The sequence below is a fragment of the Streptomyces sp. NBRC 110028 genome, assembly GCF_001417735.1.
Taxonomy (GTDB): domain Bacteria; phylum Actinomycetota; class Actinomycetes; order Streptomycetales; family Streptomycetaceae; genus Streptomyces.
In genome coordinates this window covers 177,500-231,278 of sequence record NZ_BBUZ01000024.1, presented here as the reverse complement: position 1 = coordinate 231,278, position 53,779 = coordinate 177,500, and the positions used below count along the sequence as shown (strand labels likewise).

General features: G+C 72.3%; 58 protein-coding genes (2 of these 58 cut by a window edge). 24 read left to right on the top strand and 34 right to left on the bottom strand.

The window, feature by feature from the left end:
• From ASC60_RS10335 to ASC60_RS10310, 6 genes are all read left to right on the top strand, one after another.
• On the top strand, positions 1-1,750 hold the 3' portion of the coding sequence (locus tag ASC60_RS10335; RefSeq protein ID WP_199830916.1) for a SpoIIE family protein phosphatase. Its footprint begins 719 nt before the window's first position; 1,750 of the gene's 2,469 nt are visible here — the last part of the coding sequence; its start codon lies off the left edge, out of view; its stop codon occupies positions 1,748-1,750.
• Between the two features lie 51 nt (positions 1,751-1,801).
• Positions 1,802-2,530 (top strand): class I SAM-dependent methyltransferase, encoded by a 729-nt coding sequence (locus ASC60_RS10330; protein ID WP_055549195.1) that lies wholly within the window; start codon positions 1,802-1,804, stop codon positions 2,528-2,530.
• Between the two features lie 55 nt (positions 2,531-2,585).
• A complete protein-coding gene (locus tag ASC60_RS10325) occupies positions 2,586-3,419 on the top strand; it encodes a M55 family metallopeptidase (protein ID WP_055549193.1) in 834 nt (277 codons plus the stop codon).
• Positions 3,412-4,767, top strand: a complete 1,356-nt coding sequence (locus ASC60_RS10320) for a M20/M25/M40 family metallo-hydrolase (protein WP_055549191.1) — start codon at positions 3,412-3,414, stop codon at positions 4,765-4,767. The genes ASC60_RS10325 and ASC60_RS10320 overlap by 8 nt, the downstream gene beginning before the upstream one ends.
• A 19-nt stretch (positions 4,768-4,786) precedes the next feature.
• On the top strand, positions 4,787-6,787 hold the full coding sequence (locus tag ASC60_RS10315; protein WP_055549990.1) for a prolyl oligopeptidase family serine peptidase: 2,001 nt from the start codon (positions 4,787-4,789) through the stop codon (positions 6,785-6,787).
• A gap of 102 nt (positions 6,788-6,889) precedes the next feature.
• Entirely contained in the window at positions 6,890-7,615 is a 726-nt protein-coding gene (locus ASC60_RS10310; protein WP_107097035.1) for a 4'-phosphopantetheinyl transferase superfamily protein, read from the top strand.
• A 25-nt stretch (positions 7,616-7,640) separates the two neighbouring features.
• Here the strand turns inward: ASC60_RS10310 and ASC60_RS10305 are convergent, their stop codons facing one another.
• Positions 7,641-9,005, bottom strand: coding sequence for an MFS transporter (locus ASC60_RS10305; protein ID WP_055549190.1), 1,365 nt, complete (start codon positions 9,003-9,005; stop codon positions 7,641-7,643).
• Between the two features lie 252 nt (positions 9,006-9,257).
• Between ASC60_RS10305 and ASC60_RS10300 the strand changes: the two genes are divergently transcribed.
• Positions 9,258-9,800 carry a GNAT family N-acetyltransferase gene (locus tag ASC60_RS10300; protein ID WP_055549188.1) on the top strand — a complete coding sequence of 181 codons (543 nt, stop codon included), beginning with the start codon at positions 9,258-9,260 and terminating at the stop codon, positions 9,798-9,800.
• Positions 9,801-9,859: 59 nt separating this feature from the next.
• Here ASC60_RS10300 and ASC60_RS10295 read toward each other — a convergent pair whose 3' ends face one another.
• The 5 genes from ASC60_RS10295 to ASC60_RS10275 all read right to left on the bottom strand — a co-directional run bounded on the left by ASC60_RS10295 (position 9,860) and on the right by ASC60_RS10275 (position 13,269).
• Positions 9,860-10,213: a VOC family protein gene (locus ASC60_RS10295; protein WP_055549186.1), complete on the bottom strand. Its 354-nt coding sequence runs from the start codon at positions 10,211-10,213 to the stop codon at positions 9,860-9,862.
• Positions 10,214-10,245: 32 nt separating this feature from the next.
• Entirely contained in the window at positions 10,246-11,058 is an 813-nt protein-coding gene (locus ASC60_RS10290; RefSeq protein ID WP_055549185.1) for a class I SAM-dependent methyltransferase, read from the bottom strand.
• Positions 11,059-11,230: 172 nt separating this feature from the next.
• On the bottom strand, positions 11,231-11,611 hold the full coding sequence (locus ASC60_RS10285; RefSeq protein ID WP_055549183.1) for a CBS domain-containing protein: 381 nt from the start codon (positions 11,609-11,611) through the stop codon (positions 11,231-11,233).
• A gap of 42 nt (positions 11,612-11,653) precedes the next feature.
• On the bottom strand, positions 11,654-12,037 hold the full coding sequence (locus ASC60_RS10280; RefSeq protein ID WP_055549181.1) for a DUF2795 domain-containing protein: 384 nt from the start codon (positions 12,035-12,037) through the stop codon (positions 11,654-11,656).
• 59 nt (positions 12,038-12,096) lie between these two features.
• Positions 12,097-13,269 carry a Vms1/Ankzf1 family peptidyl-tRNA hydrolase gene (locus ASC60_RS10275; protein ID WP_055549179.1) on the bottom strand — a complete coding sequence of 391 codons (1,173 nt, stop codon included), beginning with the start codon at positions 13,267-13,269 and terminating at the stop codon, positions 12,097-12,099.
• A 226-nt stretch (positions 13,270-13,495) separates the two neighbouring features.
• On the opposite strand from ASC60_RS10275, the gene ASC60_RS10270 reads away from it, so the two are divergent.
• Positions 13,496-14,095, top strand: coding sequence for a TIGR03086 family metal-binding protein (locus ASC60_RS10270; protein WP_055549177.1), 600 nt, complete (start codon positions 13,496-13,498; stop codon positions 14,093-14,095).
• 76 nt (positions 14,096-14,171) lie between these two features.
• Here the strand turns inward: ASC60_RS10270 and ASC60_RS10265 are convergent, their stop codons facing one another.
• The 5 genes from ASC60_RS10265 to ASC60_RS10245 form a co-directional block, all read right to left on the bottom strand.
• Entirely contained in the window at positions 14,172-16,277 is a 2,106-nt protein-coding gene (locus ASC60_RS10265) for a catalase (protein WP_055549175.1), read from the bottom strand.
• The gene (locus tag ASC60_RS10260) at positions 16,274-16,819 is read right to left on the bottom strand and encodes a type 1 glutamine amidotransferase domain-containing protein (protein ID WP_055549174.1); all 546 of its coding nucleotides are present in this window, start codon (positions 16,817-16,819) and stop codon (positions 16,274-16,276) included. Before ASC60_RS10260 ends, ASC60_RS10265 begins: the two co-directional genes overlap by 4 nt.
• 111 nt (positions 16,820-16,930) lie before the next feature.
• Positions 16,931-18,022 (bottom strand): enolase C-terminal domain-like protein, encoded by a 1,092-nt coding sequence (locus tag ASC60_RS10255; RefSeq protein ID WP_055549172.1) that lies wholly within the window; start codon positions 18,020-18,022, stop codon positions 16,931-16,933.
• 13 nt (positions 18,023-18,035) lie between these two features.
• Positions 18,036-19,856 carry a thiamine pyrophosphate-requiring protein gene (locus ASC60_RS10250; protein ID WP_055549170.1) on the bottom strand — a complete coding sequence of 607 codons (1,821 nt, stop codon included), beginning with the start codon at positions 19,854-19,856 and terminating at the stop codon, positions 18,036-18,038.
• A gap of 85 nt (positions 19,857-19,941) precedes the next feature.
• Positions 19,942-20,907 (bottom strand): LLM class F420-dependent oxidoreductase, encoded by a 966-nt coding sequence (locus tag ASC60_RS10245; protein ID WP_055549168.1) that lies wholly within the window; start codon positions 20,905-20,907, stop codon positions 19,942-19,944.
• 234 nt (positions 20,908-21,141) lie between these two features.
• Between ASC60_RS10245 and ASC60_RS10240 the strand changes: the two genes are divergently transcribed.
• Positions 21,142-22,023, top strand: a complete 882-nt coding sequence (locus ASC60_RS10240) for a SigB/SigF/SigG family RNA polymerase sigma factor (protein ID WP_055549166.1) — start codon at positions 21,142-21,144, stop codon at positions 22,021-22,023.
• 196 nt (positions 22,024-22,219) lie between these two features.
• Here the strand turns inward: ASC60_RS10240 and ASC60_RS10235 are convergent, their stop codons facing one another.
• The gene (locus ASC60_RS10235) at positions 22,220-23,440 is read right to left on the bottom strand and encodes a PAS domain-containing protein (protein ID WP_055549164.1); all 1,221 of its coding nucleotides are present in this window, start codon (positions 23,438-23,440) and stop codon (positions 22,220-22,222) included.
• Between the two features lie 115 nt (positions 23,441-23,555).
• Here ASC60_RS10235 and ASC60_RS10230 point away from each other — a divergent pair, with 115 nt between their 5' ends.
• The 5 genes from ASC60_RS10230 (at position 23,556) to ASC60_RS10210 (ending at position 28,973) form a co-directional block, all read left to right on the top strand.
• Positions 23,556-24,302: an ANTAR domain-containing response regulator gene (locus tag ASC60_RS10230; protein WP_055549162.1), complete on the top strand. Its 747-nt coding sequence runs from the start codon at positions 23,556-23,558 to the stop codon at positions 24,300-24,302.
• Positions 24,303-24,387: 85 nt separating this feature from the next.
• The gene (locus ASC60_RS10225; protein WP_055549160.1) at positions 24,388-25,608 is read left to right on the top strand and encodes an aminotransferase class I/II-fold pyridoxal phosphate-dependent enzyme; all 1,221 of its coding nucleotides are present in this window, start codon (positions 24,388-24,390) and stop codon (positions 25,606-25,608) included.
• Positions 25,609-25,636: 28 nt separating this feature from the next.
• On the top strand, positions 25,637-26,752 hold the full coding sequence (locus ASC60_RS10220; RefSeq protein ID WP_079038351.1) for an MBL fold metallo-hydrolase: 1,116 nt from the start codon (positions 25,637-25,639) through the stop codon (positions 26,750-26,752).
• Positions 26,753-26,824: 72 nt separating this feature from the next.
• On the top strand, positions 26,825-27,901 hold the full coding sequence (locus ASC60_RS10215; protein WP_055549984.1) for a nitrous oxide reductase family maturation protein NosD: 1,077 nt from the start codon (positions 26,825-26,827) through the stop codon (positions 27,899-27,901).
• Positions 27,902-27,911: 10 nt separating this feature from the next.
• On the top strand, positions 27,912-28,973 hold the full coding sequence (locus ASC60_RS10210; protein WP_055549158.1) for a methyltransferase: 1,062 nt from the start codon (positions 27,912-27,914) through the stop codon (positions 28,971-28,973).
• Positions 28,974-29,220: 247 nt separating this feature from the next.
• On the opposite strand, the gene ASC60_RS10205 is transcribed toward ASC60_RS10210, so the two are convergent.
• The 9 genes from ASC60_RS10205 to ASC60_RS10165 form a co-directional block, all read right to left on the bottom strand.
• Positions 29,221-29,952 (bottom strand): class F sortase, encoded by a 732-nt coding sequence (locus tag ASC60_RS10205; protein WP_055549156.1) that lies wholly within the window; start codon positions 29,950-29,952, stop codon positions 29,221-29,223.
• A 106-nt stretch (positions 29,953-30,058) separates the two neighbouring features.
• Positions 30,059-30,637, bottom strand: a complete 579-nt coding sequence (locus ASC60_RS10200) for a hypothetical protein (RefSeq protein ID WP_055549154.1) — start codon at positions 30,635-30,637, stop codon at positions 30,059-30,061.
• Between the two features lie 336 nt (positions 30,638-30,973).
• Positions 30,974-31,297 carry a TcmI family type II polyketide cyclase gene (locus ASC60_RS10195; RefSeq protein ID WP_055549152.1) on the bottom strand — a complete coding sequence of 108 codons (324 nt, stop codon included), beginning with the start codon at positions 31,295-31,297 and terminating at the stop codon, positions 30,974-30,976.
• Positions 31,298-31,301: 4 nt separating this feature from the next.
• The gene (locus tag ASC60_RS10190) at positions 31,302-31,766 is read right to left on the bottom strand and encodes an SRPBCC family protein (RefSeq protein ID WP_055549150.1); all 465 of its coding nucleotides are present in this window, start codon (positions 31,764-31,766) and stop codon (positions 31,302-31,304) included.
• 1 nt (position 31,767) lies between these two features.
• Positions 31,768-32,025, bottom strand: a complete 258-nt coding sequence (locus ASC60_RS10185; RefSeq protein WP_055549148.1) for an acyl carrier protein — start codon at positions 32,023-32,025, stop codon at positions 31,768-31,770.
• The gene (locus ASC60_RS10180; RefSeq protein WP_199830915.1) at positions 32,025-33,299 is read right to left on the bottom strand and encodes a beta-ketoacyl synthase N-terminal-like domain-containing protein; all 1,275 of its coding nucleotides are present in this window, start codon (positions 33,297-33,299) and stop codon (positions 32,025-32,027) included. Before ASC60_RS10180 ends, ASC60_RS10185 begins: the two co-directional genes overlap by 1 nt.
• The gene (locus ASC60_RS10175; protein ID WP_055549146.1) at positions 33,296-34,558 is read right to left on the bottom strand and encodes a beta-ketoacyl synthase; all 1,263 of its coding nucleotides are present in this window, start codon (positions 34,556-34,558) and stop codon (positions 33,296-33,298) included. Before ASC60_RS10175 ends, ASC60_RS10180 begins: the two co-directional genes overlap by 4 nt.
• Positions 34,555-34,962 (bottom strand): cupin domain-containing protein, encoded by a 408-nt coding sequence (locus tag ASC60_RS10170; protein WP_055549144.1) that lies wholly within the window; start codon positions 34,960-34,962, stop codon positions 34,555-34,557. The genes ASC60_RS10175 and ASC60_RS10170 overlap by 4 nt, the downstream gene beginning before the upstream one ends.
• Positions 34,963-35,025: 63 nt before the next feature.
• On the bottom strand, positions 35,026-36,198 hold the full coding sequence (locus tag ASC60_RS10165) for a SchA/CurD-like domain-containing protein (protein WP_055549143.1): 1,173 nt from the start codon (positions 36,196-36,198) through the stop codon (positions 35,026-35,028).
• Between the two features lie 160 nt (positions 36,199-36,358).
• Here ASC60_RS10165 and ASC60_RS10160 point away from each other — a divergent pair, with 160 nt between their 5' ends.
• Positions 36,359-38,017: an FAD-dependent monooxygenase gene (locus ASC60_RS10160; RefSeq protein ID WP_055549141.1), complete on the top strand. Its 1,659-nt coding sequence runs from the start codon at positions 36,359-36,361 to the stop codon at positions 38,015-38,017.
• A gap of 42 nt (positions 38,018-38,059) precedes the next feature.
• Here the strand turns inward: ASC60_RS10160 and ASC60_RS10155 are convergent, their stop codons facing one another.
• The 3 genes from ASC60_RS10155 to ASC60_RS10145 all read right to left on the bottom strand — a co-directional run bounded on the left by ASC60_RS10155 (position 38,060) and on the right by ASC60_RS10145 (position 40,027).
• Positions 38,060-38,680 (bottom strand): DedA family protein, encoded by a 621-nt coding sequence (locus tag ASC60_RS10155; RefSeq protein WP_199830914.1) that lies wholly within the window; start codon positions 38,678-38,680, stop codon positions 38,060-38,062.
• The gene (locus ASC60_RS10150; protein ID WP_055549980.1) at positions 38,680-39,462 is read right to left on the bottom strand and encodes an MBL fold metallo-hydrolase; all 783 of its coding nucleotides are present in this window, start codon (positions 39,460-39,462) and stop codon (positions 38,680-38,682) included. The genes ASC60_RS10155 and ASC60_RS10150 overlap by 1 nt, the downstream gene beginning before the upstream one ends.
• An 85-nt stretch (positions 39,463-39,547) precedes the next feature.
• Positions 39,548-40,027 (bottom strand): GNAT family N-acetyltransferase, encoded by a 480-nt coding sequence (locus ASC60_RS10145; RefSeq protein ID WP_055549137.1) that lies wholly within the window; start codon positions 40,025-40,027, stop codon positions 39,548-39,550.
• Positions 40,028-40,105: 78 nt separating this feature from the next.
• Here ASC60_RS10145 and ASC60_RS10140 point away from each other — a divergent pair, with 78 nt between their 5' ends.
• Positions 40,106-40,537 carry a cupin domain-containing protein gene (locus ASC60_RS10140; protein WP_055549135.1) on the top strand — a complete coding sequence of 144 codons (432 nt, stop codon included), beginning with the start codon at positions 40,106-40,108 and terminating at the stop codon, positions 40,535-40,537.
• A gap of 2 nt (positions 40,538-40,539) precedes the next feature.
• A complete protein-coding gene (locus ASC60_RS10135; protein ID WP_055549978.1) occupies positions 40,540-41,271 on the top strand; it encodes an SDR family oxidoreductase in 732 nt (243 codons plus the stop codon).
• Here the strand turns inward: ASC60_RS10135 and ASC60_RS10130 are convergent.
• Positions 41,250-41,999, bottom strand: coding sequence for an alpha/beta fold hydrolase (locus ASC60_RS10130; RefSeq protein ID WP_055549133.1), 750 nt, complete (start codon positions 41,997-41,999; stop codon positions 41,250-41,252). The two genes, ASC60_RS10135 and ASC60_RS10130, sit on opposite strands and share 22 nt — an antisense overlap.
• Positions 41,996-43,165, bottom strand: a complete 1,170-nt coding sequence (locus tag ASC60_RS10125) for an NAD(P)/FAD-dependent oxidoreductase (RefSeq protein WP_055549131.1) — start codon at positions 43,163-43,165, stop codon at positions 41,996-41,998. Before ASC60_RS10125 ends, ASC60_RS10130 begins: the two co-directional genes overlap by 4 nt.
• Before the next feature lie 151 nt (positions 43,166-43,316).
• On the opposite strand from ASC60_RS10125, the gene ASC60_RS10120 reads away from it, so the two are divergent.
• Positions 43,317-44,450 (top strand): Fic family protein, encoded by a 1,134-nt coding sequence (locus ASC60_RS10120; RefSeq protein ID WP_055549129.1) that lies wholly within the window; start codon positions 43,317-43,319, stop codon positions 44,448-44,450.
• Positions 44,451-44,540: 90 nt separating this feature from the next.
• Here the strand turns inward: ASC60_RS10120 and ASC60_RS10115 are convergent, their stop codons facing one another.
• From ASC60_RS10115 to ASC60_RS10105, 3 genes are all read right to left on the bottom strand, one after another.
• The gene (locus ASC60_RS10115; RefSeq protein ID WP_055549127.1) at positions 44,541-44,891 is read right to left on the bottom strand and encodes a VOC family protein; all 351 of its coding nucleotides are present in this window, start codon (positions 44,889-44,891) and stop codon (positions 44,541-44,543) included.
• 96 nt (positions 44,892-44,987) lie between these two features.
• Positions 44,988-45,986 carry a hypothetical protein gene (locus ASC60_RS10110; RefSeq protein WP_055549125.1) on the bottom strand — a complete coding sequence of 333 codons (999 nt, stop codon included), beginning with the start codon at positions 45,984-45,986 and terminating at the stop codon, positions 44,988-44,990.
• The gene (locus tag ASC60_RS10105) at positions 45,983-46,330 is read right to left on the bottom strand and encodes a PadR family transcriptional regulator (RefSeq protein ID WP_055549124.1); all 348 of its coding nucleotides are present in this window, start codon (positions 46,328-46,330) and stop codon (positions 45,983-45,985) included. The genes ASC60_RS10110 and ASC60_RS10105 overlap by 4 nt, the downstream gene beginning before the upstream one ends.
• 141 nt (positions 46,331-46,471) lie before the next feature.
• Between ASC60_RS10105 and ASC60_RS10100 the strand changes: the two genes are divergently transcribed.
• Positions 46,472-46,930 (top strand): hypothetical protein, encoded by a 459-nt coding sequence (locus tag ASC60_RS10100; protein ID WP_055549121.1) that lies wholly within the window; start codon positions 46,472-46,474, stop codon positions 46,928-46,930.
• 109 nt (positions 46,931-47,039) lie between these two features.
• Positions 47,040-48,254 carry a cytochrome P450 gene (locus ASC60_RS10095; RefSeq protein ID WP_055549120.1) on the top strand — a complete coding sequence of 405 codons (1,215 nt, stop codon included), beginning with the start codon at positions 47,040-47,042 and terminating at the stop codon, positions 48,252-48,254.
• 11 nt (positions 48,255-48,265) lie between these two features.
• Here ASC60_RS10095 and ASC60_RS10090 read toward each other — a convergent pair whose 3' ends face one another.
• Positions 48,266-48,523: a DUF397 domain-containing protein gene (locus ASC60_RS10090; RefSeq protein ID WP_055549118.1), complete on the bottom strand. Its 258-nt coding sequence runs from the start codon at positions 48,521-48,523 to the stop codon at positions 48,266-48,268.
• Positions 48,520-49,341, bottom strand: coding sequence for a helix-turn-helix transcriptional regulator (locus ASC60_RS10085; RefSeq protein ID WP_055549115.1), 822 nt, complete (start codon positions 49,339-49,341; stop codon positions 48,520-48,522). Before ASC60_RS10085 ends, ASC60_RS10090 begins: the two co-directional genes overlap by 4 nt.
• 120 nt (positions 49,342-49,461) lie before the next feature.
• Here ASC60_RS10085 and ASC60_RS10080 point away from each other — a divergent pair, with 120 nt between their 5' ends.
• Together ASC60_RS10080 and ASC60_RS10075 are read left to right on the top strand one after the other, a co-directional pair.
• Entirely contained in the window at positions 49,462-49,875 is a 414-nt protein-coding gene (locus ASC60_RS10080; protein ID WP_063787104.1) for an ATP-binding protein, read from the top strand.
• A 291-nt stretch (positions 49,876-50,166) separates the two neighbouring features.
• Positions 50,167-51,267, top strand: coding sequence for a methyltransferase domain-containing protein (locus ASC60_RS10075; protein WP_370592903.1), 1,101 nt, complete (start codon positions 50,167-50,169; stop codon positions 51,265-51,267).
• Between the two features lie 47 nt (positions 51,268-51,314).
• Here ASC60_RS10075 and ASC60_RS10070 read toward each other — a convergent pair whose 3' ends face one another.
• On the bottom strand, positions 51,315-51,806 hold the full coding sequence (locus tag ASC60_RS10070; protein ID WP_055549111.1) for a MarR family winged helix-turn-helix transcriptional regulator: 492 nt from the start codon (positions 51,804-51,806) through the stop codon (positions 51,315-51,317).
• 98 nt (positions 51,807-51,904) lie between these two features.
• Between ASC60_RS10070 and ASC60_RS10065 the strand changes: the two genes are divergently transcribed.
• The gene (locus ASC60_RS10065; protein ID WP_055549109.1) at positions 51,905-52,807 is read left to right on the top strand and encodes an alcohol dehydrogenase catalytic domain-containing protein; all 903 of its coding nucleotides are present in this window, start codon (positions 51,905-51,907) and stop codon (positions 52,805-52,807) included.
• 76 nt (positions 52,808-52,883) lie between these two features.
• Entirely contained in the window at positions 52,884-53,048 is a 165-nt protein-coding gene (locus ASC60_RS41580) for a hypothetical protein (RefSeq protein WP_159043232.1), read from the top strand.
• Here the strand turns inward: ASC60_RS41580 and ASC60_RS10060 are convergent.
• Positions 53,006-53,599 carry a hypothetical protein gene (locus ASC60_RS10060; RefSeq protein ID WP_055549107.1) on the bottom strand — a complete coding sequence of 198 codons (594 nt, stop codon included), beginning with the start codon at positions 53,597-53,599 and terminating at the stop codon, positions 53,006-53,008. The two genes, ASC60_RS41580 and ASC60_RS10060, sit on opposite strands and share 43 nt — an antisense overlap.
• Positions 53,596-53,779, bottom strand: partial view of an STAS domain-containing protein gene (locus ASC60_RS10055; RefSeq protein ID WP_079038300.1) — the final stretch only. It continues 329 nt past the right edge of the window; 184 of the gene's 513 nt are visible here — the last part of the coding sequence; its start codon lies off the right edge, out of view — the gene reads right to left on this strand; the stop codon is at positions 53,596-53,598. The genes ASC60_RS10060 and ASC60_RS10055 overlap by 4 nt, the downstream gene beginning before the upstream one ends.

The window sequence follows — 53,779 nt, the reverse complement described above, 5'->3', positions numbered from 1 at the left end:
CGGGCCGGCGCCGCTCGAAGACCTGGAGGACGACCTCGCGGACCTCGAGGAGGACCTCGAACACGCCGCCGTCCGCGAGCGCCTGGAGTTCCTGAACGAGGTCAGCGGCCGCATCGGCAGCTCCCTCGACCTGGCCCGCACCATCCGCGAGGTGACCAGCGCCGCCGTCCCCCGCTTCGCCGACTTCGCCGGTACGCATCTGCGCGCCCAGGTCCTCGCGGGCGAGGGCTTCCCCGACGGCCCGCCCGACATCACCACCGTCTGGCACCGCGTCTGGGTCGCGCACAACGACGAGCCGGGGCGCTGGGACGACACGGTGCCGGTCGGGGAGAGCATCGCGTTCCCCGAGCACACCCCGTTCTTCCAGTGCATGGTCACCGGTGAGCCCGTGCTCATCCCGTACATCAGCGACGAGCTGGGCGACCGGATCGCCGGGCAGTTCGAGAAGCGCGACCTGCGCCCGCTGATCAACGGCCGGTCGATCCTCATCGTGCCGCTCAAGGCGCGCGACGTGGTGCTCGGCTTCATGGTGCTGCTGCGCCGCGCGGGCCGTGAGGTGTTCGGCGACATGGACCGCACGACCGGCGCCGAACTCGCCGCCCGCGCCGGGCTCGTGCTCGACAACGCCCGCATGTACACGTACCAGGAGAACGTGGCCGAGACGCTGCAGGACAGCATGCTGCCCCAGGTGACGCCGCGCATGGCGGGCTGTGACACCGCCACCCGCTATCTGCCCGGCACCCGGCTCGGGCGGGTCGGCGGGGACTGGTTCGACGCCATCAAGCTGTCCGGCTCGCGCACCGCGCTGGTCGTCGGCGATGTGATGGGGCACGGGCTGACCTCGGCCGCGATGATGGGCCAGCTACGCACCGCCGTCCAGACCATGGCCGCCCTCGACCTGCCGCCCGCGCAGCTGCTGCGCCACCTGGACGACCTGGCGCAGCGGCTCGGCGAGCACTATCTGGCCACCTGTCTGTACGCGGTCTACGACCCGATCCGCTCCGAGTTGCTGCTGGCCAACGCGGGCCACATCCCGCCGGTGCTGGTGCGCGCCCAGGACGGCCGCAGCGCGCTGCTGGACCTGCCGACGGGCGCGCCGATCGGCGTGGGCGGGGTGCCCTTCGAGACGGCCACCGTGCGGGTCGCGCCCGGCGACCGCCTCATCCTGTGCACGGACGGCCTGGTCGAGGTGCGCGGTCAGGACATCGGCGCCGGGCTCGCCGCGCTGTGCGAATCCGCCGCCCACCCGGCGGCGTCGATGGACGACGCGTGCGACACCGTCATCCGGGCGCTGGGTCAACGCGGCGGCCGCAAGGACGATGTGGCGCTGCTGATGGCCCGGCTGGGCGGCATCCCCCCTGACGACGTCGCCCAGTGGCGGCTGGCCCTCGACCCGGCCGAGGTGGGCCGGGCCCGCGGCCTGGTCCGTGAGCAGCTGTTGCGCTGGGGCCTGCCGCACGCCGTGGAGACCGCCGAACTGCTCGTCAGCGAGGCCGTGACCAACGCGGTGCGGCACGCCCACACCCACCATGTGGTGCTGCGCCTGGTCCGCACCGAGGCGCTGCTGTGCGAGGTCGCGGACGACGACCACGAACTGCCCGCCCTGCTGGACGCCCGCCCGGACGACGAGTACGGGCGCGGGCTGCGCGTGATCAGCGAGCTGGCCAGGGAGTGGGGGACGAGCCGGACGCGGCAGGGCAAGACCGTCTGGTTCGAGCAGACACTGACCGGTCCCGCACGTCACACCTGACCCGCACCGGGGTAGGCACGTACGGACGTGACGACGGACTGGGGAGTGGCGATGAGCGTGTCGGAGAGCTACCGGAGGAACTGGGAGAGCTTTTGGCGGGGCACCTCGGACGCCCCCGGCGAGGCCATCTGGGACGCCGACCCGGCGCTGAGCGCCGCCCGGGACGTCGACCGCTTGGCCCCGCACGCCGACCTCTCCCTCCCCATCGTCGACCTGGGCTGCGGCAACGGCACCCAGACCCGCTATCTGGCCACCCGTTGCGGCCGCGCCCTGGGCGTCGACCTGTCCCAGGCGGCGGTCGCGCACGCGCGGCGCGCCGATCCGGCCGGGACCGCCGAGTTCCGGCAGCTGAGCCTGACCGACCCGGCGGCCGTGCGTGCGCTGCGCGAGGACCTCGGTGACGTCAACGTCTATATGCGCGCCGTCATCCACCAGAGTGACGCCCCCGACCGCCGCCTCGTCGCCGAGGCGGTGGCCGCCCTGATCGGCCGCCGTGGCCGGGGCTTCGTCACGGAGCTGACGGAGGAGTCCAAGGCGACGCTGGCCCGGCTGGCCGAGAGCCCCGGCGGCCCGCCGCGGAAGCTCCGCCGCGTCTTCGACCACGGCCTCAAACCGGCCGACGCGGGGAACGCCGAGGTGCCGGACCTGCTGGCGCAGGCGGGTCTGCGGATCCTGGCCGAGGGCCCCACGGCCCTGGCCCAGACGGAGCAATGGGCCGACGGTTCACGGGTGGAGCTGCCCGCCCGGTGGTTCGTGGTGGCCGGTGCCGCGGCGGGCTAGGGGGGTTATCCACAGGGGTGGTTCGGCCCCCGCGCAGCGCGTAACGTAACGAACCATGAAGATCCTCATCAGCGCCGACATGGAGGGTGCCACCGGTGTGACCTGGCCGGGTGATGTCCTGCCCGGCAGCCCGCAGTGGGAGCGCTTCCGGCATCCGTTCACCTCCGATGTGAACGCGGCGGTGCAGGGGTTCTTCGACGGCGGCGCCGATGAGGTCCTCATCAACGAGGCGCACTCGTCCATGCGCAATCTGCTGCTGGAGAAGCTGGACCAGCGGGCGCAGATGATCACCGGGCGGCACAAGACGCTCAGCATGGTCGAGGGGGTGCAGCACGGCGATGTGGACGGGGTGGCGTTCATCGGCTATCACACCGGCGCGGGCACCGAGGGCGTGCTCGCCCACACCTACCTCCCCAACTCCGTGACCGGCGTCTGGGCGAACGGCGCCCGGGCCAGTGAGGGCCTGCTCAACGCGCTCGTGGCCGCCGAATACGGCGTACCGGTGGTGCTGGTCACCGGCGACGACAAGACCTGCGAGGACGCCAAGGGCTATGCGCCGGACGCCCGGTGTGTCGCCGTCAAGGACTACGTCTCGCGCTATGCGGCGGTGTGCCGCACCCCCGCCCGCACCGCCGCGGACATCCGCCGGGCGGCGCGGGAGGCCACGGTGCTGGCGGTGCGCCACGAACCCCCGCAGCGGGGGCCGTTCACGATCGAGCTGGAATTCGACGCCGAGCATCTGGTGGGGGCGGCGAGCGTCGTACCGGGCGTGGAGCGCAGCGGCGAGCGGCGCGTCGCCTACACCTCACCGACCATGTACGAGGGGATCCGCTGCTTCAAGGCGGTCACGACGGTCGTATCGGCCGCGGTGGAGGAGCAATATGGCTGACACGGCCCGCCCGGAGGCGCACGACCCGATCGACGCCCAGGCCCTGGAGGAGGTGGTGCGGTTCACCTCCGAGCTGATCGCCATCGACACCACCAACCGCGGCGGCGGGGACTGCTCGGAGCGCCCGGCCGCCGAGTACGTGGCGGAGATGCTCAGCGACGTGGACATCGACCCCACGCTGCTGGAGCGGTCGCCGGGGCGCACCAATGTGGTCGCCCGGATCGAGGGCACCGATCCGACCGCGCCCGCGCTGCTCGTCCACGGCCATCTGGACGTGGTGCCCGCCGAGCCCGCCGACTGGACCGTGCACCCCTTCTCCGGTGAGGTGTGCGACGGGGTGGTGTGGGGCCGGGGCGCCATCGACATGAAGAACATGGACGCGATGGTCCTCGCCGTCGCCCGGGCCTGGGCGCGGGCCGGGGCGCGGCCCCGCCGGGACATCGTGCTGGCCTTCACCGCCGACGAGGAGGACAGCGCCGCCTGGGGCTCCGGCTACCTCGCCGACCAGCACCCGGATCTGTTCGAGGGCTGCACCGAGGGCATCAGCGAATCCGGCGCCTTCACCTTCCACGCCGGGCCCGGGCTGCGGCTCTACCCCATCGCGGCGGGGGAGCGCGGCACGGCCTGGCTGAAGCTCACCGCGCACGGCCGGGCCGGACACGGCTCGAAGGTCAACCGGGCCAACGCGGTCAGCCGGCTGGCCGCCGCCGTCGCCCGCATCGGCGACCACCGCTGGCCGGTCCGGCTGACGCCCACCGTCAAGGCGGCGCTCACCGAGATCGCCGCGCTCCAGGACATCCCGGCCGATGTGGACGCGCCCGGCTTCGACGTCGACGAACTGCTCGCCAAGCTGGGCCCGGCCGCCGCCCTCATCGAGCCGACCGTGCGCAACAGCGCCAACCCGACGGTCCTGGAGGCCGGTTACAAGATCAATGTGATCCCCGGCAGCGCCACCGCCTATGTCGACGGGCGGATGCTGCCCGGCGGCGAGGACGAGTTCCGGGAGACCCTCGACCGGCTCACCGGCCCGGACGTCGACTGGGAGTTCCACCACCGCGAGGTCCCGCTGGAGGCCCCGGTCGGGCCCGAGGCGCCCACGTACGAGGCGATGCGCGCCGCCGTCCAGCGCTTCGACCCGGGCGGCCACGCCGTGCCGTACTGCATGTCGGGCGGCACCGACGCCAAGCAGTTCTCCCGGCTCGGCATCCGCGGATACGGCTTCTCGCCGCTGCGGCTGCCCGAGGGCTTCGACTACCAGGCGCTCTACCACGGCGTGGACGAGCGGGTGCCGGTCGACGCCCTGCACTTCGGCGTCCGGGTGCTCGACCATTTCCTGCGGAGGGCGTGAGCCGGTGGTGCAGCAGGTCATGGCCACGGCCCCGTACGGGACCTGGCCCTCCCCGGTCGACGCCGCCCTCGCCGCCTCCCGCGACGGCCACCCCGAGTACGTGGGCACGGTCGGGCCCGAGGTGTGGTGGACCGCGCCCCGCCCCACCGAGGGCGGCCGCCGCGCGCTGGTGCGGCTGCGGGCCGACGGCAGCGAGGAGCCGGTGCTGCCCCCGCCGTGGAACGCGCGCAGCAAGGTCATGGGGTACGGCGGCACCCCCTGGGCCGCCGCGCCGCGCCCGGCCGGCGGCCCGCTGGTGGTGTTCGCCCACTTCGCCGACCAGCGGTTGTACGCGTACGAGCCGGACGCCCCGGCGGGCGCCCCGCCGCGCCCGCTGACCCCGGTGTCGGAGGTGGGCGAGGGCCTGCGCTGGGCGGACCTCCGGCTCCACCAGGACCGCGGCGAGGTGTGGTGCGTCCTGGAGGAGTCCACGGGTGAGCGGCCGACCGACGTGCGGCGCGTGATCGCCGCCGTACCGCTGGACGGCTCGGCCGCCGAGGACCGCACTCGGCTGCGCGAACTCACCGACGCCCGCCACGACTTCGTCACCGGCCCCCGGCTCGCACCGGACGGCCGCCGGGTCGCGTGGATCGCCTGGGACCATCCGCGGATGCCGTGGGACGGCACGGTGGTGATGATCGCCGAGGTGGCGGACGACGGCCCGTTCACCGGGGTGCGGCCGCTCGTGGGAGACACCGGTGAATCGGTGGCGCAGGCCGAGTGGGCGGCCGACGGCTCCTTGCTGTTCGTCTCGGACCTCGGCGGCTGGTGGAACCTGAAGCGGATCGACCCCGCCCCGGTGGGCGGGGACGTCATCGCGAGCAGCACCCTGTGCCCCCGCCGGGAGGAATTCGGGGGGCCGTTGTGGAAGCTCGGGCACCGCTGGTTCGCGCCGCTGGAAGGCGGGCTCATCGCCGTGCTGCACGGGCGGGGCGCCCAGACGCTCGGGATCCTCGACCCCGAGACCGGTGAGCTGGCCGATGCCGCCGGGCCGTGGACCGAGTGGGAGCCGGCGCTCGCCGTGGACGGCACCCGGGTCGTCGGCGTCGCCGCGAGCCCGTACAGCGGGCACGAGGTCGTGGAGCTGGACACCCGCACCGGCCGCGCCCGTGTCATCGGCAGCGCCCACACCGACCCCGTCGACCCCGCGTACTACCCGCGGCCGCGGGTCCGCACCTTCACCGGCGCGGACGGCCGCGAGATCCACGCCCACCTCTACCCGCCCCACAACCCCGGCCACACCGCGCCGCCCGGCGAGCTGCCGCCGTATGTGGTGTGGGCGCACGGCGGGCCCACCGGGCGGGCGCCGCTCGTCCTCGATCTGCAGATCGCGTACTTCACCTCGCGCGGCATCGGCGTCGTCGAGGTCAACTACGGCGGGTCCACCGGCTACGGCCGCGCCTACCGCGACCGGCTGCGCGAGCGGTGGGGCGTGGCCGACGTCGAGGACTGCGCCGCCGTCGCCGCGGCGCTCGCCGACGAGGGCGTCGCCGACCGGGCCCGGCTGGCGATCCGCGGGGGCAGCGCGGGCGGCTGGACGGCGGCGGTGTCGCTCACCGCCACCGGGCTGTACGCGTGCGGCACGGTCATCTACCCGATCCTCGACCCCGCCGCCTGGGTCACCGGCGAGACCCATGACTTTGAATCCCGGTACGCCGAATCGCTGATCGGCCCGGTCGCCGAGGTCCCGGACCGCTACCGGGAGCGTTCCCCGCTGCACCGGGCCGACCGGATCACCTCGCCGTTCCTGCTGCTCCAGGGGCTGGACGACACGATCTGCCCGCCCGCGCAGTGCGAGCGGTTCCTGGCGGCGATGGCGGGGCGCGGGGTGCCGCACGCGTATCTCACCTTCGAGGGCGAGGGGCACGGCTTCCGCCGCGCCGACACCATGGTCCGCGCCCTGGAGGCCGAACTGTCCCTGTACGCCCGGGTTTTCGGCCTCCCGGAGGCCGGGGTGCCCGCGCTGGAGCTGCGGGGATGAGCGCGCTGCGCGGCATCGGCCGCGGGGGAGCGGTAGCGTGAGCGCCAGCGCCACGATCCGGCATGTGAGCTGTTTCGCCATCATTCGTATCGGAGGGACCAGTTGACCACCGCACGGGCCCCGCGCCCCGTCGGCCGTGAGCCGCTGCCCACCGCCCTGGCCGGTGGGTGGCCGCAGGGCGGCGAGCCCGAGACCTGGCTGCTCAGCGTCTCGGCGTACACCGCCGCTCTGGACGCCGCCGCACCCGGCAAGGTCCTCGACGCCGAGGAGCTGGAGCGGGCCGGGAGGTTCCTGCGCGCCGAGGACCGGGAGCGGTACACGGCGGCCCATATGGGGCTGCGGCAGCTGCTCGGCGGCTATCTGGGCGTGGACCCGGCGGCCGTTCCGTTCACCCGCGAGGACTGCCCCGGCTGCGGCGGTCCGCACGGCCGCCCCGCGGTGGTCGGCGCCCCGCTCCACTTCAATATGTCGCACGCCGGTGACCTGGTGCTCTTCGCGTTCGCCGGGACTCCGGTCGGGGCCGATGTGGAGAAGCTGCAGCCGGCCTCCGTGGTGGACCAGGTGGCCCAGAGCCTCCACCCCAGGGAGCGCGCCGAGCTGGACGCGCTGCCGATCGCGGACCGGCCCGCCGCCTTCGGCCGCTGCTGGACGCGCAAGGAGGCGTATCTCAAGGGCATCGGCACCGGGCTGTCCCAGGACCCGGCGCAGGACTACGTCGGCACCGGCCGGGAGCCGGTGCCGGTGGGCCCGTGGGCGCTGATCGACGTCCCCGTGGAGTCCGGTTACGCGGCGGCCATGGCCCTGCGCGGCCCCGGCCGGGCTGGATAGCCCGGGCCGGGGGCACCCCGGAGGGTCAGGTCGTGGAGGGCGCGGGTGCCGGGGCGGGGGTCTCGGTGCCGGCAGCGGTCCCGGTCCCGGCCGCCGGGCGGCGCAGCAGGTAGACCCCGATGACGGCGACCAGGGAGGCGGCGGAGAGCGAGTAGAGCCCGCCGTTGGTGCTGCCCGTGGTCTCCTCCAGGTAGCCGAAGAGGGTCGGGGCGACGAACCCTCCCAGGTTGCCGAGGGAGTTGATCACGGCGAGCCCGGAGGCCGTGACCTTGAGGTCGAGGCTGGACTGGGCCAGCGGCCAGAAGAGGTTGGCGCCGCACTTGCTGCCGACGGCGGCCAGGGTGAGGGCCGCGAGCCCGAACCACGGGGAGCCGAGGGTGGCGAGGAAGGTGCCGACGGCCGAGAGCACCAGCACGATGGCGAGATAGGGGCGCCGGTCCGGCATGCGGTCGGTGTAGCGGCTCATGGTGTACATGGCGATGACCGCGCAGATCCACGGGATGGCCGAGAGCAGGCCGATCTGGAAGGGTGAAAGACCGCCGATGTCGTCGACCAGGCTCGGCAGCCAGAAGGTGATGGCGTAGCCGGTCAGCGCCATGGCGAAGAAGACGAGGGTGAGCAGCGCGACCTGCGGGTGGAGCACCAGACGCCACCGGGGCACCTTGGGTTCGCGGCTGCGGGTCTCCCGGTCGCGTGCGATCGCCGCGGTGAGGGCCGTGCGCTCCTCGGGCTTGAGCCAGCGGGCGTCGTTGATCCGGGAGACGAGGAAGAACGCGGCGACGAGGCCCACCACGATCGAGATGGCGCCCTCCATGGCGAACATCCAGCGCCAGCCCGCGAACCCGCCGATGCCGTGCATTTCGAGGAACGCGCCGCTGATCGGGCCGGTGACGATGTACGCGGTCGCGGAGCCGCCGAGGAAGATGGCGCTGGCCTTGCCCCGGTAGGAGTCGGGCAGCCAGGTGGTCATGTAGTACATGACGCCCGGGAAGAACCCCGCCTCCGCGATGCCGAGCAGGAAGCGCAGCAGGTAGAAGGAGGTGGCGCCGTGCATGAAGCACATGGCGAGCGTCACCGCTCCCCAGCTGATCATGATGCGGGTGAGCCAGACGCGGGCGCCGAAGCGCTCCATGAGCATGTTGCTCGGCACTTCGAAGATGGCGTAGCTGATGAAGAACAGCCCGGCGCCCAAGCCGTAGGCGGCGGCGCCGACCCCGATGTCGGCACTGAGGTCGTCCTGTACGAACCCGACGTTGGTGCGGTCCATCTGATTGACGACCAGCATCAACACCAGCATCGGCATGACGCGCCGCAAGAACTTGCTCACCGCCCGGTCGACCAGCTCCGGGGCGGGCGCCGCGTCCTGGCCGGGGGGACCCTGCTGTGCCATGGTGCTCTCCTGGCGATATGTTCATCCCTGTGAACAGTCAACGAGTGGTGCGCAGGACCATACGGTTCTGTATGAACTCGGTCAATGACCTGTGAAGCACTTATTCCGCAGCGCTGAGCTGGTGTTGAGGTCTCTGCCGGACTCGAAAAGCCAAGAGGTCCCTTCATGGAGGGTGTTCATGAATGTGACCAGGTGGGTCTGGGGCCATCAAAGGCGGTGGCGGAGAACGGGCCTCCGTACCATCATTGGCCAATGCCTGATCATGCGTATCTCGCCGAGGGAACCCGCGCGGCCATCCGGCCCCATCGGCGTGAGGACGGCCCCGAATTCGTCCGGCTCGCGCGGGAGAGCGTCGCCTTCCACCGCCCCTGGCTGACCATGCCCATGACCGACGAGGTCTACGAGGGCTTCATCACCCAACTGGAGCGGGGGGACCGGCTCGGTTACCTGGTCTGCGTACGGGAGACCGGCGCGCTCGCCGGATTCATCAACATCAACAACATCGTGCGCGGCGCGTTCCAGTGCGGTTCGATCGGCTACGGCGCGTTCCCGCCCGCCGCCGGGCGCGGCTACATGTCCGAGGGGCTGGAGCTGGTGCTGCGGCAGGCCTTCGGGCCGCTCGGGCTGCACCGGATCGAGGTCAACATCCAGCCCGGCAACGAGGCGTCGACCGCGCTCGTCAAGCGGCTCGGCTTCCGGCTGGAGGGCTTCTCGCCCGACTTCCTCCACATCGAGGGAGCGTGGCGCGACCACGACCGCTGGGCCATGACCAGCGACATGCTGAGGCCCGCGTAGATCACCCGGTCGGCGGGAGCGCCGGGACAGGCGCCCCGCCGACCGGCCGGGGTGCGCTGTCAGGCGCCGGGGTTGCGGTCCACGTACTCGAAGATCGAACCGTCCGGGTGGCGGGCCACCAGCATGCGGCCGGTGGGGGCGGGGATCGGGCCCGCGACGATCTGCGCGCCGACCGCCGTCAGGTCGGAGACCGCCTCGTCCACGTCCTTCACCGCGATCGTCGCCGTGATCTTGCGGAGGATCGCCATCTCCGACTCCGGGCCGCTCATCAGGAAGAAGCAGCCGACCGCCGCGACCGAGACGCCGCCGCGCTGGGAGCGGGACGCCTCGGCGCCGGTGAGCCGTTCGTAGACGGTGATGGCGGAGTCCAGATCGTCGACGCAGACCCGCAGTGAAGTCCCCATGATGTCCATGCGGGCGAGCCTAGTTGAACCTCAACCGCACGTCAGGCACGGCACAGCAGCTCGCCGTGGAGGACGCCGAACCAGCCGTCGTCCCGGCTGCCCCACTCGCGCCAGGCGCTCGCCACGTCCCGCAGCTCCGCCTCCGTGGCATGGCCGCCCTCCACCGCGCGCCGGGCGTAGGAGGACGCGACCGTACGGTCCGCCCACAGCCCGCTCCACCACGCCCGCTCCTCGGGAGTGGCGTAGCACCACGTGCCGGCGCCGGAGGTGATGGCGGCGCCGTCGAAGCCCGCCTCCAGGGCCCAGGACCGCAGCCGGCGCCCCGCGTCCGGCTCGCCGCCGTTGGCCCGCGCGACCCGGCGGTAGAGGTCCAGCCAGGCGTCCATCCCGGGCACCTGCGGATGCCAGGTCATGGCGGCGTAGTCGCTGTCGCGGGCCGCGACGATGCCGCCCGGGGTGCACACCCGCCGCATCTCGCGCAGCGCCCGCACCGGGTCGCCGACGTGCTGGAGCACCTGGTGGGCGTGGACGATGTGGAAGGAGTCGTCGGGGAAGTCCAGATCGTGGACGTCGGCGACCGCGAAGCGGAGGTTGGCCAGGCCGCGTTCGTCGGCCGTCCGCGCCGCCCGCTCCAGGATGGCGGGCTCCGCGTCGACGCCGACGACCTCGCCCCGGGGCACCAGTTCGGCCAGGTCGGCGGTGATGGTGCCGGGGCCGCAGCCGATGTCCAGGATCCGCATATGGGGTTGCAGATGGCCGGTCAGATAGGCCGCGGAGTTGGCGGCCGTGCGCCAGGTGTGCGAGCGCAGCACCGACTCGTGGTGCCCGTGGGTGTAGACGGCGTCGTTCGGCATGACGGAACTCCTCATCGAGTCGACCGCGATCGAAAAGCGATCACCACGGTACGCCGCGATCTCGCATGGCGAGAAGAGTTGTCTTGCTATATGGACGACAAGGGGTGGGAAAGAGGGCGGCGGGAACGGCGGACGCCGCTCTCCGCCGCCCTCTTGGCGTCCGGTCCCACCCTCAGGCGGGTGCCCGTCCCCGCTCCAGATCCCGCATGCTCACCACACCCACCGGGCGGCCCGCCCGGACCACCGGCAGTCGCCGCACCTCATGCCGTCGCATCAGCGCGGCCGCCTCGGTGGTCTCCTGATCGGGGCCGATGGTCACCGGGTCCGGGGTGCACATCAGATGGCAGCTGACCGTCAGCGGATCGACGCCGTCCGCGACCGCGCGCAGCGTGATGTCGCGGTCGGTGAGCACGCCCAGCAGCTCACCGTGGAGCGCCACGAACACCCCGCCGATGTCCTGCGCGCGCATCAGCTGCGCCGCTTCCACCAGCGAGGCATCGGGACGCACCGAGGTGACCGTGGGCGTCATGACGTCTTTCACGTACTGAGGCATCTCGCTCGCCTTCTTCGGGGTCCTGCGTGGGACGGGCGGACCCTACGCCTCGGGGCGCAGGCCCAGCGCGGAGACCACCTCCTGCACGGTGCGGAACGTCTCGTCGGCGGGCAGCTCCTGGGCCAGGGCGATCAGCCGGTCCGGTGCGTGCCGCTCGTGCAGCACGCGCAGCACGGCGCTCCGTTCCGCCGGGAACGTGGTACGGCCCAGATGGCGGGCGAACTCGAAGCGGAGCGTCTCCGCCTCGCCGATCGCCCCCGGCGACGGCACCGGACCGGTCGTCACCTCCGGGTCGTCGTCGGCGGCGGGCTCCGGGTCGTGCCACTCCTCGACCCGGGTCGGATGGCCGGAACGGATCAGGCCCTGAAGCTCCTGCTTCATCTCCTCGTCCCGGTGAACGCTCAGCCGGTTGCTGCCTCGCTGCATGTCGGTCCCCTTCCTTCATGGGTCCGTGGTGCTCGTGGGATGGTCATGTCCCCGAGAGTTCACTGCGTCGCGCCGCCCTCGTACGGCCAGCGCAGCAGTGCGCCCAGTCCCCCGACCGGGGCGCCGTTCGCGTCCTCCCCGCCGCTGCCCGGCGGCACCGTCAGCACCTCGGCGCCGGTGGCCGCGGCCGAGCGGATCAGCGCGTCGTCCGCGCGCACCGCGACGGGCCGGGCATCGCCCAGGTACCGCAGGTCGGTACGGCGCATCGCCACCTGGTCCGGCTCGGCCCCCGCCCATACCTCGCGGTACAGATCGGTGCCGTCCGGCCGGATCAGCAGCGTGCCGATGCGGTGCTCGCGCGCCGCGTCGACCAGCGCAGGAACGCCTTCCGCGGCCGTCACGCGGCCGTCCGCGGGCACGCGGCCCGCCTGGAACCGCTCCAGCGCCTCCTCGGTGCGGTCGTGCACGTGCCGGGCCCGCACCTCGTCCACGTCGCGGTCCAGCAGGCGGGCGGCGTGCGTACCGGGCGAGGCCGAACCGGCGGCCCGGCCGCCGTGCTCGCTCTCCGCGGCCCTGGGACGCAGCTGCTCCGGCAGCCGGTCGTGAACGGCGCGCCGCTCGCGCGCGTCCCCCACCAGCAGCACCAGATCGGCCCGCGTCTCCTCCTGGCGGGCCCGCAGCTCGTCCGCGATCAGTCCCGCGTTGTGCTCCCAGGTGTTCTCCGTCCGCAGCTGGAAATGGCGCTCCGACCAGTCGGCCGACGCGGTGCGGTGCACCGGCCACTGCTGCCCAGTCACCTGCCCGACGTCCCTCTCGCCGCGCGCGCCGCGCAGCTCGAAGTCCGCGCCCGTGCGGTCGATGTACGCCACCAGGCAGGACGGATCGTCCCCCGCCAGCTCCATCAGCGGCCCCACACGCGGCAGCGCCGACCAGCACGCGTGCGGCGCGCCCCGGGGCGGCGCCGTCAGCGACGGATCGAGCACCACCTCGCCGCGCGAGGCGAAGACGGCCCGGCCCACCGGCTCGGCGGACGGTGTCACCGTCATCAGCTCGTCGTACACCGCACGGCACGTGCGCGTGTCGGCGCCCTGCTGCTCCAGCCGGCGGCACGCCTCGCGGGCGGAGCGTTCGTGCTCCTCGGCCGCGGACTGGTCGGGGTGCGAGGTGTCGGCGTAGACGGTTGCCCAGGGGCCTGGGCGTTCGAACAGCGGATTCAGAAATCCGAGTCGCATGTACTCCCTCCCGGCGGTCCGGGTGTTTCGTCCCTCCCGCGTACCCGTCACCACGGCATCGACACGGATTCTTCCCCGAGGTTTGAGGCCCCTGGGCCGGGGGACCCGGCGTGTGGCCGAGCGGCCCGCAGGGAGTGAGGGCGGCGCCGGGCACGGGAGATCAGGGGCCCGTGCCCGGCGCCTCTGCGTGTTTGTTAACCCCTCCGCGCGCGGGTACCCGGCGCGCATGACTGACACCTCCGCGAACCCGGCCCCGGACCATCCGCTGCTGGCCAGACACGGTGAGGCGCTGGACCTGTTCACCGAGCGGGTGCACGCCGTACGGCCCGACCAGTGGGACGGCCCCACGCCCTGCGCCGAATGGACCGTGCGGGACCTGGTGAACCACCTCGCCGTCGAGCAGATGTGGGTCCCGGCGCTGCTCCGCGAGGGCGCGCGCCCCGGCGGTGAGGACGACGTCCTGTCCGGCGACCAGCTCGGCGACGACCCCATCGCCACCTGGGACGCGGTCGCCGCCGTCGCCCGTACGGCCTTCCGCGAGCCCGGTGCCCTGGAACGCACCGTCGCCCTCTCCTACGGCCCGAGCCCCGCCACGGAGTACTGCGCCCAGATGACGGCCGACGCGACGGTCCACGCGTGGGATCTGGCCCGGGCCGTCGGCGCCGACGAACGGCTCCCCAAGCCGCTGGTCGACTTCTCCGTACGTCAGGTCGCGCCGTACGCGGCGGACCTGGAGAAGAGCGGCCTGTTCGCGGCCCCGGTGGACCCGCCGCCGAACGCCGACGCCCAGACCAAGCTCCTGGCCCTCCTGGGCCGTGAGCCGTAGCAAAACCGCCGGCCGCGCCCCGGACCCGCGCCGGCCCCGCACCCCGTGGCGGGTGCGGGGCCGGCCGACCGGGTGGTCAGGGGCGGGCCGGGGGGCGGGTCCAGTGGCGGTGGGCGGCTATCGCTTCGGCGAAGGCGCGGGTGAACTCCTCGCTCGCCGTGCCCGTCGTCGTATCGGTGACCACGCCCCGGTCGGCGCAGACCTGGCCGTGGGCGGCGGACAGATGCAGGCCGTCGGGGTTGAGGGCGGTGAGGAGGCCGACGCCGGAGCCCAGGGCGCCGATCGGCTTGCCGTGCCGGTAGGCGTCGCGGACGAAGCGCATGGCGGCCTCGTCGGAGGCCAGGTCGGGGGTGCCGGGGGGACCGCCGGGCAGCAGGACGGCGTCGTACAGGACGGAGGCGACGGTCGGCAGGGCGCGGTCGACCGCGCAGCCGTTGCCGTCGCTGCCGCGCACCTTGCCGTCGTGGGCCGCGAGCGTTTCGACGACGGCACCCTCGGCGGTCAGCGCCTCCTGCGCCCGGGTGAGCTGTTCGGCGTCCACGCCGTCCGTGACGAGCGCCGCGACGGTGCGGGTGCGGATGGAGTGGTCGCCGCCCAGGTTGTCCAGGCTGAGGGCGGGGGAGGCGACCGGCTTGTGGTTGTCATTGACCGGGACGGGGTTGGCGACGCCGATGCCCTCGGCGACGGCGGTGGCCAGGCCGTAGTCGATGTGGGCCAGCTCGCCGACCGTACGCTCCCGCACCCGCACCGCGCCGACCTTGCCCAGCTCGAAGCGGAAGGCTTCGACGATGTGCTCGCGCTCCCAGTCGCTCATGCTGTTCCAGAACATGGCGGGCTGGCTGTAGTAGTCCTTGAAGCTGGGGCTGCGCTTGCGGATCTTGGCGCCGTCGACGCGCTCCGCGTAGTGGGTGTACGCGTACCCGTCCGCCCCGGCGAGGGCGGGGCAGCCGCCGCCCAGCGAGTTGGGGGAGTAGTTCGTCCCGGTGTGGAGGGTGGTCTGGTGGTAGCCGTCGCGCTGGTTGTTGCGGACGGGGGCCACCGGCTGGTTGACCGGGATATGGGCGAAGTTGGGGCCGCCGAGCCGGATCAGCTGGGTGTCCAGGTAGGAGAAGTTGCGGGCCTGGAGCAGCGGGTCGTTGGTGAAGTCGATGCCGGGGACGACGTTGGCGGTGTGGAAGGCGACCTGTTCGGTCTCGGCGAAGAAGTTGTGCGGGTTGCGGTCCAGGACCATGCGGCCGATGGGCCGCACCGGCACCTGCTCCTCCGGGATGAGCTTCGTGGCGTCGAGCAGGTCGAAGTCGAAGTTGAACTCGTCCTCCTCCGGCACCAGTTGCACACCCAGCTCCCACTCCGGGTACTCGCCCGCCTCGATGGCGTCCCACAGGTCGCGCCGGTTGAAGTCGGGATCGCGGCCCTGGCACTCCTGGGCCTCGTCCCACACCAGGGAGTGGACGCCGAGCCTGGGCTTCCAGTGGAACTTCACGAACGTGCCCTTGCCGCGCGCGTCCACGAAGCGGAAGGTGTGCACGCCGAAGCCCTGCATCATCCGGTAGCTGCGCGGGATCGCCCGGTCCGACATCAGCCACATGATCGTGTGCAGGGTCTCGGGCTGGAGGGAGACGAAGTCCCACAGGGTGTCGTGCGCGGAGGCGCCGGTGGGGATGTCGTTGTGCGGTTCGGGCTTCACCGCGTGCACGAAGTCGGGGAACTTGATGCCGTCCTGGATGAAGAAGACCGGCATGTTGTTGCCGACCAGGTCGTAGTTCCCCTCCGAGGTGTAGAACTTGGTGGCGAAGCCGCGTACGTCGCGCACCGTGTCGGCCGAGCCGCGCGGCCCCTGCACGGTGGAGAACCGTACGAACACGGGGGTGCGGACGGACGGGTCCTGGAGGAAGGCGGCCTTGGTGAACTCCGCGCAGGACTCGTACGGCTCGAAGTACCCGTAGGCGCCCGCGCCGCGCGCGTGCACCACCCGCTCCGGGATCCGCTCGTGGTCGAAGTGGGTGAGCTTCTCGCGGAAGTGGAAGTCCTCCATCAGCGTGGGGCCGCGCTCGCCCGCCGTGAGCGAGTCGTCGGTGTGGTCGACCGCCACGCCCTGGTCGGTGGTCAGCGGCCCCTCGGCGGGGTCGGGGGCCTTGTGCGCCTCGCGCTGCCGCTCCTTGCGGTCCGGCTGCTCGGTCATCGGGGCGCTCCCTTCGCGAACTCCTCGACGAAGGCCGCGTTGAACGCCTTGAGGTCGTCCGGCTTACGGCTGGTGATCAGGACGTTGGGGCCGCCGTCGCAGATCTTGACCTGCTCGTCCACCCAGACACCGCCCGCGTTGGTGATGTCGGTGCGCAGGCTGGGCCACGAGGTGAGGGTGCGGCCGCGTACGACGTCGGCCTCGACCAGCGTCCAGGGCGCGTGGCAGATGGCGGCGACCGGCTTGCCCGCGTCGAAGAAGCCCTTGACGAAGGCGACGGCCCGCTTGTCCATGCGGAGGAAGTCGGGGTTGGCGACCCCGCCGGGCAGCACCAGGCCGTCGTACTCCTCCACGGTGGCGTCCTTCACCGTCTGGTCGACCTCGAAGGTGTCCGCCTTGTCGAGGTGATGGAACCCCTGGACGCGGCCGGACGCGGTGGACACCAGTCGGGGCGTGCCGCCCGCGTCGCGGACCGCCTGCCAGGGATCGGTGAGTTCGACCTGCTCAACGCCTTCGGGGGCGACGAGGAAGGCGACCATCATGTGCGTTCACGTCCTTTCCGGTGTCATCCGTCATCGGTCATCCGTCATCCGTAGAGCCATGTCATCCGTTGTCGGCCCGGCGGGTAGCCAGCAGGACGGTGCCGAAACCGTTCACAGCACCCGGTACGGCGTCGCCGTCTCGTGGCGGAAGGACATGCCGTGTCCCGGCGCGCCGCTCGCCCCGGGCCGCACCGAGCCGCCGGTGGGGTCGAGGGCGCCGGTGAAGAGGGTGGACTCGATGCGGGCGTGGTCGTGGAACCACTCCAGGTGGCGCACGTTCGGTACGCACGCGGCCGCGTGCGCGTGGGCGTGCGGCGCGCAGTGCGCGGAGATCTCCAGCCCCGTGGCCTCGGCGAGGGCGGCGGCGCGCAGCCAGACGGTGAGCCCGCCGCAGCGGGTGGCGTCGGCCTGCAGACAGTCCACGACCGGCGCCATCCGCGCGAAGTACGGCAGCATGTAGCCGTACTCGCCCGCCGCGACATCGCAGACCACCAGGTCGCGCACGACCCGCAGGCCCTCCAGGTCGTCGGAGGAGACCGGTTCCTCGAACCAGCCCACCCCGTGCTCGGCGAGCGCGTGGCCCACGCGCACCGCCTGCTTGCGGTTGTACGCGCCGTTGGCGTCCACGTACAGCTCGGCGTGCGGGCCGATCGCGTCGCGCGCGTGGCCCACCCGGGCGAGGTCGCGTTCGACGGCCCGGCCCCAGGCCTCACCGATCTTGATCTTGACGCGTTCGATGCCCTGGCCGTGCACCCAGCCGGTCAGCTGGGTGGCCAGATGGGTGTCGTGGTACGTGGTGAAGCCGCCGGAGCCGTAGACCGGCACGGTGTCGTGCACCGCGCCGATCAGCTGCGGCAGCGGCAGCTGAAGCAGCCGCGCCTTGAGGTCCCACAGCGCGATGTCCACCGCGGAGATCGCGCAGGACACCAGCCCCGGCCGGCCCGCGTTGCGCACGGCCCGGCCCATGGCCTCGTTCGTCCCCGCGACGTCCATGGGGGAGCGGTCCAGGACATGGCCGCGCAGCAGGTCGCGGATCACCGACCCGGCGTCGGCCGGCGCGTAGGTCCAGCCGAGGCCGGTGGTCGTGCCGCTGCGCGCCTCGACCACCACGACGGTGGTCTCGTCCCAGGCGAGGGTGGCGTCCGCCTCGGGGGCGTCGGTCGGCACCGTGCAGGCCGTGACATCCAGCCGCTCGATCTTCACGTGGCGCCCGCGCTCACGCGTCGCCGCCGTCGGCCTTCTTGTCCCGGTGCGACCGGTGCGGCAGGTACTCCTGCACCTTCGCCTTCAGCCCCTGGCGCACCATGCCGGTGCGGTCCGGGTCGCCCTTGACGATCGATCCGAGCGTGGCCTCCATCTGCTCCCACGTCGCGTGCGGCGGGATCGGCGGCACGGCCGGGTCGGTCAGGAACTCCACGCACACCGGGCCGTCCGCGCCCAGCGCCTCGCGCCACGCCGGCTCGACCTGTTCGGGCTTCTCCACCCGGATGCCCTTCAGGCCGAGCGATTCGGCGAACCGCGCCGAGGACACGTCGGGGATCTCCTGCGAGGGCAGGAACTGGGGCGCGCCGCCCATCGCCCGCATCTCCCAGGTCACCTGGTTGAGGTCCTGGTTGTTCCAGACGCCGATGACCAGCCGCGGATCGTCCCACGCGTGGCGGTACTTGGCCGCGGTGATCAGCTCCGCCATGCCGTTCATCTGCATCGCGCCGTCCCCGACGAGGGCCACCACGGGCCGGTCCGGCTGCGCGAACTTGGCGCCGATCGCGTACGGCACGCCACTGCCCATGGTGGCCAGCGTGCCGGACAGCGAGCCGCGCATCCGGCCGCGCATCCGCACATGGCGGGCGTACCAGTTGGCCACGGAGCCGGAGTCGCAGGTGAGGATGGCGTCGTCGGGGAGCAGCGGGTTCAGGCAGTGGGCCACGTACTCGGGGTTGATGGGATCGGCGGAGACCTCGGCGCGCTGCTCCATCACCTCGTGCCAGCGCCGTACGCCCGCGGTGACCTCTTCCCGCCAGTCGCGGGACTCCTTGCGGCGCAGCATCGGCAGCAGCCGCAGCAGCGTCTCGCGCGCGTCGCCGACCAGGTTGACCTCGTACGGGTAGCGCATCCCGATCATGTGCGGGTCGAGGTCGACCTGCACGGCGCGGACCTTGCCGAACTCCGGCAGGAACTGGGTGTACGGGAAGCTGGAGCCGATCGTCAGCAGGGTGTCGCAGTCGCGCATCAGCTCGTACGAGGGGCGGGTGCCCAGCAGCCCGATGGGACCGGTGACATACGGCAGGTCGTCGCTCAGCACGTCCAGCCCGAGGAGCGCCTTGGCGATGCCCGCGCCGAGCGTGTCGGCCACCTGCCGCACCTCGGCGCGGGCCCCGGCGGCGCCCTGGCCGACCAGGATGGCGACCCGGTCGCCCGCGTTCAGCACCTCGGCGGCGCGCTCCAGCGAGCTGCGGGAGGGCACCGCGGACCAGCCGCTGCGGTCCAGGCTGGAGGGCACCATCTTGAAGTCGTGGGTGGGCGGGGAGTAGTCCAGCTCCTGGACGTCCGCCGGGATGATCACGGCGGTGGGGGCGCGCCGGGCGTAGGCGGTGCGGATGGCCCGGTCCAGGACGTTCGGCAGCTGCTCGGGGACGGTCACGGTCTCCAGGAAGTCGGAGGCGACGTCCTTGTACAGGCTGTGCAGGTCGACTTCCTGCTGGTACGAACCGCCCATCGCGCTGCGGTGGGTCTGGCCGACCAGCGCCACCACCGGCACATGGTCCAGCTTGGCGTCGTACAGCCCGTTCAGCAGGTGGATGGCGCCCGGCCCCGAGGTCGCCGCGCAGACGCCGAGCCGCCCGCTGAACTTGGCGTAGCCGACGGCCTGGAAGGCGGCCATCTCCTCGTGCCGGGCCTGGATGAAGCGGGGTTCGTTCTCCGCCCGCCCCCAGGCGGCGAGCAGTCCGTTGATGCCGTCGCCCGGATACCCGTAGACATGCTCGACGCCCCACTCGCGCAGCCGGGCGAGGACGTAGTCGGCGACTTTCATGGTCATGTCGGTCACTCACTCCTGTGGGGGTGCTCGGGTGCGTCGGATCGCCCGGGGCGCAGCCGCGAGGTGGCGGGAACGCCCGGCGGGCTCAACCGGCCAGCTGCGGCAGCACCTTGGTGCGGTAGAAGTCGAAGAAGCCGCGCTGGTCGGGGCCGATCTGGTTGACGTAGACGGTGTCGAACCCGGCCTCGGCGTAGGCGGACAGCGCGCGGATGTGCGCGTCGACGTCGTCGCCGCAGGTCACCTTCTCCGCCGTCCGCTCGGGCGTGACGAGTTCGGCGGCCTGCTCGAAGTGGGCCGGGGCGGGCAGCGTCGTCAGCAGCGGGCCGGGCAGCGACTCGACCGCCCACAACCGGTGTGCGGTGCGCAGCGCCTCGTCGGCGTCCGGGCCCCAGCACACCTTCAGGCCGCCGCGTACGGGCTTGTGGTTGCCGCTCGCGCCGCTGCCGCGCCGGAACCGCTCCACCAGCTCCGCGTCGGGGCCCATGGTGATGAAGCCGTCGCCGACCCGCCCGGCCAGCGCGCAGGCGGCCTCGCCGAACGCGGCGATGTCGATGGGCACCGGCTCGTCGGGGACCGTGTACAGCCGGGCGTTCTCCACCGTGTAGTGCTTGCCGTGGTGGTCGACCCGGCGCCCCTCGAACAGCTGGCGCATCACCATTACGGCCTCTTCCAGCATCTCCAGCCGGACCGGGGCCGGGGGCCAGCGGTCGCCCAGCACATGCTCGTTGAGGGCCTCACCGCTGCCCACACCCAGCCGGAACCGGCCGTCCAGCAGCACCGCGCTGGTGGCGGCCGCCTGGGCGACGATGGCGGGGTGCATGCGGAACGTCGGGCAGGTGACGGCGGTCTGCACGGGCAGCGAAGTGGCCTGCGCCAGGGCGCCGATCACGGACCAGACGAACGAACTCTGGCCCTGCGCCTTGTTCCAGGGGTGGTAGTGGTCGGAGATCCACAGCGAGGTGAACCCCGCCTGTTCCGCCATCCGCGCCTGCTCGATCAGCTCGGCCGGGCCGTGTTCCTCGGCGGCCAGGAAGTAGCCGTACTCGGTCATCGGACCCTCCTCGTGCGCGGATGCGGTGAAACGGGTAACCGGCGCGCAGGGAAGAAAACACAGCGGGAAGCCTTGTTTGGCAGGGTCTCGGACGGGCACGCGACCTTTAGTGCTTCGGACCGGAGGCACGTCACAGGAGCAGGACAACTGCGACCGGCGTGTCCCGAATGGTCGCCCCTTTTGTCCAATTTGCTCCCACGGTGCCATACGATAGCCCAAGGGAGGCGCGGCCGCATGACAGCCGTACGAGCACAGCCCCGCCAGACGCACACCCGCCAGACACCCACCCGGCAGGTGCGTTGCCGCAAGCGCCGGCACGCCCACGACGACGCCCCCGACACCGCCGCCCAGTTCCGTCGTATCTCCGCCCTGCCGGAGGGCCCGTCGAAGGAGGCCCTGCGTCAGGAGGTCGTCCGGGCGTGGATGCCGATGGCCGAGCGGCTGGCCGGGCAGTTCCGCAACCGCGGCGAGTCCGCGGACGATCTGCGTCAGGTGGCCATGCTCGGCCTGGTCAAGGCCGTCAAGCGCTACGACCCGGACCACGGCACCGCCTTCGAGAGCTACGCCGTGCCGACCGTGGTCGGCGAGGTCAAGCGCCACTTCCGGGACCACCTGTGGGGCCTGCACGTCCCGCGCCGGGTCCAGGAACTGCGCAACCGGGTCCGTACGGCGGTCCAGGAGCTGAACCGCACCCCGGACTCCCGCACCCCGGGCGTCGCCGACATCGCCGAGCACACCGGGCTGAGCGAGGAGGACGTCCGGGCGGGCATGGAGGCGCTGGAGAGCTACAGCACCCTGTCCCTGGACGCCGAACTGCGCGGCGCCGAGGACGGATACGCGCTCATCGACACCCTCGGCTCGCCCGAGCCCTCCTACGACCGCGTCGTCCAGCGCGAGGCGCTCAAGCCGTGCCTGCGCGCCCTGCCCGAACGCGAACGGCGCATCCTGTACCTGCGCTTCTTCTGCGACGAGACACAGGGCCGCATCGCCGACCGGCTGGGCATCTCCCAGATGCACGTGTCCCGGCTGATCAGCCGCACCTGCGAGCGCCTGGGCGAGGAAGTCAACGCGGAAGTCAACGCCGAAGTCAACGCCGAAGCCAACGCGGCCGCCTGACCCGAGCCCGCCCGGCCCACGTCCGCCTGGCCAAGGGCTGTCCCGTCATCCACAGTGGGGCAGCGAGCGGCGTCGGATGCGGTCAATCGCAAGGCGGAGGGGCGCCCTCGTACCGGGTCGTACTCGGGCGATCCCGGCAACGCGGCGAGTGACCGTAGCCGGCGTCGGGAGCCGGCTGGGGATGACGGGACAGCCCTCAGTCCTCCGCCGCCCCCGCCACCCGGGCCCGGGGGCGGCTGAGGGCCAGGGCGATGTGGCGGGAGATACGGTCCGCCGCGCCCGCCTCCGCCATCTCGAACGCGCTCCGGCCGGCCGTACGGAACAGCGTGAGCGCGCCGAGGACCGGGGCCGTGGGCGAGACCCGCAGCGGGATGCACAGCAGCGAGACGACCTCCTCCCGGACCAGCACGGGCGCGCCCGTGGCGTCCCGGCCGAAGGCGTTCGCGTCCGGCGGGCTCACCCGCAGCGCCGCCACCCCGTCGTCCAGCGCCTCGACCACCAGCGGGCAGTCGGCCGGGTCCTGCCCGGCCAGCGACGCCGTCCGCTCACCGGCCGCCTCCGGCGGGCCGAGCGCCACCATCCGGCGCGGCGCGCCGGCGCCGTCCGTGGCCACATCGGCGATCACCCAGTCCGCGAACCGGCCGTGCAGCAGCTCCGCCGCCCGCCCCAGCACCTCCTCCGGTCCCCCGCCCGCGAGGGTCGCCCCCAGCAGCGCCGTCGCCATGTCGTCGACCAGGTCCAGCAGCTCGGCGTGGCGCGTCACCTCGGCCAGATCCGGTTGCGCGGCCGGCCCGTCCACCGTGTCCTTCCCGGCGGTCCTCGGCACCGGGAGGGTGACCGAGGAGGTGGCCGCCGTGCCGCGGTCCGGCTGGAAGGCGGCCAGCACCGCGGGCTGCGGCTCGCCCGGCGGCCGCAGGGCCGCCAGCGTCACCCGCAGGGCGCCGTCAGGGCCGGGCTGCGAGAGGTGCACGGTCAGACTGCGCCCGCCCTCCCCGCGCGCCACCGCCGCGACCTGCGACCGCAGCGCCGCCTGCCCGTCGCGGCGCAGCGACGACGTCAGCGGGCGGCCGGTGGCGTATCCGGCGCGGGTGTTGAACAACTGGGTCGCGGCGAAGTTCATACGCCGGACGACGGACTCCCGGTCCAGCAAAACGACGGGAATGGGCAGTCGCTGGAACAGGGCGCGCAAAAGCTGCTGCTCATGGGGGTCGGCCCGGCCTCCCGGAGGGACGCGGCCGGCCGCGGCCAGCTCCTCGTACCGCGGCCACAGCACGTCGGCCACGTGCTGAAGCTCGAAAAGAGCGGCGTCCAGCACGGACAGCCGCTCCTGCGAGGGCAGCGCCCTCGCCGTTCGCAATTCATCGACACGTCTGCGGAAATCCGTGAGTTCCGCACCAAAATCCTGCGCCCGGGACATGCGCACACGTTAGCCCGACCGGCGGCGGGGCACTGGTCCGGTGTTGTTTTCCGCGCAAGCCAGCGGGAAGCCGACCGAAAGGGACCCTCAGGGAAGGAAAGGACCGGAGCCGGCGATGCCCGAACGCCCGTACAGCCGTCCGCAGTGCCAGCCCGACGCCCCGTCGCTCGGACGGGGCCTGGCGGAGCTGGCGGAACAGGCCGCCGCGTGCACCCCGGCCAGCTGCGGGGCGACCGCCACCGCGCTCCTGCCGCAGGACGCGCCCGTCGACACGGAGAACGACCGGACGACCGCGGCCACCCACCCCGATCTGTCGGCGCTGGTGTCGGTGCAGATGATGTCGGGCGAGGGCCCGATCCTGGCCGCCCTGGACACCGGCCGCCCGGCGGGCGCCGACGATCTGCTGCACGATCCGCGCTGGCCGCGCTACCGGGCCCGGGCGCTGGACGCGGGGGTGCGCTCCAGCGCGACGCTGCCGTTCGCATGCGACGGGCTGACGGTGACGATCTCCCTCTACGGCTTGCGGCCCGGCTCCCTGGAGAAGGCCGCCCAGGGCGCCACCGAGCTGCTGGGCGACCTCACCACCGAGAGCCTGGCCCGGGACCGCCTCTACCGCGCCGCCCTCGCCCAGGTGGACCAGCTGGACGCGGCGCTGCGGTCGCGCCCCGTGGTCGACCAGGCGTGCGGGATCGTGATGTACGTGCTGGGCTGCGACGCCGACCGCGCCTTCGACCTGCTGCGCCGGGCCTCGCAGCGGACCAACCGCAAGCTGGTGAGCCTGGCCGAGTCGGTCGTCCGGACCCGCGGCCGCGGCATGGAGCGCCGGCTGAAGGCGCTGGACCAGGACGGCGGCTCCGCCTGAGGGCTGCCGGTGTCGTCCCGCGCCGCCACCACCGCCGATCTGCGAAGGTGGACAGCGTCGGCACACACACGAAAGGTGTGGACGAATGCAACGGCAGTGGACCGCACCGGCGCCGGCTGACCGGGACGACGGCGGGCTGCCGGTCCTCCCCGAGCTGGCCGCGTGCTTCGCGGCGGCCGCGGACCGGGGCGCGCCGGAGCCGGTCGGCGGCTCCGCCGACCTGCGCGCGGCCGCCTGCGGCTACTGGTCGCGGCGCGGGCTGTGGACCGACCCGGCGCATGTCGTGGCAGCCCCCGGTGCCGAGCCGCTGCTGCTCGCCCTGCTCGCCTCGGCCCCCGGCGGCGATGTCCTGCTGCCCCGCCCGTGCGCCGCCTGGTACGAGCCGCTGGTGCGGCTGGTGGACCGGCGCGGACACCACGCCCCGGTACCGGCCGAGTGCGGCGGGCTGCCCGATCCGTTCGCGCTGCTGGAGACCGTCCGCCGGGTCCGGGCCGAGGGCGGGGTGCCGCGCATCCTGCTGCTGTCCGTCGCCGACGACCCGACCGGCACCGTGGCCCCGCCCGAGCTGCTGCACGAGGTGTGCGAGGCGGCGGTGGCCGAGGGGCTGCTGATCGTGAGCGACGAGACGTGGCGGGACACGGTGCACCATCCGCACGGCACGGTGCTGCTCAGCCCCGCCGAGATGGTGCCCGAGCACGTGGTCGTGCTCACCGACCTCGCGGGCGCCCTCACCCCGGTCGGCTGGCCCGCCGCGGTGGCCCGGTTCCCGGCCACCGAGCGCGGCGCGGAGCTGCGCGCCCGGGTGCTGTCCATGCTCACCGCCGTACGGGCCGGGCTGCCCACGGCCGTCTCGGTGGCCGCCGGGTACGCGCTGACCGAGCCCGAGCCGGTCCGTGACCGGATGGCGGCCGCCGCCCGCGCGCACGGGGCGGTGGCGGCCGCGGCGTACCGGGCGCTGACCGCCGTCGGCGCGCTGTGCCGCCCGCCGCAGGCCGGCCGCCAGCTGTACGCGGACCTCGACGAGCTGCGCGGGGTGCTCGCCGCCCGCTCCCTCACCGATTCGGTGGAGCTGGAGCGCTACCTCGCCGGGCGGCTCGGCCCGGCGGTGGCCGGTGGCCACCGGTTCGGGGACCCGCCGCACACCCTGCGGGTCCGGCTGGCGACGCTGCCGCTGCTCGGGGCGTCGGAAGAGCTGCGGCTCGCCGCGCTGGCCGCCCCGGACCCGCTGGAACTTCCGTCCGTCGCAGAGGAGTTGGCCGCCTTCGAAAGGGTATTCGGTGACCTCGTCCGGGCCGGGGCGCCGTGACCGGTCCACCGCGAAGGGAGCGCACCCCATGACCGACCAGGCCGAACCCACCGAGGCGGGCGAGGGCCGCGGTCTGCCCCTCACGCCGCGGTCGCCCCGCGCGGGGCACCCGTCGTCCGTCGCGCCCTCGCCGCTGTCCACGCCCCCGCCGCTGTCCACGCCCCCGCCGCTGTCCGCGCCCCGCCCGCTCGGCGAGGTCCGCACCTGGCCGCGTTCGTTCCTCCACCGGCTCACCGCCCCGCTGCCCGGGGTGCGCGCCCTCGCCCGGCTGGCCCGCGAGGGGCGGCTGCGGCCCCCGGCGGAGACGCTGCGCCAGATTCCCGAACTCCCCTTCGCGCCGGGCCCGCTGCCGCAGGCCGGCCCCGGGCAGACGGCGCTGACCTGGGCCGGGCACGCCAGCTGGGTGCTGCGGATCGGCGGGCTGACCGTGCTCACCGACCCGGTCTGGTCCCGCAGGATCCTCGGCACCCCGGCCCGGGTCACCCCGCCCGGGGTGCGCTGGGAGGACCTGCCGCCCGTCGACGCGGTGGTCATCAGCCACAACCACTACGACCACCTCGACGCGCCCACCCTCAAGCGGCTGCCCCGGGACACGCCGCTGTTCGTCCCGGCCGGGCTGGCCGGGTGGTTCCGGACGCGCCGGTTCACCCGGGTGACCGAGCTGGACTGGTGGGAGGCGGCCGAACTGCCGGGCGCGGGCGGCCCGGTCCGCTTCGACTTCGTTCCCGCGCACCACTGGAGCAAGCGCACCCTGACCGACACCTGCCGCTCGCTGTGGGGCGGATGGGTCGTCACCGGGCCCGGCGGGCAGCGGGTGTACTTCGCGGGCGACACCGGCTACGGCCACTGGTTCCAGGAAATCGGCCGCCGCTACCCGGGCATCGACCTGGCGCTGCTGCCGATCGGCGCGTACGACCCGGGCTGGATGCTGCGCCCGGTGCACACCGATCCCGAGGAGGCCGTACGGGCGTATCTGGACCTCGGGGCGCGGACGCTGGTCCCGATGCACTGGTCGACGTTCCTGCTCTCCGCCGAACCGCCGCTGGAGCCGCTGCACCGGGTCCGCGCCGCCTTCGAGGCGACGGGCCGTCCCCGCGAGGAGCTGTGGGACCTGCCGGTCGGCGGCTCCCGGGTGCTGGAGTAGGGGCCAAAAGGCGTAACGGACAAAAGGGGGAATAAGTGGCGAGGGGTGCAACTCGCCCATAACTTCCTGTTCATGCGTACACGAAAGCTTCCTCACCTCGCGGTCCTCACGGCCGCCCTCGCCATCGAACTCACCCAGCTGCCGGGCGCCCACGCCGCCCCGGCACCCACCGCGCCCACCGTGCACACCGTCAAGCCGGGCCAGTCGATCCAGGCCGCGGTCAAGGCGGCCCGGCCCGGGGACACCATCCAGCTGCGGGCCGGTGTCTACCGGGAGAACGTGCTGATCACCAAGAGCCGGCTGACCCTGCGGGGCGTGGGCCGGACGACCGTCCTCACCGCGCCCGCCAAGGCGTCGGCCAACGCCTGCGGCAAGGCCGGGCACGGCGTGTGCGTCACCGGTACGGCCCAACACCCCGTCAGCAATGTCCGGATCCGCTCGCTGACCGTCAGCGGCTTCCCCAAGAACGGCATCTGGGGCTCCCGCACCGTCCGGATGGACGTGCGCGACACCCTCGCCGAGAAGAACGGGCAGCAGGGCATCGGCCAGGAGCTGTCCACCCGCGGGGCCTTCCTCCGCAACGTCTCCCGCAACAACAAGGAATCGGGCATCTTCCTCGCCAACACCGTCGACGCCGAGGGCGGCGCCACCGACGCCAAGGGCACCCGGGTCGCCGGGAACCGGCTGTCCGGCAACCGGATCGGCGTCGTGGTGCGCCGGCTGCGGAACCTGACCGTCGAGCAGAACACCGCCACCGGCAACTGCGGCGGGGTGTTCGTCGTGGGCGACGAGTCCAAGCCGCGCGCCGGGGACCTGACCGTGGCCCACAACGCCGTCCACGCGAACAACGCCTACTGCGCGCCCAACGCCCGGCTGCCGTTCATCCAGGGCGCCGGCATCGTGCTCACCGGCACCGAGGGCACCCGGGTGACCGGCAACCAGGTGCACAACAACGTCGGCACCTCGCCCATGTCCGGCGGCATCGTGCTCTTCAAGAGCGTCGTCGGCATCGCGAACACCAAGAACGCCATCAGCCGCAATGTGCTCACCGGCAACAAGCCCGCCGATGTGGCCGACCGGGACAAGGGTCCCGGCAACACCTTCACCGGCAACGTCTGCACGCTGTCGGTGCCCACCGGCCGGTGCTGAGGGGGACGCCATGACCACCACCGCCACCCCGCCCCCCGGCACGGCGCCGGAAGGCGCCGCCGCGTCCCAGGCGGCGGCCATGCAGCTGCGGGAGATCGCCTTCGGCGCCGCCCGGGCCGCCGCCGTACGCGCCGCCGCCCGGCTGCGGGTCGCCGACGCGCTGGGCGAGGAGCCCACCTCCGTCGGCGAACTCGCCGCCACGGTGGACGCCGAACCCGATCCGCTGTGCCGCCTGCTGCGCGCCCTGGCCTGCTGCGGGATCTTCGCCGAGACCGACGACGGCCGCTTCGTCCACACCGAGATGTCCCGGCTGCTGCGCGAGGACGCCCCGCGCAGCCTGCGGTACATCTCCCTGTGGTGCACCGAGCCCTGGACCTGGGAGGTCTGGCCGCGGCTCGACCGGGCGGTGCGCTCCGGCGGCATCGTCTTCAACGACCTCTACGGCAAGGACTTCTTCACCTATCTGCACGAGGACGCGCCCGAGTCGGCCGAGGTCTTCGACCGGGCGATGACCACCTCCAGCCGGCAGTCCGCGGCCGATGTCGCCGCCTTCGTCGACCTCGACGGCGTCCAGGAGGTCGCCGACATCGGCGGCGGCCAGGGGCATGTGCTGGCCAGCCTGCTGGAGCGGCGCCCCGATCTGCGCGGCACCCTGCTGGACCTGCCGCAGGTGGTGGCGGGCGCCGACCCCCGGCTGCGGGACGGCGGCGCGCTGGCGGAGCGGGCCACCCTGGTGCCGGGCGACTGCCGCCGGGAGATCCCGGTCCGGGCCGATCTCTACATCATCAAGAACATCCTGGAATGGAACGACGAGAACACCCGCCGCACGCTCGCCAACGTGGTCGCGGCCGCGCGGCCCGGCGCCCGGGTGCTCGTCATCGAGAACCTCATCGACAACAGCCGCTCCTCGTTCACCACGGCCATGGACCTGTTCCTGCTGCTGAACGTGGGCGGCCGCAAGCACACCACGGACAGCCTGGTGGCGCGGATGACCGAGGCCGGGCTGAACATCACCGAGAGCCGTCCCGTCAACGCGTATCTGCACGCCATCGACAGCCGGGTGCCCGGCTAGGGCGTGTTTCGAAAGGAGCGCCGTCCGCCCGGAGGGCGGGCCCCGCGGCGTCTGGTGCGTGCGATCGCAAGGCGGAGGGTCGTCCTCGTAGCGGGCCTACTCGGACGATCCCGACAACGCAGCGAGCGTGCGTGCCAGGCGTCGCGGGGCAGGCGGGACTTTCGAAACACGCCCTGGCCACCGGCGCGCAGGAAGGTGCCCGCGCCCCTCCCGGAGGGGCGCGGGCACCGTGGCGTTCCGGGGCGGCTCAGGCCCAGCGGAACGAGCTGAGGTGGGCGAACACCACCACGTTGGCCGTGTAGTCCTTCGCGGTGTGGTCGTACGCGCCGCCACAGGTGATCACGCGCAACTGGGCGTCGTTGGTGTCCCCGTACACCTCCCGGTCCGGGAAGTCCTCCTTCTTGAAGGTCCGCACCTCGTCGACGACGAACGTGGCGAGGATGCCGTCGTCGCGGGTGACGGTCACCTTGCCGCCCGCCTTCAGGGAGCTGAGCATGGCGAACACCGCCGGGCCGGACTTGGTGTCCACGTGGCCGGCCACGATGGCGTTGCCGCGCTCACCGGGGGAGGGGCCGGCCTTGTACCAGCCGACGAGGTTGTTGTCGGTGTCGGGCGGCGGGACCAGCGTGCCCTGGGGGTTGAGCGACAGCGCGGTGAACGGGGCGCTCACCCCGATCGAGGGGATGTCCAGCCGGTTCGGGGCCGACCGCGGCAGCGCGGGCCCGGGCCGGGACGCGGGCCTGGCCGCCGGTGACCGCAGGTCGGACCGGTCCTCCGGGGGCACCTCCGCCGTCTCCGGCTGCGAATCCGTCTCGGCGGCGGTGGCCGCGGGCGTGGCCGGTGTCACCGGGGAGGAGGACTGGGAGGAGGCGTCGACCGAGTTGTAGATGAGGAAGACACCGATGAGCGCCGATGCCGCGGCCCATCGGAGCGTGCGGGTGTTGCTGTCAGTACCGCCCTGCTTGCCCTGTTTGCCCATGAGGGTGTTCGCCTTTCTCACAGCGCCCGTTCGTGGCGCTGCCGTGGCACCTCCGCCGAAGCCGGCGGTGGTGCCACGGCAGCACGGGTTTTCCGAAGCGTCAGGCTCAGATCGCGGTGCCGGACGGCTTGCGGCGACGCAGGGCGTAGGCGCCGGCGCCGAGACCGCCGAGGAGCAGAACCGAACCGGCGGCCATGCCGCTGCCCGTGGTGGCCATGCCGCCACCACCGGTGTGGACGCCACCCTTCGGCTTCTCGTGGCCCTTCCACGAACCGCCGTCCCAGTCGCCCTTCTTGCCCGACCAGTCGTGCTCGCCGGGCTCCTCGTCCTTGCCCTTGCTGCTGCCGGACCAGTCGTGCTCGCCGGGCTCCTCGTCCTTGCCCTTGCCGCTGCCGGACCAGTCGTGCTCGCCGGGGCCCTCGTCCTTGCCCTTCGGCTCCTCCTTCGAGGGCTCCTCCTTGCCGTGCTCTTCTTCCTTGCCGTGCTCTTCCTTCTGGTCCTTGTCCTTGTCCTTCCAGGAGCTGCCGCTCTGACCGTAGCCGTCCTCGGAGGACTCCTGGCTGCTCGAGTACCCGCCGTGACCGCCCGGGTCCGAGACGTCGGCAGCGAACGCGGCGGCGGGGGCGCCCAGGGTCAGGGTGGCGGCAATCGCCGCCCCGGCGAAGAGTGCGCGAGTAGATCGCATGAGTCATTCCTTCCGGCACCGGCACGATTACTGACTATTTGCCAGACAAAGGGATCGCGTCGGCGTCTTAACCACCGTCAGCGAAGAGGAGCCCCGCTGCCACTTGGCGCGGCCCGCAAATCTGACGGATGTAAGCCCTCCGAGTGGAGTTCCGCCCCTTGATCACTCTTTTGCCGCGCGAACGGACTGATGGTCATTCAGCTGATTGGACGACAGGCTTTAAAACGCCGGAACCGGCTTCCGCGGACGCGGCAGCCGGTTCGGAAACAGCCTGTTCGAAAACAGCCCGTTCGAGAAGCGTGTACGAAGGCGGGCCGGGCCCTCGCCCGGCCCGCCTCAGCGCTCCCAGCGGTAGAACTCCCTCGCCATGGCGTCCTTCGGCTCGCGCCAGGTCGCCGGGTCGTAGGCCTGCACGTACGCCGAGAGCCGTTCGCTGATGGCGCGGAACTCCGGATGGCCGGCCACCCGTGCGACCTCGGGCCCCGGCGGTTGGTCGGCCTCGATGAGATGCAGGTACACATCGCCGAACTGGAACAGACTCCGGCCGCGCACGCCTATCAGATGCGGCAGTTCCCCATGGCGGTCCGACTCCTCGAAGACGGCGGCTATGTCCTGCGCCGCGTTCTCCTTCATGCGGGCCACGATCAGTTCGCGGTGCATTTCCTCACGCCCCGACCCGAGCGCGGGCGCGCTGCTCGATCTTGTCCCGGATCAGCTCCATCTGGATTCTGGAGTTTCGGTTGATGTGCTCGGTCATTCCGGCGTCGTCCACCGGCGCGTCCGGCTTCATCTCGAAGTCCTGGGTCCAGCGCATCCGGGTCCCCTCGGCCTCCTCCTCGTACTCCCAGCGGATGTTCATGAAGGCGAAGGGCCCGGTCTCCACCCGGCGCGCCCAGACCGTCCGCACATCGCGGGCCGTCTCGCGCTCGGAGACCCAGCTCCAGACCTTGCCGTTCTCGTCCGGGTGCATCGTCAGCCGGAAGGTGGTGGTGTCCCCGTTCCGCTGGAGCACCTCGACCGACGCGTACTCGCTGAACAGGTTCGGCCAGTTCTCCAGGTCGTTCGTCATGTCCCAGACGAGGTCCAGAGGGGCCTTGATCAGGATGTCGTTGTCGGTGTGGCCGGTCATCTCATGCTCCCGTGGTGAGTGAGGTGTTGATGACATCGAGGAAGTCACCGGGCGTCTTGGAGCTCTCGGCGCCGGGCTCGATCGGGGTGCCGTACTGGTTCTCCAGCTCGCCGACGATCGCGAGCAGCCCGAGTGAGTCCAGGCCGTACTCCTCGAACGGGGAGTCCGGCCGGGTGCGCATCAGCTCCGGGTCGACGGTCAGTCCGGCACAGCGCTTCATGAGCGAGGCCAGGTCTGCGTAGGACAGTTGACTGGACATCAGATATCTCCTTCCGGGCCGCGGAGCACGAGCGCCGCGTTGCAACCCATGAGCCCCCGGCTCAGCACCAGCGCGGTCCGCGGCCGCCCGGCGCGGGAACTGCCGGTGACGAGGTCGAGGTCATGGCATACGTCGGTGACGTACGGGGTGGGCGGCACGACGCGGTGTTCCATGGCGAGCACCGCGGCCGCCACGTCCAGGACCGGGGCCGCGCAGTACGCCCGGCCGAAGCCGGTCTTCGGGGCGGTCACCGGCACCCGGCGGCCGTGCGCGCCGAGCGCGTCGGTGATCGCCAGGGCCTCGGCGCGGTCCGCCTCCGGGGTGGCGAGGGCGTCCGCGAACACCACGTCGATCTCCTCCGGGACGCAGCCGGCCTCGGCCAGCGCGGCGCGGATGGCCTGCGCGAGCCCCTCCCGGGACCGCTCCCACATCGACGGGCCGGTGAAGGTCGCGCCGTGGCCCAGGATCCGGCCGCGCACACGCGCCCCGCGGCGCAGCGCCGCGCCCTCCTCCTCGACGATGAGCATCGCCCCGCCCTCGCCCGGCGCGAAGCCGCAGGCGTCGGCGGTGAACGGCAGATAGGCCCGGCCCGCGTCCCGGGCCAGGCTCATCTCCTCGTACCCCAGCTGGCAGACCACCGAATACGGGGCGAGCGGCGCCTCGGCGGCGCCCACCACGATCGCGTCCGCCCCGTGCCGGATCGACCGGCAGGCGTGCGCGAGCGCGTCCAGGCCGCCCGCCTCGTCGTTGGCCACCACCCCGCACGGGCCCTTGAACCCGCCGCGGATGGAGATCTGGCCGGTGCTGGCCGCGTAGAACCAGGCGATGGACTGGTACGGGCCCACATAGCGCGGCCCCCTGCCCCACAGCTGCTGCAGCTCGCGCTGGCCGAACTCGCCGCCGCCCGAGCCGGACGCGGTCACCACGCCCACCGCGAACGGCGACATGTCCCGGCGCGGCAGCCTCGCGTCGTCCAGCGCCAGCTCGGCCGCGGCCATCGCGAAGTGGGTGAAGCGGTCGGTCTGGACGAGATACCGCTCCTCGATCAGCGATCCCGGCTCGAAGTCACGGACCTGGCCCGCCACCCGCAGCGGGAAGTCCTCGCAGCCCTCGCGGGTGAGCCGGTCCAGGGAGGTGATCCCCTCCCGTACGCCCTTCCAGAAGGCGTCCGTCCCCACGCCACCCGGCGCCACGATCCCCATTCCGGTGATCGCCGCGCCCCGGATGTGCCGCCCGGTCGCGGCCTTCTTGTCCTTCTTCACGGTCGCGTTCATGACGCACCCCCATGACTGAGCACCACCGCGGACTGGAAGCCGCCGAACCCGCTGCCCACCGACAGCACGTGGCGCAGCGGCAGGGACCGGGCGGTGCGCGGTACGTAGTCCAGATCGCACTCGGGGTCGGGATTCTCGTAGTTGGCGGTGGGCGGCACCACGCCGTGCGCGAGCGCCAGGGTGCAGGCCACGATCTCGATGGCCCCGATGGCGCCCAGCGAATGCCCCACCATGGATTTGATCGAACTCATCGGCGTCCGGTACGCGTGATCGCCCAGCGAGCGCTTGACCGCGGCCGTCTCATGGCGGTCGTTCTGCTGGGTGCCGGAGCCGTGCGCGTTGACGTAGTCGATGTCGGAGCTGTTGACCCGGGCGTGGCCGAGCGCGTGGTCGATGGCCTCGGACATCTCCAGACCCTCCCGGGTCAGCCCGGTCATGTGGTACGCGTTGCCGTAGGTGGCGAAGCCCCTGATCTCGCAGTAGATCCGGGCGCCGCGGGCGCGGGCGTGCTCCAGCTCCTCCAGGATCAGCACCGCGGCGCCCTCGCCCAGCACGAAGCCGTCCCGGCGCGCGTCGAACGGCCGCGACGCGTGCTCGGGGTCGTCGTTGTTGGCCGACGTCGCCTTGATCGCGTCGAAGCAGGCCACCGTGATGGGGGAGATCGGCGAATCCGCCGCGCCCGCCACGCACACGTCGGCCCGGTTCTCCTCGATCGCCTGGAAGCCGTACCCGATCGCGTCCAGACCCGAGGTGCAGCCCGTCGAGACGGTCTGCACCGGCCCCTGCGCCCCGATCAGCTCCGCCACCCCGGAGGCCAGCGCGCTGGGCGAGAACGCCCGGTGCAGATGCGGCCCGGCCCGCCGGTGGTCCACGTTCCACGACTCGCCCTTGTTGCTGACCTCGACGTAGTCGCGCTCCAGCCGGGTGGTGCCGCCGACCGCGGTGCCCAGCGACACCCCCGTACGCCACTGGTCGCCCGCGCCGGTCTCCAGCCCCGCGTCCCGTGCGGCCTCCCTGGAGGCCGCCAGCGCGAACTGGACGTAGCGGTCGGAGCGTTCGACCTGCTCCACGGTCAGCCCGGCCGCCACCGGGTCGAAGTCGCATTCGGCGGCGATCCGCGAACGGAAGCCCGCCGGATCGAAGAGCGTGATACCGCGCGTCGCCGTACGCCCGGCGGTGAGCATGTCCCAGAAGGCCGGAACACCCACGCCCCCCGGTGCGACCACGCCGAGCCCGGTGATCGCCACCCGTCGCGTCACGATGACGCCTCGGCAGGTTCGGTGGCCTCCGTGTCCACATGCCCCAGCTCGGGACGGGGAGCCAGCGGGCCCAGATGGAAGACCATCCGGGCCTCGGTGTCGCCGACGTTGCGGAAGCGGTGCCGCATGTCGCGGGGGATCAGCAGGCCCTGGTCGGGGCGCAGCCGGTGCGCGGTCCCGTCCAGGTCCACCTCCAGGTCGCCGCGGACGACGAACACGAACTCCTCGGAGTACGGGTGGTAGTGCTCACCGATGCGGTCACCCGGCTGGATGAGGGCCAGGCCCATGAAGCCGCTGGTGGCGCCCACCGTGCTCGGGGTGAGCATGGCGCGCAGATCGCCGCCGCGCCGCGTGTTGGGAGCGACGTCGGCGAGGTCGACGATGCGAGGGGACTGCGTGGTCATGATGGGTGCCTCCGGACAGGGGACGTGACATGGGATATAAGGGGCTGAGAGGGAGCGTGGATGTCAGTGGTCCGCCGACCGGCGGTCGGTGACCGGCTCCATGTCGCAGTCCGCGAGGAAGCGCCGCAACCCGTCCTCGTGGAACAGGTCCCGGTCCGCGCCGTGATCGATGAGACGGCCCATCATGGCCGCGGCACGCTTGCCGCCGACACCGGCCGCGAGGGCCGGGTCCCGGTCCAGTCGCGCCCGCAGGTCCACCAGCCGGACGACGATGTCCTCGTGCTGGAAGATCGTGCTGCTCACCAGGGGAGTCCCGGCGCCACCGGCCAACGCCAGCTCGTCCTGGCGGGCCAGCAGCTGCGCGACGGCCGTGCCGCAGCCCTCCTTGACCGGATACAGCAGCGCGTGACGCCGCAACGCGCCCGCGGGCTCCGACGCGTGTCCGTTCGTCGCCGCCTGGTGGTGCACCGCGGGCAGCGCCGCGCGCATGAAGAACTCCCGCGCCGAATCCGGGTCGTCCAGATCGCGGGCCTCCTCCAGATACGGGTTGATGGCCTCCTCGACCGCGCGCACCTCCGGCTGCCGCGCCACATGGCGCAGCGCCGCCACCAGGTCGCCCTTCACCTCCACCGCCCGGACCACCCGGTTGCCGCTCATGAACAGCGAGGTCCGGCACAGCCGCGTGGTGTCGTCCACCCGCGCCTCGGGAGAGGCATAGTCGGCCAGGATGGCCGCCACGTCCTTCTCGGTGCCGGGCTTCACGGTGAACGTCAGAGCATGCCGGACGATCCCGTCACCGATCCGCGGGACCGTCTGCAGCCGGCCTTTTCCCCGGGTCCCCGCCTCCACCCCGGCGTGTGACGAGGTCTCCCGCAGGATGCTGAACCGCAGCGACCGGGTGTCCTCCACACAACCGTGGAGGGGCTTGACCATCTCCCGGTGCGCCGCGCTGTCCACCCAGGCCAGGAAGGGCGGGGCACTCTCCCATTCGCTGGTGATCAGCCACTTGGAAGGATCCTCGATCGACTGGCACAACTGGTCGCTGAGATGCCCCGGAACCGAGGCCACCTGCTGGCACAGCTCGTCGTACGCGCGCAGAAAGCGCTCCTCGGCACCGCTGCGCACATCCAGCAGCAGCACCACGCGCAGCCGCGAATCGGTCAGTGAGGACTGCGAGGCCCGCGTGGTCGTGGACGGTGTCGTGGTGGGCTGTGGAGTCCGGGGCAGGGTGCTCATGTTCCACTCCTCCTCATGAGGCGGCGTCCTTCCTTGGGCACGCCGCCCGTCAGACCGATCGTGGGGCGCGCCCACGTATGGCGCGAGATTTGTGAGCCATCTGAGGGAACGCCTGGTCAGAGCCCCGAACGGGCCCGGAAACACCGGGCATAGCAGCAAGATGAACCGTCTTGCCGACACTGCGACACGCGTGCCCGTCCTCATCGCGGGCGGCTCCCTGGTGGGCCTGTCCGCCTCCCTGTTCCTGGGCCGTCTGGAGGTCGGCCACCTGCTCGTCGAGAAGCACCCGCGGACCTCCCACCACCCCCGCGGCCGGGGGAACAACATCCGCACGATGGAGCTGTACCGCACCGCCGGAGTGGAGTCCGCGATCCGCGAGGCGGCGGCCGTCCTGGCCGACAACCACGGCATCATGCAGACCCCGTCGCTCACCGGCACCGAGCACAACTGGCTCTTCCGCGACATCGACCCCGGCGGCAAGGCCGCCCGGATCAGCCCCTCCGCCTGGTGCCTGTGCAGCCAGAACGACCTCGAACCGGTCCTGCGACAGGCCGCCCAGGACCTCGGCGGGGACCTCCGCTTCGGCACCGAACTGCTCTCCTTCGAACAGGACGCCGACGGGGTCACCGCCGTCGTCCTGGACCGCCGCACCGAGACCCGCTCCACCGTCCGCGCCGACTACCTCATCGCCGCCGACGGCCCCCGCAGCCCGGTGCGCGAGGCGCTCGGCATCGGCCAGAGCGGCCGCGGCGAACTGTTCCACAACGTGTCCATCACCTTCCGCGCCAAGCGGCTCGCGGACGTGGTCGGCGACCGCCGCTTCATCGCCTGCTACCTCACCAACCCCGAGGCCGACGGCGCGCTCCTGCCCGTCGACAACCAGGAGCAGTGGGTCTTCCACGCCCCCTGGCACCCCGAGCGCGGCGAAACCCTGGAAGAGTTCACCGACGAACGCTGCGCCCGGCACATCCGCACCGCCGTCGGCATGCCGGACCTGGAGGTCGAGATCACCGGAAAGGCGCCCTGGCACGCGGCCGAGCGGGTGGCCGACGCCTACGGCTCCGGCCGCGTCTTCCTCGCCGGGGACTCCGCCCACGAGATGTCCCCCACCGGCGCCTTCGGCTCCAACACCGGCATCCAGGACGCCCACAACCTCGCCTGGAAGCTCGCCGCCGTCCTCGGCGGCTGGGCCGGTCCCGGCCTGCTGGAGACCTACGGCGCCGAACGGCAGCCCGTGGCCCAGGCCACCAGCGCCCGGGCCGCCTCACGCTCGGCCGAGCACAGCCACCCCGGCTACTCCGCCCCGCCCACCGCCGGCCCGCAGAGCAACGTCATGGCCGTCGCCATGGGCTACCGCTACGTGACCGGCGCGGTCCTCGGCGCCAACCCCGCCGCCCCCGCCGTACCCGACCGCTTCGAGGTCACCGCCGAACCCGGCAGCCGCGCCCCCCACATGTGGGTCCACCGCTGCGGGGTCCGGCTCTCCACCCTCGACCTGTACGAGCGCACCTGCGTGCTGCTCACCGGCCCGGGCGGCGCCGCCTGGCACGAGGCGGGCCGCGGCGCCGCCGACGCCCTCGGCGTCCCCCTCGACTGCTACCGCGTCGGCACCGAACCGGAGCACGAACTGGCCCCCGAGCCGGGCACCGACTGGGCCGAACTCCACGGCACCGCCCCCGACGGCGCCGTCCTCGTCCGCCCCGACGGCTTCGTCGCCTGGCGCGCGGAACGCGCGGGGTCCGATCCGTACGCACTGCTGACGGAGGTGCTGCGGGAGGTTTTGCGGCTGGGCGGCACCATCAGCCCCTCCGGCGCTTGAGGAGCGGGGGTGCGGGGGTGCGGAGCCCTCGCGCCCCCGCACCTAACCCGCGTCGGGGCGCCGCACCACGCGCCGCCACACCCCCGGCGCCACGCTGACCGCCACCGTCAGCGCCACGGCCGCCACCACCCCCTCCCAGGGCTCGCGGAACAGCGAGCCGCCGAGCAGGCCGATCAGCTGGTACGTCCCGGCCCAGGCCAGCGCCGCCGGGGCCGCGCCGCGGGCGAACCTCCGCAGCGGCCAGCGGGCCAGCAGACAGGCCAGCATCACCGGGATCCGGCCCGCCGGGACCAGCCGGGACAGCACCAGCACCGCCACCCCGTGCTCGCCCAGCTTCGTCCGCGCCTGGTCCAGCCGCTCCGGCGCCGCGTGGTCGTGGATGCGCTCCAGCCACCGCGAACCGTTCTTCGAGCGCACCCCGCGCCGCCCCAGCCAGTACAGCGCGAGGTCCCCGAGGAGCGCGGCCAGCGCGGCGACGCAGAAGGAGAACAGCAGTGAGAACGGCGAGGACTGGTGGATCGCCACCACGGCCGCCGAGCTGACCACCGCCCCGGTCGGCACCACCGGCACCAGCGACCCCAGCACCACCAGCAGGAACAGCGATGGATAGCCCACCGCCTGCTGGGTCGACTCCGGTGGCACGGTGCGTATCAGCTCGCCCATCACCTGGCGGGCTCCAGCCGCACACACTCGCCGTGTCCCAGCCGGTGCACCGAGGCGTCGGGGGCCAGCCGCCCCGCGTGGCGGACGAAGTCGTCCCCCGGCGCGTGGAATTCGTGCGGCCGCACCGCGTCCATGCCGATCGGCCAGTACGTCCCGTAGTGCACCGGCACCGCGCTGCGCGCCCCGAGCCGGGCCAGCGCCCGGGCCGCGCGGCCCGCGTCGAGGTGGCCGTGGCCGAGGTACGGGCCCCAGCCGCCGACCGGCAGCAGCGCCACGTCGCACGGGCCGACCGCGTCGGCCATCGCGTCGAACAGCCCGGTGTCGCCCGCGAAGTACGTGGTGGCCTCGCCGCGCAGCACGTACCCGAGCGCGGGCGCCCGGTGCGGCCCGAACGGCAGGCGGCGGCCGTCGTGGGCGGCGGGCACGGCCCGGATCCGCAGGTCGCCGACCGTCACCTCGTCGCCCGGCCGCACCTCGGTGACCCGCAGGCCGCCCGCCGCGGCCACCCGCCGCAGTCCCGGGACGGCCCGCCCGGCGCCGTACGGCACGACCAGCCGGGTGCCGGGCCACAGCTGGACCAGCGAACCCAGGTGCAGATGGTCGGCGTGCAGATGCGAGACGAGCGCGATGTCCGCCACCGCCGCGTCCGGCGTGGGCACGGGCCCGCGGCGGCGCCGCAGATGGGCCAGCCGCCGCACGAAGAGGGGGTCGGTCAGCACCGTCACACCGGAATCCCGCACGGTCGCGGTGGCATGCCCCCACCAGGTGATCTCCACCGACACGCGGTGCCTCCCGTCGCGCACGAACCACACCGTCGGCACTGATCCTCTCACCCCGGTGCGGCGGGCCGGGCCCCGTATCCCGCCCTCACCGAAGGACCAGCACCAGCTCGCCGATCTCCCGCCCCCGTGCCACCGCGAACGCCCGCTCCTCCCGGGCCACCCGGAACCCGCACTTCTCCAGCACCCGCCGGGAACCGGCGTTGTCCGCGGCGATCCGGGCGTACAGCGGGCGCATCGGCACCTCCTCGAGGAACGCGGCCAGCGCGCTGGTGGCGATCCCCTTCCCCCAGTGCTCCCGCCCGATCCAGTAGCCGACGGACGGATCACCGTACTGCTCGAACCCCAGCACGTTCCCCGCCACCCGCCCGTCGTACAGCACCGTCCGCTTGACCACGGTGTCATCGCCGAGGATCCGGTCCCAGCGTTCGTCGAAGGCCTTCCGGTCGTCCGGGGCCTCGGCGGTGAAGGCCGCCATCCGGTTGGCCTCCTCGTCCCGGTGGTAGTCGAAGAAGACCGCGAGGTCGTCCCGGTCCACCGCACGCAGTCGCACCCTGGGTCCGTTCATGTCCTCAAGTCTGCCCCGGGAAAACGCCCGCGCGGGTCGTCACCGTCAAAAGGCCGCTCCGGTCTTTACTTATGACTCATGTCGAGCAACGAGCCGAGCAGGAAACCACGGTCGGACGCGTGGAAAACGGCGCTGACCACGCTGCAGACGGCAAAGCCGCCGTTCGTCCCGGAGGGAGCCGACGTGATGACCGTCCTCGTCGAATTCCCCCCGGGCGACCCGGGCACCCCTCCGCACCGGCACTCCGGTCCCGCGTTCGGATACATGCTCGAAGGGGAGATGCTCTTCGAACTGGAAGGTGAGCCGGAGCGCGTGATCAGGGCCGGGGAGACATTCTGGGAGCCGGGTGGCGACGTCATCCACTATCAGGACGGGAACAATCGAACGGATTCCTGGAGCCGCTTCCTCGTGACGATGATGTGCGCGCCCGGCCGGCCGATGCTGACCCTGGTGGACGACGAGGAACTGGCCCGGCGCAAGGACCGACGCGCTCCGCGGAAGAGAGGATGACCATGAAGATCGCAGTTATCGGCGGTACCGGCCTGATCGGATCAAAGGTCGTGAAGAACCTGAGTGCGGCGGGCCACGAGGCCGTACCGTGCTCACCCTCCACCGGAGTCGACATCGTCACCGGAAAGGGGCTGGAGGAGGCGGTGGCCGGTGCCGACGTCGTCGTCAACCTGACGAATTCCCCGACCTTCGACGACGCCTCCGCGGCGTTCTTCCGGACCTCGATGGACAACCTTCTGGCCGCCGCCCGGAAGGGCGGGGTCCGGCACATCGTCATTCTGTCGATCGTCGGCGCGGAACTGGTGCCCGACCTCGATTACTACCAGGCCAAGGTCCTCCAGGAAGACCTTCTCAAAGCCGGGCCGATTCCGTATTCGATCGTCCGCGCCACCCAGTTCATGGAGTTCATGGACGCGGTCCTGTCCTGGACGACCGACGGCGACACCGTCCGCCTGCCCGCCACGCCGATCCAGCCGATCGCCGCCCAGGACGTGGCCGACGCCGTCGCCGAAGTCGCCGTCGGCACCCCGCTGAACGGCACCCGTGAGATTGGCGGGCCGGACGTCTTCACCCTCGACGAACTCGGCCGGATCACCCTGGACGCGCGCTCCGACAGCCGCACGGTCATCCTGGACGACACCGCCGGGATGTTCGCCGCCGTCCCCGGCGACGCCCTCACCACCAAGGGCGACGCCCGGCTCGCCCCCACCCACTACACCGACTGGCTGTCCTGAGCCGATGGCCCGTCCCCCGCGGACGCGAACGCGTCGATGGTGGAGAGCACGGTGTCCGGTGCCTCCCGCCAGGGGAGGTGGCCCGCGCCGGGGATCACCTCGAAGCGGGCGTCCGGGATGGCGGTGGCGTACGCGCGGCCGAAGTCGGGGGTGACCACGGCGTCGTTCTCGCCCCATATCGCCAGGGTGGGCACCGTGACGCGGGCGAGGCGGTGCAGCAGCTTCGGGTCTGCCAGGGCCGGGCCGGTGTAGGCCAGCATGGTGCGGATGGCTTCCGGGGACGGGCCGGGGACGCCGGGCGCCGGGGTCGGCATCCGCACCGCGTGCCCCGGGACCTCCGGTCCGATGGCCCCCATCAGCACCAGCCGCCCGATGCGGCGGCGGCCGCGGTCGCGTACGGCCATCTCGGCGGCGAGCCAGCCGCCGAAGGAGCTGCCGAGGACCAGGACGTCGTGCAGCCGGAGGTCGTCCAGCAGGTCCAGGTAGGTCTCCACGAGGCCGTCGACTCCGGTGAACCAGTCGGGCCGAGGGGCGTCGTTCCAGCCCGGGTGGGTGGGGGTCAGCACCCGGTGGGTGGGGGTGAAGTGGTCGGCGACCGCGGTCATGCTCGCCGGACCGGCGCCGCCGTGCAGCAGCAGGACGGGCCGTCCCTCGCCCACGTCCGTCAGGGGCAGCGGAAGGCCGGGATAAGGCTGGAGCGGCGCAGGGGCGGCGGGGCGGGTGGTCATCGGGTGTCGTCTCCTGATGCCGCTTTCGGGGTGTGTGAGGTGAGGGAGACGAAGACGTCCCGCGCGATGCGCAGGCCGTCGGGGCGGAGGAAGCCGGTGAGGTTGGCGGCCGCGAGGGCGGCCGCGGTCTCGCCGCGCGGGAAGAGGGCCGTTTCGTAAACGTTCAGCGCCGTCTCCAGGTCGTCGTGCGCGGCGATGGCCCCGGCGAGTTCGGCCCCGTCGAGCATGGCGAGGTTGGCGCCCGCGCCCGCGTAGGGGGACATCAGATGCGCGGCGTCGCCCAGGAGGGTGAGGCCGCGCACCCGGTCCCAGCGGTACCCGACGGGCAGGGCGTGGACCGGCCGGAGGACGAGGGGGCGGTCGGTGTCGGTGATCAGCGCGCGCAGCGCGTCGTCCCAGCCGGGGAAATGGTCCAGGACGCGCTTGGTGACGGCCTCGGGGGCGGCGCCTTCCGTATCGGACCACCCCTCGGGGACCTTCACGGAGCAGTAGACGCGGATGCGCCCGCCGCCGTTGCGCTGGGCGACCACCGCCCGTTCGTCCCCGAAGGCGTACATCGAGCCGTGGCCGACGAATTCGGCGAGGGCGCGGTGCCGGGTGTCGACGTCCTCCAGCAGGCCGTGTGACATCGTCACCCCGGAGTAGACCGGCGGGGCGTCGGACAGCAGCGGACGGACCCGCGACCAGGCCCCGTCGGCGCCGACCACGAGATCCGCTTCCACCCTCTCGCCGTCGGACAGGGTGAGCGTGGGGCGGCCCGCAGGAGGGGCGGCGACGGCACGTACCGTGCGCCCCCAGCGCACTGTTCCCCTCGGCAGGGAGTCCAGCAGCAGCCCCCGCAGCGCGCTGCGGTCGATCTCGGGGCGGTCGCCGCCGCCCTCCGGTGCGGGCGCGTGGAGCACGGTCGAGGCGTCCTTGCCGAGCAGGCGCACCTCACCGCCCTCCGGGCGGCTCAGCTCCCGGAACTCCTCGAGCAGCCCGGCGGCGCTCAGCGCCCGCTGTCCGGACTCCTCGTCCAGGTCCAGCGTGCCGCCCTGGTCGCGGGCGGTCGGTGACGCGTCCCGTTCGTAGACGGTCGAGGCGATGCCGTGGGTGCGCAGGACGCGCGCCAGCGTCAGCCCGCCCAGCCCTGCTCCGACGATCGCGATGGTGGGTGCCGTGGACATACGTCGCTCCTCTGCGAAGCGGTGGATTCCCGTCGTGCCGAACGAGGGAAGAGTAGAGGGGCGAACGTGTTCGCACCTCCCGCCAGGGCCCTTCAAACGAGCGCGGAGCGCATCGCTTGACCCTTTGACGGGAGGATGGTGTCATGGCTTCATGCTGTACGGAGTGCCCGAGCTGGACGACGACGATGCGCGCGTTCTCGATGAGATCGACGCGATGCGGGAGCGCCTGCGGCTGCGTCTTCGGGCACCCAGGCGTTGGGAAGGCCAGCTCCGCCGCAATCTGACGGCACGAGCGATCGCCGGATCGAACACCATCGAGGGGTACGCCGCGAGCGTCGCCGACGTCGAGGACATCATCCTCGGAGAGGCCCCGATCGAGGCCAGCGGGGCGGTGGCCGCGGAGATCGACGGCTACCGCCAGGCCATGACGTACATCCAGCGCTTGGCCGACGCCGGTCCCGACTTCACCTACGGCAAGGGGCTGCTCAACAGCCTGCATTTCATGATGCAGGGGCATCACCTGCTCAAGCGGCCCGGGTGGTGGCGCTCCGGCCCCGTGTACGTCACCTCACCCGAAGACCCCACCATCGCCGCGTACACGGCCCCGGACGCGGAAACGGTGCCCGGTCTGGCGGACGAACTGGTGGCCTGGCTGAACGAGGGGGACCTCCAAACCCCGGCGCTGGTACGGGCCGCCATGGCGCACCTGAACCTGGTGGCCATCCACCCCTGGCCGGACGGCAACGGCAGGATGTCCCGCGCCTTGCAGACCCTGGTGCTGGCCCGCGAGGGGCTGGTGGCGCCGGAGTTCTCCAGCATCGAGGAGTGGCTCGGGCGGGCCCGCAACACCTACCGCTACTACGACGTGCTGGCCGAGGTCGGCGGCCCCGTATGGACGCCGGACCGGGACACCCGACCCTGGGTGCGCTTCTGCCTGCGCGCACACCATCAGCAGGCCCAGACGGTGGAACGCCAGGTGGACACCACGCGGACGCTATGGGCGGCCCTGGAGGAAGCGATCGAGAAGCAGGGCTGGGCCGAGCGCCTGCTGTACGCCCTGTATCCGGCCGCGATGGGCAACCGCGTCCGCCGGGCGACGTACCAGGTGGACGCCGAGCTGAGCGAGCAGCAGGCCCAGCGGGACATCCGCGAGCTGGTACGCGCGAGGTGGCTGGTCCCACACGGCGAAGCCCAAGGCCGGTATTACACCGCCGGCGAGGGAATGCCCGAGTCCATCACGCGGGGAGTGCTGCGCCCTCGTCCCTTGCGGGAACCGTACGTGTGACGTGCTCCTCGGTCTGAAGTCCAGGGATTCCTGCCACGGGCGGGTTCGGGACCCGGATGGGATCGCGAAGGTGGACAGTCCCGGGGCCGGTCACCCGCGATGGCTCAGCACATTGACCACCCGGCCGTTGGGGTCACGGACGAAGAACCGGCGCACTCCCCACTTCTCGTCCTGCAAGGGGTGCACGATCTCCGCGCCGCTCTCTCGCACCACCGCATACACCGCATCCACATCGTCCACCTCGACGCTCATGTCGGGCACGACGGGCGCGGTCTCGTCGTGGCTCATGAAGGTGACTTGTGCCGTGGGGTTGGAGGGCGAGGCGAGCGTCATGACCCAGCCAAGGTTCATGACCTCCTCGAATCCCAGGAGGCCGTAGAAATCCCGGCTCTCCTCCATGGTCTCGGACTGGATGTCGGGCATGACCCGGCGGATGGACATGGGCGACTCCTCCTGGCAGGCGCGAGTAATCGTGTCTCTGGTTCTCTCCAGAGGTCCTGGGGCATGGCGCCGTCAACGTCATCAGGCGCGGGCGGGTCAGGTGGCGGCCCGCCGGTCGCGCTTGACCTTCCGGCGCACGTGGCCGATGAGCGTCGCCGCGCCGGCATACGTACCCACCGCAGCCACCACCGACAGCCATACCGGTCCGTGGCGGTGCAGGTTGTTCAGGAGGTACGTGCCGAAGAGCGCGGTACTGATCGCTTCCCGCACATCGTTCCGCTGCCACCAGTGCTGCCGGGGCGCTTCTGCTCGGGCGAGCCGGCGGGCGTAGGCCGCGACCGGGCCGAATTCCTCCTCGGGCTCGCTCCCGGTTTCCGCGAGGTGGCGGCCGGCCTCCCGGGTGAGTTCGGCGGCGCGGGTCCGGGGGAGTGCGTGGCGTCCCCGCAACAGCTGCGGCAGTTTGCGCAGCCACGCCTCGGACGACAGCCGCTCGGGAGCGGGCGCGGCCGTGGCCGACGGGCGGGAGAACAGCGCCCACGCGGGGAGCGCGACGCCCAGCGCGCAGAGGGCGGGGGTCGGCACGGGGGCGATCACGGTGTGGGGCCCTTCCACGAACGCGACAGCGGCGAGGACGATGGCGACGAGGGCGCCGACCGCGCAGGCGGTCGCGCGCACGCGGGACCCGGAGTGCAGGGCGAACCGCGCGCCGTACAAAGCGGCTACGGCGGTGGCGACAGCGGCGCAGCCGATGAGGGCCGCGGCGGTGACATCGGCCATGAGGCCGCTCGTCACCAGCGCGTACGCCCCGGCCATAAAGGCCATCAAGCCCCACTGCGCGGTCACGGCGAAGGCGTAGTCGGTCCTCGTCCACGCGTCGGGGTCCCCACCGGCCCCTGCGTCGGCGGGCAGCCGCTCGGCTGCCACGGACTCGGCGAAGTCGTCCGGGCGCCCGAAAACTTCCTCCGGGCTTTCGCCGCTCTCCGCGCAATGTGCTGCCACTTCCGCCAGCAGGCTGTCGCTCACGTCGTCCCCCACGGACCGCTCGGCGAGGGCGAGCCGGGTCCGGAATTCCCACGTGTCCGCGCTTTCGCTCATCTCAACTCCTGCTGGGTTTGGCTCATCAGCCGGTCCATCGCGGCGGAGAACTCCTGCCAGTGCGCGATCTCGTCACGCAGCCCGGCGCGTCCGGCGTCGGTGAGCCGGTAGACCTTGCGTCCCGGTCCGCCATTGCCCGGCTCCCAGCGCGCTTCGACCAGGCCGTCGGTTTCCATCCGGCCGAGTACGGGGTACAGCGCTCCGCCGCGCACCGTTCCCAGGCCGTGTTCCGCGAGCCGTTGCACCAGCGCGTAGCCGTGCCGGTCGCCTTCGGCCAGCACGGCGGCCACGCTCAACTGCAAGGTTCCGCGCAGCCATCCGGCCGAGGGGTCCGTCGGTGCCATCTGCCCTCCCGTCGGATTACTCGTGATCCACGACTAGTTCGGTTTCAGAGTAGTGGGGCCGGCGCGATTGTCAACGGCCCCTGAGGCGGGCGGGACTCGGCGGTATGGCGGATCGCCGGATCATGATCAAAGCTAGGTGCCGTGGACGGAGTCACGGTCGGTACGGTTCTCGCCCTGATCGGCGTTCTGCTGGGGACGACGGGGACCCTCATAGGGCAGCAGTTGGCGAACCGCGTCGAGGTGCAGCGCGACCAGCGGCAGCGCGCTGACGCGGCGCGGGCGGAGCGCAAGGAGGCCATATCGGGCTATCTGAAGGCGGTGCAACGGGTCGAGCTGATCCTCGACCGCCGAAAGCTCGGCATGCCGACCCTCGACGACCCCGAGGACGAGAAGCTGCACGACTTATGGCTGGCGAAGAAGGCGGTCGAGCTGGTGTGTTCCGCGCGGGCCGCCCAGGCCGCGCACGACTACACCACCGCGCTGCACACGCTCATGCGCAGCGAGCAGGGGCGGTCGCCGGTCAAGCGCGAGCGTCGTGAGGCGTTCATGGAGGCGGCCCGCGAGGAGTTGGAGAGCGGCCGCGCGCGCATCAGGAGGTGAGACCTCCCCGCGGAATCTCTAATGATCTCCCTGATCGTGGGCGTGGACAATGCGATCCGAGGTGGCCGACCTCCCCCCACACGGCCACCCAACAACTTACGGAGGATGCATGACGTCCGCCCGGCCCGCCGCCGAGCCCCTGGCCTATCCGTTCGCGGCCGAGAAGCTGAACCTGGCCCCGCTGTACGAGCGGTTGCGCCGCGAGGAGCCGTTGGCCCGGGTTCAGCTCCCGTACGGCGAACCGGCGTGGCTGGCCACCCGCTACGAGGACGCCCGGCTCGTCCTGGGTGACCCGCGCTTCAGCCGGGCGGCGGCCGTCGGGCGCGACGCGCCGCGCGTACGGCCGTACGCTCCCGGCCCCGGCACGATCAGTACGTTCGACCCGCCGGAGCACAGCCGGTTGCGCCGCCTGGTGACCAAGGCGTTCACCGTGCGCCAGATCGACCGCATGCGGTCACGTGTCCAGCAGATCGCCGACGAACTGGTCGACGCGATACGGGCCGAGGGCGCCCCCGCCGACCTCGTCGAGGACTTCGCCCTGCCCCTGCCGATCACGGTCATCTGTGAGCTGCTGGGCGTGCCGTTCGAGGACCGGGGCGACTTCCGGCTGTGGTCCGAGGCGTTCCTCTCCACGACGAAGTACACGCTGGAGGAGATCAAGGGCTACCGGGCCCTGCTCCGGGACTACATGGCCGGTCTCGTCGCCGAACGGCGCACCGCGCCGCAGGACGATCTGCTCAGCTCCCTCGTCGCGGCGCGCGACAACGACGACCGGCTGTCCGAGGACGAACTGCTCTCGCTGGCGGAGTCGATCCTCATCGCGGGCCACGAGACCACCGCCACACAGATCGCGAACTTCCTCTACGTCCTGCTCACCCGGCCCGAACACCTCGCCGCCCTCCGCGCCGACCTCGACCAGGTGCCGCAGGCGGTCGAGGAACTGCTGCGCTTCACCCCGCTCGGCTCCGGCAGCCTCCAGCCCCGGTACGCGGTCGAGGACGTCGAGGTGGGCGGGGTGACCGTACGGGCCGGTGAGCCGGTGGTCGTCGCCATCAACTCGGCCAACCGCGACGAGAGCGTCTACACCGGCCCCGACCAGCTCGATCTGCGCCGCCACGAGGCGACCCACATCGGCTTCGGCCACGGACCGCACCACTGCCTGGGCGCTCCGCTGGCCCGGATGGAGCTGCGGATCGCCCTGCGGACGCTGCTGGAACGGCTGCCGGGGCTGCGGCTCGCCGACGCCGAGCAGGACGTGGAGTGGAAGGTGGGCGTGTCCACGCGCGGCGTGCGGAGGCTGCCGGTCACCTGGGAGGTGCGGTGAGGGCCTGACCGTCAGTCCTTGAGGGCCCGCGCCACGCCGTCGACGGTCGCCAGGAAGGCCGACCAGGCGTCGGCGGGTATGTGGAGGTTCGGGCCCTCGGGGATCTTTGAGTCCCGGACGTGGACGGTGGCGGGGGTGCGGGCCACCTCGACGCACTGGCCGCCGGTGTTGTCGCTGTAGCTCGACTTGTGCCAGTCGAGGGCGACCTCGACGCAATCGCCGCCGCTGGAGTCGCTGTAGCTGCTCTTGAACCACACGAGTCTGCTCATAGCTCACCCATCAACTGTTCGATGAAGCTTACGGATTCGTCCGGCCCGAGGGCCTGAGACCTGATCATGGCATAGCGGCGTGTCAGGACACCTACCTCGTCCGGCTTGGACAACAGCATGCTCTTCCCGTTGCTTTCCATGTAGACCATGGGTGTCTCGTCCGGCGTTTCGATCAGCTTCATGGGCCCTTGCAAACCCGCGTGTCCGCCTCGGCTCATCGGCATGACCTGGATGACGATGTTTGGCCGTGCGGCACACTCGATGAGATGCGCGTACTGCGCACGCATGAGCTCTGGCCCGCCGATCTCCCGCCGCAGCGCTGCCTCCTCAAGGATGACGCTGACCACGGCACCTGGCCTTCGGTCAAGAAGTGCCTTGCGATCCATTCGAGCGTCGGTCAGATCGGCGATCTCTTGCTCCTCAAGCGGTGGAAAGGCGTGCGCTAGAACTTCGCGGGCGTACTCCTTGGTTTGCAACAGGCCGTCGATCAACTGCGTGCAGTACGACGACACGCTGAGCGCCTCCTGCTCCAGTTGTACGAAGCCCTGGAAATGCTCCGGGTACCGCTCCAGTCGCAGAAACCCGATGGCCGCCCTCAACAACCCGCCCGCGTCCAGCGCCTTCTCGGCCGCATCGATGAACTCGTCCGTCGGCGGCTTCGCACACGTCTCCACCGCGCTCACGGCCGAGCCCGTGTAGTTCATCAGCTTGCCCAGTTCCTCCTGCGTCAGCCCCGCGTGCTCGCGCAGAATCCGCAGCACAGCGGCGAAGTACTGCACGGTCGGTGGCGCGGACTCCTTCTTCTTGGGGTGTGCCATCCCAACCACCTCCTCAACGCGGCTCAACGCCAATCAACGTCCGTTCGACCAGAGTTGTCAGCCGCCGCGGTCGACGTTCTGTTACTGGTGAAGCTAGCGACCTGCACCGACAGTGGGGGCATGAACGCACAAAGTCACGACGTAAATCCTCGCCATGGCTGGAAGCAGAGGTTTACGCCCGTACCGCCATCCGTCCACCGCGCCCGCCACGCGGCCGAGGCCGCACTGCGCGGGTGGGGCGTGGCGTCCGGTTCCGCCCACGTCGTGCTGCTCGTGCTCTCGGAGCTGGCGACGAACGCGGTACGGCATGGCCGCGTACCCGGCCGGTACTACGAGGTGCGTATCGCATACGACGCAGAGAAGTTGGTCGGTGTCGAGGTGTCCGACCCCGGCGACGGCCCGCCGGTGATCGGCGACGCGGCGCCGGACGCCGAGCGCGGGCGCGGGCTGGCGATCGTGGAGGCGTTCGCCGAGGCGTGGGGCGTGCGGGAGCGCGTCGTCGGGAAGACCGTCTGGGCCCGCGTCCGTCTCTAGGGGCCCATGCGCCCGTTATCCGTGGCTCGTGCCGGTCTCCAGCGGTGATTCCTATGCTGCTGCCCAGGAAACCGGCTTGACGAAGGAGAGAGCGCCGATGTCGCGGAACAGCTCCGCCCATGACACGGGCGGAAACGGCGACAAGCTGCCCGGCCGGCCGTACCCCGGACCCCATCAGCCGCCGACGCCCGACGGCGGGCCCGGCGTGCCGAATCCGCCGAAGAGCGCATGACAGGGGAATCCCGCCCCGCGCGGCGGGCGTTGGGGCGGTCCCTGCTGGAGGGTCGGGCCATGGCGGCGGACTGGGCGCCCACCTTCGACGCCGTGGACCGGGCCGCGTTCCTGCCCGACCTCATGTGGCCGTTCGACACCCGCACCCACACGGCCACCGCCGTCCACCGGGCCGAGGACCCCGACGCCTGGTACGCCGCCGCCGACCGCGACGCTCCGATCGTCACGCAGTGGGACGACGGGGCGCACACCGGCACCGAACCCGGGCGGGTGTCCACGAGCAGTTCCTCCATGCCGTCCGTCGTCTACGCGTTGCTCCAGGACCTCGCCGTCGAGGACGGCATGACGGTGCTGGACATCGGCACCGGCACGGGGGAGACGGCCGCGGCCCTGGCGCACCGCTGCGGCAGCGGCAACGGCGGCGGGGTCACCACCGTCGAGGTGGACCCCGCCGTATCGCGGCAGGCGGGCGCACGGCTCCGCGCCGCCGGGTGGGACGCGACCGTCGTCGTGGGGGACGGGGCCCAGGGGTGCGCGGACCAGGCACCGTACGACCGCGTCCTGGCCACCGTCGGGGTCCGGGAGATCCCCGGGGCGTGGCTCCAGCAGACCCGCCCGGGCGGGCTCATCGTCGCGCCCTGGGGCACGCACTTCACCCACGCCGACGCCGTCGCCCGGCTCACGGTGCACCGGGGGACGGCGACCGGCCGCTTCACCCGGCCCGTGGAGTTCATGAAGGCGCGCGCCCAGCGGCTGGCGCTTCCCGGCCACGGCGCGTACGCCCCGACCGATGGCGCCGACGCCTCCACCACCGACGTGACCGAGGCGGAGTTCGTCACCGGGCAGTACGGCGCCCTCCCCTTCGTGCTGGGCCTTCGCGTACCCCGGTGCGTCCAGGTCGTGGCGGGCAAGGAGGACGGGGCGCGGCCGGTGTGGTTCTACGGGCTGGGCGACCGCTCCTGGGCGTGCGTGGTGTTCCGCGACGGCGCGGACACGGCGCGCGTCTGGCAGGCGGGGGAGCGTCGGCTGTGGGACGAGGTGGAGGGCGCGTATCGGTGGTGGACGGGGCAGGGCGCTCCGGGCCACGGTCGCTTCGGGCTCACCGTGACGCCCGAGGGGCATCGGGTGTGGCTGGACGATCCGGCGGCCATCGTGGCGTAAGCGGCGGCAGCACAGGGCGAGGTCGGCGCACCGAGACGTGAGACGTGTCAGCGGGAGGTCCGGGCAGGCAGCAACTGCACGCAGTCCCGGCGCAGTGGAGTCAGCATCGCTTCGGCGAGGTCTTCGAGCTGCTCGGCCTGCTGGGTGTCCAGGTGCCCGAAGACGTGCCGGCGCACTTCCTCGGCGTATCCCGGCTCGGTGCGGCTCACCACCCGCGCGCCCGTCTCGGTCAGCCGTGCCAATGTCCGGCGGGCGTCATCAGGGTCGCTGCTGCGGGTGATCCACTGCCGCTTCTCCAGCCTGGACACGATGCGCGACAGGTGTGAGGGAGTGACGCTGGCCGTGGCGGCCAGTCGGCTCATATGGACCTCGCGGTCCTCACTCACCGACAGCCAGCGCAGGACTTGGTACTCCGCGTGGCTGATCCCGGCTGCGCGTTCAAGGTAGGCGTCCAGCTCGGCTGGTAGCCACATCATCACCCCGACCAGCAGGGACCAGGTGCGGTCCTGCTGGGGCGAGAGGTGCTGGGGGTCTGCCATGGCGTCATCCTACCGTTCCTTGCCGCGGAAACTATTTACACGTACGGTTACTTTCCGCGGCAAGAAATGCCCGCGTCCACCGATTCCCGGAGACCTCCATGCAGGCTGCGCGCTATCACCGTTACGGCGACCCCGACGTCTTGGTCGTCGAGGACGCCCCCGAACCCCACGCCGGGGCGCACTCGGTACGCGTCAAGGTCCGGGCCACGAGCGTGAACCCCATCGACTTCCTGCTGCGCGCCGGCCACCTGCAGGACATCCTCCCCCCCGAGTTGCCCGCGGTGCCCGGTCGTGACGCGGTCGGAGTCGTGGACGAAGTGGGACCGGGTGTCGAGGGCACACGCGTGGGTGACCTCGTCTTCGGTCTGGGCGGAGTCAGCGACACCACCGCTCAGTTCGCAGTGCTGAGCGCGTGGAGCGCCGTCCCCTCCAACTGGTCGACCGAGCAGGCCGCCGCGGCCGGACTCGCCTCGGCCACCGCGGTGGGCGCCATCACCGCCCTCGGTGACCTCGACGGGCGGACCCTGCTGGTCGAGGGAGCCTCCGGCGCGGTGGGCGGCGCCGTCGCCGCCTTCGCCCTGGCCGCAGGGGCGACGGTGATCGGCACCGCCCGTCAGGCCAACCACGCCCACCTCGCCGACCTGGGGGTCCGGGCGACCACGTACGGCCCAGGGCTGGGCGAACGGGTCGCGGCTCTGGCTCCGGCCGGCATCGACGCGGCCGTTCACGCCGCACCGTCAGCCTCGCTGCCGGATCTCCTGGACCTCGTCGGCAACCCCAGCCGCGTCGTCACGGTCATCGACACCGTGGGAGCGGCACGGCTGGGAGTGCGCAAGATCGATGCCCGCAACGACTCCACCCTCCTGCGGCAGGCCGCCGACCTCGGCCGCCGGGGGCTGTACTCCCCCCGCGTCGAGCACGTTCTGCCGCTGACCTCCATCGCCGAAGCCCACACGCTCGCCCAGAGCGGCAGCGGCAAGGTCGTCATCACCCTGTCGTGAGCGCGGCGGCGAACCGGCCCCGCGATGTCGTGCGTACCAACGGCTCAGGCCGTCCCACCGCTGCTGAAGGAACACCGTGATCATCATCGCCGGCCGAGTCCACGTCGATCCACGTGACGCCACGGAATTCATCACCGACGCCAAGGCCACCTACCCGCGCCGCGGCGATCCCGGCACAACGCACAGCCCGCCGCTGGCTCAGTGGCCGGAGGGCGGCTCGAAGCAGCCGGTCTCCACGTAGGGCCCGTTCGTACTGACCTGGTAGTTGGTCTTCTGCACGAACGCCGTGACGCATGCGTCAGGGTGGACGCGCAGGCCGACCCGGGCGCCCTCGGGTGTGACGTAGTGGTCGGTCTCGAAGCGCGGTTCCATCCCCCGCACGGTGAGCGTCCCGCCGAGCCGCTCTCCCTTTGGTCCGGTCCGCTCCTCCTCGTAGCCGAGCTTGAGCATCGCCGCGCGCACGCTCTTGGGGTCCCACTTCTTCCGTCCCCACAGCCGCTTGAGGACGGGCTCGATGCGGGCGGCTTCCTTCCGCGCGTCCTTGGCGTCGGCGGGGGACATCTCGCCGGGGAGGCGGTATGCGTTGTTCTCGCGGTAGTGCGGGGCGCCGTCGTGGGCTCCGGGTTCCACGTAGGGGGAGGCGGCGGGGGAGCCGGGGCTGGAACTCGGGGGAGCGCTGGGCGCGTCGGCCGTCGTGACGCGCTGCTCGCCGCAGGCGGTCAGGGCCAGGGCGGCGCCCAGGAGGAGAGCGGTCGCGGCGACGCGTCCGCGCCGCCCCGGTAACGAGGTCATGCGCAGGACTCTACGGCGCGGTAGCCGAACTGGAGCGCCGTGCGGAAGGAACCGCGGGCGGGAGCGCTGTCCCCGGGCATGCCGGCGGGGCGGGCGGTGGGTGCCGTGCCCTCGTCGTCCGGGCCCGGGGGAATGAACAGCTCCCAGGTGGCGGTCACGTCCAGCAGCCGCTCGACGGCC

What these genes read in the sequence shown, in the direction of transcription:
- ASC60_RS10330 (WP_055549195.1), top strand. Translation starts at nt 1,802, where the DNA reads ATGAGCGTGTCGGAGAGCTACCGGAGGAACTGGGAGAGCTTTTGGCGG.
- ASC60_RS10325 (WP_055549193.1), top strand. Translation starts at nt 2,586, where the DNA reads ATGAAGATCCTCATCAGCGCCGACATGGAGGGTGCCACCGGTGTGACC.
- ASC60_RS10320 (WP_055549191.1), top strand. Translation starts at nt 3,412, where the DNA reads ATGGCTGACACGGCCCGCCCGGAGGCGCACGACCCGATCGACGCCCAG.
- ASC60_RS10315 (WP_055549990.1), top strand. Translation starts at nt 4,787, where the DNA reads ATGGCCACGGCCCCGTACGGGACCTGGCCCTCCCCGGTCGACGCCGCC.
- ASC60_RS10305 (WP_055549190.1), bottom strand. Translation starts at nt 9,005, where the DNA reads ATGGCACAGCAGGGTCCCCCCGGCCAGGACGCGGCGCCCGCCCCGGAG.
- ASC60_RS10300 (WP_055549188.1), top strand. Translation starts at nt 9,258, where the DNA reads ATGCCTGATCATGCGTATCTCGCCGAGGGAACCCGCGCGGCCATCCGG.
- ASC60_RS10295 (WP_055549186.1), bottom strand. Translation starts at nt 10,213, where the DNA reads ATGGACATCATGGGGACTTCACTGCGGGTCTGCGTCGACGATCTGGAC.
- ASC60_RS10290 (WP_055549185.1), bottom strand. Translation starts at nt 11,058, where the DNA reads ATGCCGAACGACGCCGTCTACACCCACGGGCACCACGAGTCGGTGCTG.
- ASC60_RS10285 (WP_055549183.1), bottom strand. Translation starts at nt 11,611, where the DNA reads ATGCCTCAGTACGTGAAAGACGTCATGACGCCCACGGTCACCTCGGTG.
- ASC60_RS10280 (WP_055549181.1), bottom strand. Translation starts at nt 12,037, where the DNA reads ATGCAGCGAGGCAGCAACCGGCTGAGCGTTCACCGGGACGAGGAGATG.
- ASC60_RS10275 (WP_055549179.1), bottom strand. Translation starts at nt 13,269, where the DNA reads ATGCGACTCGGATTTCTGAATCCGCTGTTCGAACGCCCAGGCCCCTGG.
- ASC60_RS10270 (WP_055549177.1), top strand. Translation starts at nt 13,496, where the DNA reads ATGACTGACACCTCCGCGAACCCGGCCCCGGACCATCCGCTGCTGGCC.
- ASC60_RS10265 (WP_055549175.1), bottom strand. Translation starts at nt 16,277, where the DNA reads ATGACCGAGCAGCCGGACCGCAAGGAGCGGCAGCGCGAGGCGCACAAG.
- ASC60_RS10260 (WP_055549174.1), bottom strand. Translation starts at nt 16,819, where the DNA reads ATGATGGTCGCCTTCCTCGTCGCCCCCGAAGGCGTTGAGCAGGTCGAA.
- ASC60_RS10250 (WP_055549170.1), bottom strand. Translation starts at nt 19,856, where the DNA reads ATGACCATGAAAGTCGCCGACTACGTCCTCGCCCGGCTGCGCGAGTGG.
- ASC60_RS10245 (WP_055549168.1), bottom strand. Translation starts at nt 20,907, where the DNA reads ATGACCGAGTACGGCTACTTCCTGGCCGCCGAGGAACACGGCCCGGCC.
- ASC60_RS10240 (WP_055549166.1), top strand. Translation starts at nt 21,142, where the DNA reads ATGACAGCCGTACGAGCACAGCCCCGCCAGACGCACACCCGCCAGACA.
- ASC60_RS10235 (WP_055549164.1), bottom strand. Translation starts at nt 23,440, where the DNA reads ATGTCCCGGGCGCAGGATTTTGGTGCGGAACTCACGGATTTCCGCAGA.
- ASC60_RS10230 (WP_055549162.1), top strand. Translation starts at nt 23,556, where the DNA reads ATGCCCGAACGCCCGTACAGCCGTCCGCAGTGCCAGCCCGACGCCCCG.
- ASC60_RS10225 (WP_055549160.1), top strand. Translation starts at nt 24,388, where the DNA reads ATGCAACGGCAGTGGACCGCACCGGCGCCGGCTGACCGGGACGACGGC.
- ASC60_RS10220 (WP_079038351.1), top strand. Translation starts at nt 25,637, where the DNA reads ATGACCGACCAGGCCGAACCCACCGAGGCGGGCGAGGGCCGCGGTCTG.
- ASC60_RS10215 (WP_055549984.1), top strand. Translation starts at nt 26,825, where the DNA reads ATGCGTACACGAAAGCTTCCTCACCTCGCGGTCCTCACGGCCGCCCTC.
- ASC60_RS10210 (WP_055549158.1), top strand. Translation starts at nt 27,912, where the DNA reads ATGACCACCACCGCCACCCCGCCCCCCGGCACGGCGCCGGAAGGCGCC.
- ASC60_RS10205 (WP_055549156.1), bottom strand. Translation starts at nt 29,952, where the DNA reads ATGGGCAAACAGGGCAAGCAGGGCGGTACTGACAGCAACACCCGCACG.
- ASC60_RS10200 (WP_055549154.1), bottom strand. Translation starts at nt 30,637, where the DNA reads ATGCGATCTACTCGCGCACTCTTCGCCGGGGCGGCGATTGCCGCCACC.
- ASC60_RS10195 (WP_055549152.1), bottom strand. Translation starts at nt 31,297, where the DNA reads ATGCACCGCGAACTGATCGTGGCCCGCATGAAGGAGAACGCGGCGCAG.
- ASC60_RS10190 (WP_055549150.1), bottom strand. Translation starts at nt 31,766, where the DNA reads ATGACCGGCCACACCGACAACGACATCCTGATCAAGGCCCCTCTGGAC.
- ASC60_RS10185 (WP_055549148.1), bottom strand. Translation starts at nt 32,025, where the DNA reads ATGTCCAGTCAACTGTCCTACGCAGACCTGGCCTCGCTCATGAAGCGC.
- ASC60_RS10180 (WP_199830915.1), bottom strand. Translation starts at nt 33,299, where the DNA reads ATGAACGCGACCGTGAAGAAGGACAAGAAGGCCGCGACCGGGCGGCAC.
- ASC60_RS10170 (WP_055549144.1), bottom strand. Translation starts at nt 34,962, where the DNA reads ATGACCACGCAGTCCCCTCGCATCGTCGACCTCGCCGACGTCGCTCCC.
- ASC60_RS10165 (WP_055549143.1), bottom strand. Translation starts at nt 36,198, where the DNA reads ATGAGCACCCTGCCCCGGACTCCACAGCCCACCACGACACCGTCCACG.
- ASC60_RS10160 (WP_055549141.1), top strand. Translation starts at nt 36,359, where the DNA reads ATGAACCGTCTTGCCGACACTGCGACACGCGTGCCCGTCCTCATCGCG.
- ASC60_RS10155 (WP_199830914.1), bottom strand. Translation starts at nt 38,680, where the DNA reads ATGGGCGAGCTGATACGCACCGTGCCACCGGAGTCGACCCAGCAGGCG.
- ASC60_RS10145 (WP_055549137.1), bottom strand. Translation starts at nt 40,027, where the DNA reads ATGAACGGACCCAGGGTGCGACTGCGTGCGGTGGACCGGGACGACCTC.
- ASC60_RS10140 (WP_055549135.1), top strand. Translation starts at nt 40,106, where the DNA reads ATGTCGAGCAACGAGCCGAGCAGGAAACCACGGTCGGACGCGTGGAAA.
- ASC60_RS10135 (WP_055549978.1), top strand. Translation starts at nt 40,540, where the DNA reads ATGAAGATCGCAGTTATCGGCGGTACCGGCCTGATCGGATCAAAGGTC.
- ASC60_RS10130 (WP_055549133.1), bottom strand. Translation starts at nt 41,999, where the DNA reads ATGACCACCCGCCCCGCCGCCCCTGCGCCGCTCCAGCCTTATCCCGGC.
- ASC60_RS10125 (WP_055549131.1), bottom strand. Translation starts at nt 43,165, where the DNA reads ATGTCCACGGCACCCACCATCGCGATCGTCGGAGCAGGGCTGGGCGGG.
- ASC60_RS10120 (WP_055549129.1), top strand. Translation starts at nt 43,317, where the DNA reads ATGCTGTACGGAGTGCCCGAGCTGGACGACGACGATGCGCGCGTTCTC.
- ASC60_RS10115 (WP_055549127.1), bottom strand. Translation starts at nt 44,891, where the DNA reads ATGTCCATCCGCCGGGTCATGCCCGACATCCAGTCCGAGACCATGGAG.
- ASC60_RS10110 (WP_055549125.1), bottom strand. Translation starts at nt 45,986, where the DNA reads ATGAGCGAAAGCGCGGACACGTGGGAATTCCGGACCCGGCTCGCCCTC.
- ASC60_RS10105 (WP_055549124.1), bottom strand. Translation starts at nt 46,330, where the DNA reads ATGGCACCGACGGACCCCTCGGCCGGATGGCTGCGCGGAACCTTGCAG.
- ASC60_RS10095 (WP_055549120.1), top strand. Translation starts at nt 47,040, where the DNA reads ATGACGTCCGCCCGGCCCGCCGCCGAGCCCCTGGCCTATCCGTTCGCG.
- ASC60_RS10090 (WP_055549118.1), bottom strand. Translation starts at nt 48,523, where the DNA reads ATGAGCAGACTCGTGTGGTTCAAGAGCAGCTACAGCGACTCCAGCGGC.
- ASC60_RS10085 (WP_055549115.1), bottom strand. Translation starts at nt 49,341, where the DNA reads ATGGCACACCCCAAGAAGAAGGAGTCCGCGCCACCGACCGTGCAGTAC.
- ASC60_RS10080 (WP_063787104.1), top strand. Translation starts at nt 49,462, where the DNA reads ATGAACGCACAAAGTCACGACGTAAATCCTCGCCATGGCTGGAAGCAG.
- ASC60_RS10075 (WP_370592903.1), top strand. Translation starts at nt 50,167, where the DNA reads ATGGCGGCGGACTGGGCGCCCACCTTCGACGCCGTGGACCGGGCCGCG.
- ASC60_RS10070 (WP_055549111.1), bottom strand. Translation starts at nt 51,806, where the DNA reads ATGGCAGACCCCCAGCACCTCTCGCCCCAGCAGGACCGCACCTGGTCC.
- ASC60_RS10065 (WP_055549109.1), top strand. Translation starts at nt 51,905, where the DNA reads ATGCAGGCTGCGCGCTATCACCGTTACGGCGACCCCGACGTCTTGGTC.
- ASC60_RS10060 (WP_055549107.1), bottom strand. Translation starts at nt 53,599, where the DNA reads ATGACCTCGTTACCGGGGCGGCGCGGACGCGTCGCCGCGACCGCTCTC.